This window comes from Vibrio splendidus (genome assembly GCF_024347615.1).
Classification (GTDB): Bacteria; Pseudomonadota; Gammaproteobacteria; order Enterobacterales; family Vibrionaceae; genus Vibrio; species Vibrio splendidus.
In genome coordinates, this window is sequence record NZ_AP025508.1 from 1,095,757 (window position 1) to 1,152,560 (window position 56,804).

57 protein-coding genes (2 of these 57 only partly in view) are annotated in these 56,804 nt (G+C 44.2%); 37 read left to right on the forward strand and 20 right to left on the reverse strand.

The genetic code is table 11. The annotated features are described in order from the left end of the window. The 3 genes in view from OCU90_RS04910 to OCU90_RS04920 are tightly spaced (at most 52 nt apart) and all read left to right on the forward strand, a layout consistent with a single transcriptional unit that may run on beyond the window. On the forward strand, positions 1 to 828 hold the 3' portion of the coding sequence (locus tag OCU90_RS04910; protein WP_061022803.1) for a DUF2955 domain-containing protein. The gene continues 186 nt to the left of window position 1, outside the view; 828 of the gene's 1,014 nt are visible here — the last part of the coding sequence; its start codon lies beyond the left edge, outside the window; its stop codon occupies positions 826 to 828. Next, on the forward strand, positions 791 to 1,258 hold the full coding sequence (locus OCU90_RS04915) for a MarR family winged helix-turn-helix transcriptional regulator (RefSeq protein WP_017062227.1): 468 nt from the start codon (positions 791 to 793) through the stop codon (positions 1,256 to 1,258). Before OCU90_RS04910 ends, OCU90_RS04915 begins: the two co-directional genes overlap by 38 nt. 52 nt (positions 1,259 to 1,310) lie before the next feature. After that, on the forward strand, positions 1,311 to 1,850 hold the full coding sequence (locus OCU90_RS04920) for a lipocalin family protein (protein WP_048614744.1): 540 nt from the start codon (positions 1,311 to 1,313) through the stop codon (positions 1,848 to 1,850). Between the two features lie 64 nt (positions 1,851 to 1,914). Here the strand turns inward: OCU90_RS04920 and OCU90_RS04925 are convergent, their stop codons facing one another. Beyond that, complete coding sequence (locus tag OCU90_RS04925) at positions 1,915 to 2,253, reverse strand: hypothetical protein (protein ID WP_050650325.1); 339 nt, start codon at positions 2,251 to 2,253, stop codon at positions 1,915 to 1,917. A 237-nt stretch (positions 2,254 to 2,490) separates the two neighbouring features. Here OCU90_RS04925 and OCU90_RS04930 point away from each other — a divergent pair, with 237 nt between their 5' ends. The 5 genes from OCU90_RS04930 (at position 2,491) to OCU90_RS04950 (ending at position 5,700) form a co-directional block, all read left to right on the forward strand. Continuing rightward, positions 2,491 to 3,324: an AraC family transcriptional regulator gene (locus OCU90_RS04930; RefSeq protein ID WP_050634771.1), complete on the forward strand. Its 834-nt coding sequence runs from the start codon at positions 2,491 to 2,493 to the stop codon at positions 3,322 to 3,324. 104 nt (positions 3,325 to 3,428) lie between these two features. After that, on the forward strand, positions 3,429 to 4,157 hold the full coding sequence (locus tag OCU90_RS04935; protein ID WP_061022801.1) for an AzlC family ABC transporter permease: 729 nt from the start codon (positions 3,429 to 3,431) through the stop codon (positions 4,155 to 4,157). Between the two features lie 2 nt (positions 4,158 to 4,159). After that, positions 4,160 to 4,489 (forward strand): AzlD domain-containing protein, encoded by a 330-nt coding sequence (locus OCU90_RS04940; RefSeq protein WP_048658203.1) that lies wholly within the window; start codon positions 4,160 to 4,162, stop codon positions 4,487 to 4,489. A 50-nt stretch (positions 4,490 to 4,539) separates the two neighbouring features. Further along, complete coding sequence (locus tag OCU90_RS04945; RefSeq protein ID WP_061022800.1) at positions 4,540 to 4,845, forward strand: NIPSNAP family protein; 306 nt, start codon at positions 4,540 to 4,542, stop codon at positions 4,843 to 4,845. Positions 4,846 to 4,926: 81 nt separating this feature from the next. After that, a complete protein-coding gene (locus OCU90_RS04950; RefSeq protein ID WP_061022798.1) occupies positions 4,927 to 5,700 on the forward strand; it encodes a ribonuclease H1 domain-containing protein in 774 nt (257 codons plus the stop codon). A 185-nt stretch (positions 5,701 to 5,885) separates the two neighbouring features. Here OCU90_RS04950 and OCU90_RS04955 read toward each other — a convergent pair whose 3' ends face one another. After that, complete coding sequence (locus OCU90_RS04955; RefSeq protein ID WP_061022796.1) at positions 5,886 to 7,034, reverse strand: glycosyltransferase family 4 protein; 1,149 nt, start codon at positions 7,032 to 7,034, stop codon at positions 5,886 to 5,888. 295 nt (positions 7,035 to 7,329) lie between these two features. Here OCU90_RS04955 and OCU90_RS04960 point away from each other — a divergent pair, with 295 nt between their 5' ends. The 6 genes from OCU90_RS04960 to OCU90_RS04985 all read left to right on the forward strand — a co-directional run bounded on the left by OCU90_RS04960 (position 7,330) and on the right by OCU90_RS04985 (position 12,212). Continuing rightward, entirely contained in the window at positions 7,330 to 8,256 is a 927-nt protein-coding gene (locus tag OCU90_RS04960; protein ID WP_061022794.1) for a glycosyltransferase family 2 protein, read from the forward strand. 16 nt (positions 8,257 to 8,272) lie between these two features. Then, on the forward strand, positions 8,273 to 9,709 hold the full coding sequence (locus OCU90_RS04965) for a lipopolysaccharide biosynthesis protein (protein WP_061022792.1): 1,437 nt from the start codon (positions 8,273 to 8,275) through the stop codon (positions 9,707 to 9,709). A gap of 137 nt (positions 9,710 to 9,846) precedes the next feature. Next, positions 9,847 to 10,179 carry a hypothetical protein gene (locus tag OCU90_RS04970; RefSeq protein WP_029405092.1) on the forward strand — a complete coding sequence of 111 codons (333 nt, stop codon included), beginning with the start codon at positions 9,847 to 9,849 and terminating at the stop codon, positions 10,177 to 10,179. Between the two features lie 130 nt (positions 10,180 to 10,309). Beyond that, the gene (locus tag OCU90_RS04975) at positions 10,310 to 10,924 is read left to right on the forward strand and encodes a LysE family translocator (protein ID WP_017089636.1); all 615 of its coding nucleotides are present in this window, start codon (positions 10,310 to 10,312) and stop codon (positions 10,922 to 10,924) included. 37 nt (positions 10,925 to 10,961) lie between these two features. Next, on the forward strand, positions 10,962 to 11,738 hold the full coding sequence (locus OCU90_RS04980; protein ID WP_017092568.1) for a phosphotransferase family protein: 777 nt from the start codon (positions 10,962 to 10,964) through the stop codon (positions 11,736 to 11,738). Between the two features lie 39 nt (positions 11,739 to 11,777). Further along, the gene (locus OCU90_RS04985; protein ID WP_017092567.1) at positions 11,778 to 12,212 is read left to right on the forward strand and encodes a GNAT family N-acetyltransferase; all 435 of its coding nucleotides are present in this window, start codon (positions 11,778 to 11,780) and stop codon (positions 12,210 to 12,212) included. Between the two features lie 42 nt (positions 12,213 to 12,254). On the opposite strand, the gene OCU90_RS04990 is transcribed toward OCU90_RS04985, so the two are convergent. From OCU90_RS04990 to OCU90_RS05005, 4 genes are all read right to left on the reverse strand, one after another. Then, entirely contained in the window at positions 12,255 to 12,722 is a 468-nt protein-coding gene (locus OCU90_RS04990) for a DUF3429 domain-containing protein (RefSeq protein WP_017092566.1), read from the reverse strand. Then, positions 12,719 to 13,264 (reverse strand): glutathione peroxidase, encoded by a 546-nt coding sequence (locus OCU90_RS04995; RefSeq protein ID WP_017092565.1) that lies wholly within the window; start codon positions 13,262 to 13,264, stop codon positions 12,719 to 12,721. The genes OCU90_RS04990 and OCU90_RS04995 overlap by 4 nt, the downstream gene beginning before the upstream one ends. A 110-nt stretch (positions 13,265 to 13,374) precedes the next feature. Beyond that, positions 13,375 to 14,694 (reverse strand): ABC1 kinase family protein, encoded by a 1,320-nt coding sequence (locus tag OCU90_RS05000; RefSeq protein WP_061022791.1) that lies wholly within the window; start codon positions 14,692 to 14,694, stop codon positions 13,375 to 13,377. A gap of 222 nt (positions 14,695 to 14,916) precedes the next feature. Continuing rightward, positions 14,917 to 15,303: a thiol-disulfide oxidoreductase DCC family protein gene (locus OCU90_RS05005; protein WP_061022841.1), complete on the reverse strand. Its 387-nt coding sequence runs from the start codon at positions 15,301 to 15,303 to the stop codon at positions 14,917 to 14,919. Between the two features lie 401 nt (positions 15,304 to 15,704). Between OCU90_RS05005 and OCU90_RS05010 the strand changes: the two genes are divergently transcribed. Next, complete coding sequence (locus OCU90_RS05010) at positions 15,705 to 17,495, forward strand: hypothetical protein (RefSeq protein WP_061022790.1); 1,791 nt, start codon at positions 15,705 to 15,707, stop codon at positions 17,493 to 17,495. Positions 17,496 to 17,617: 122 nt separating this feature from the next. On the opposite strand, the gene OCU90_RS05015 is transcribed toward OCU90_RS05010, so the two are convergent. After that, complete coding sequence (locus tag OCU90_RS05015) at positions 17,618 to 18,961, reverse strand: sigma-54 interaction domain-containing protein (RefSeq protein WP_061022787.1); 1,344 nt, start codon at positions 18,959 to 18,961, stop codon at positions 17,618 to 17,620. A gap of 288 nt (positions 18,962 to 19,249) precedes the next feature. Here OCU90_RS05015 and OCU90_RS05020 point away from each other — a divergent pair, with 288 nt between their 5' ends. The 3 genes from OCU90_RS05020 (at position 19,250) to OCU90_RS05030 (ending at position 22,443) form a co-directional block, all read left to right on the forward strand. Further along, on the forward strand, positions 19,250 to 19,807 hold the full coding sequence (locus tag OCU90_RS05020; RefSeq protein WP_054546797.1) for a DUF1439 domain-containing protein: 558 nt from the start codon (positions 19,250 to 19,252) through the stop codon (positions 19,805 to 19,807). A 226-nt stretch (positions 19,808 to 20,033) separates the two neighbouring features. Next, entirely contained in the window at positions 20,034 to 21,596 is a 1,563-nt protein-coding gene (locus OCU90_RS05025; RefSeq protein WP_050622089.1) for a glutamate synthase-related protein, read from the forward strand. Between the two features lie 325 nt (positions 21,597 to 21,921). After that, the gene (locus OCU90_RS05030; protein WP_029222248.1) at positions 21,922 to 22,443 is read left to right on the forward strand and encodes an NADPH-dependent FMN reductase; all 522 of its coding nucleotides are present in this window, start codon (positions 21,922 to 21,924) and stop codon (positions 22,441 to 22,443) included. Between the two features lie 110 nt (positions 22,444 to 22,553). Here OCU90_RS05030 and OCU90_RS05035 read toward each other — a convergent pair whose 3' ends face one another. Continuing rightward, positions 22,554 to 23,366, reverse strand: coding sequence for an enoyl-CoA hydratase/isomerase family protein (locus tag OCU90_RS05035; protein ID WP_061022785.1), 813 nt, complete (start codon positions 23,364 to 23,366; stop codon positions 22,554 to 22,556). Positions 23,367 to 23,496: 130 nt separating this feature from the next. Here OCU90_RS05035 and OCU90_RS05040 point away from each other — a divergent pair, with 130 nt between their 5' ends. Further along, entirely contained in the window at positions 23,497 to 24,456 is a 960-nt protein-coding gene (locus OCU90_RS05040) for a LysR family transcriptional regulator (protein WP_012604456.1), read from the forward strand. A gap of 152 nt (positions 24,457 to 24,608) precedes the next feature. Next, positions 24,609 to 25,049 carry a redox-sensitive transcriptional activator SoxR gene (soxR, locus tag OCU90_RS05045; protein WP_017087167.1) on the forward strand — a complete coding sequence of 147 codons (441 nt, stop codon included), beginning with the start codon at positions 24,609 to 24,611 and terminating at the stop codon, positions 25,047 to 25,049. Positions 25,050 to 25,066: 17 nt separating this feature from the next. Here the strand turns inward: soxR and OCU90_RS05050 are convergent, their stop codons facing one another. Together OCU90_RS05050 and OCU90_RS05055 are read right to left on the reverse strand one after the other, a co-directional pair. Then, positions 25,067 to 25,831: a carbohydrate deacetylase gene (locus OCU90_RS05050; protein WP_061022835.1), complete on the reverse strand. Its 765-nt coding sequence runs from the start codon at positions 25,829 to 25,831 to the stop codon at positions 25,067 to 25,069. Between the two features lie 176 nt (positions 25,832 to 26,007). Next, positions 26,008 to 27,336, reverse strand: a complete 1,329-nt coding sequence (locus OCU90_RS05055) for a 6-phospho-beta-glucosidase (RefSeq protein WP_061022783.1) — start codon at positions 27,334 to 27,336, stop codon at positions 26,008 to 26,010. 104 nt (positions 27,337 to 27,440) lie between these two features. Here OCU90_RS05055 and OCU90_RS05060 point away from each other — a divergent pair, with 104 nt between their 5' ends. The 3 genes from OCU90_RS05060 to OCU90_RS05070 all read left to right on the forward strand — a co-directional run bounded on the left by OCU90_RS05060 (position 27,441) and on the right by OCU90_RS05070 (position 29,356). Next, entirely contained in the window at positions 27,441 to 28,325 is an 885-nt protein-coding gene (locus OCU90_RS05060) for a LysR substrate-binding domain-containing protein (RefSeq protein ID WP_061022782.1), read from the forward strand. A gap of 76 nt (positions 28,326 to 28,401) precedes the next feature. Continuing rightward, positions 28,402 to 28,782, forward strand: coding sequence for a VOC family protein (locus OCU90_RS05065; protein WP_004736381.1), 381 nt, complete (start codon positions 28,402 to 28,404; stop codon positions 28,780 to 28,782). A gap of 172 nt (positions 28,783 to 28,954) precedes the next feature. Next, the gene (locus OCU90_RS05070; protein ID WP_054541749.1) at positions 28,955 to 29,356 is read left to right on the forward strand and encodes a globin family protein; all 402 of its coding nucleotides are present in this window, start codon (positions 28,955 to 28,957) and stop codon (positions 29,354 to 29,356) included. A gap of 66 nt (positions 29,357 to 29,422) precedes the next feature. Here the strand turns inward: OCU90_RS05070 and OCU90_RS05075 are convergent, their stop codons facing one another. After that, complete coding sequence (locus tag OCU90_RS05075; RefSeq protein ID WP_061022780.1) at positions 29,423 to 29,983, reverse strand: porin family protein; 561 nt, start codon at positions 29,981 to 29,983, stop codon at positions 29,423 to 29,425. A 366-nt stretch (positions 29,984 to 30,349) separates the two neighbouring features. Further along, complete coding sequence (locus tag OCU90_RS05080; RefSeq protein WP_004736378.1) at positions 30,350 to 31,120, reverse strand: DUF481 domain-containing protein; 771 nt, start codon at positions 31,118 to 31,120, stop codon at positions 30,350 to 30,352. 139 nt (positions 31,121 to 31,259) lie between these two features. On the opposite strand from OCU90_RS05080, the gene OCU90_RS05085 reads away from it, so the two are divergent. Together OCU90_RS05085 and OCU90_RS05090 are read left to right on the forward strand one after the other, a co-directional pair. Beyond that, the gene (locus OCU90_RS05085; RefSeq protein WP_050622079.1) at positions 31,260 to 31,649 is read left to right on the forward strand and encodes a DUF4345 domain-containing protein; all 390 of its coding nucleotides are present in this window, start codon (positions 31,260 to 31,262) and stop codon (positions 31,647 to 31,649) included. Between the two features lie 9 nt (positions 31,650 to 31,658). Continuing rightward, positions 31,659 to 33,161 (forward strand): arylsulfatase, encoded by a 1,503-nt coding sequence (locus tag OCU90_RS05090; RefSeq protein ID WP_004736375.1) that lies wholly within the window; start codon positions 31,659 to 31,661, stop codon positions 33,159 to 33,161. A gap of 149 nt (positions 33,162 to 33,310) precedes the next feature. Here the strand turns inward: OCU90_RS05090 and OCU90_RS05095 are convergent, their stop codons facing one another. From OCU90_RS05095 to OCU90_RS05110, 4 genes are all read right to left on the reverse strand, one after another. Continuing rightward, positions 33,311 to 34,342, reverse strand: coding sequence for a LacI family DNA-binding transcriptional regulator (locus OCU90_RS05095; protein WP_004736374.1), 1,032 nt, complete (start codon positions 34,340 to 34,342; stop codon positions 33,311 to 33,313). A 264-nt stretch (positions 34,343 to 34,606) separates the two neighbouring features. Further along, on the reverse strand, positions 34,607 to 35,701 hold the full coding sequence (locus OCU90_RS05100; protein ID WP_004736373.1) for a porin: 1,095 nt from the start codon (positions 35,699 to 35,701) through the stop codon (positions 34,607 to 34,609). Positions 35,702 to 35,900: 199 nt separating this feature from the next. Next, positions 35,901 to 36,917, reverse strand: a complete 1,017-nt coding sequence (locus tag OCU90_RS05105; RefSeq protein WP_061022778.1) for a nuclear transport factor 2 family protein — start codon at positions 36,915 to 36,917, stop codon at positions 35,901 to 35,903. 161 nt (positions 36,918 to 37,078) lie between these two features. Then, entirely contained in the window at positions 37,079 to 38,374 is a 1,296-nt protein-coding gene (locus OCU90_RS05110; protein WP_017105501.1) for an MFS transporter, read from the reverse strand. A 348-nt stretch (positions 38,375 to 38,722) separates the two neighbouring features. On the opposite strand from OCU90_RS05110, the gene OCU90_RS05115 reads away from it, so the two are divergent. Further along, positions 38,723 to 40,264, forward strand: a complete 1,542-nt coding sequence (locus OCU90_RS05115) for a sodium:solute symporter family transporter (RefSeq protein WP_061022776.1) — start codon at positions 38,723 to 38,725, stop codon at positions 40,262 to 40,264. Between the two features lie 26 nt (positions 40,265 to 40,290). Next, positions 40,291 to 41,661, forward strand: a complete 1,371-nt coding sequence (locus tag OCU90_RS05120; RefSeq protein ID WP_061022774.1) for an L-serine ammonia-lyase — start codon at positions 40,291 to 40,293, stop codon at positions 41,659 to 41,661. Between the two features lie 117 nt (positions 41,662 to 41,778). On the opposite strand, the gene OCU90_RS05125 is transcribed toward OCU90_RS05120, so the two are convergent. Beyond that, positions 41,779 to 42,264 carry an Lrp/AsnC family transcriptional regulator gene (locus tag OCU90_RS05125; protein ID WP_061022772.1) on the reverse strand — a complete coding sequence of 162 codons (486 nt, stop codon included), beginning with the start codon at positions 42,262 to 42,264 and terminating at the stop codon, positions 41,779 to 41,781. Positions 42,265 to 42,386: 122 nt separating this feature from the next. On the opposite strand from OCU90_RS05125, the gene OCU90_RS05130 reads away from it, so the two are divergent. Continuing rightward, positions 42,387 to 42,986 carry a LysE family translocator gene (locus tag OCU90_RS05130; protein ID WP_004736366.1) on the forward strand — a complete coding sequence of 200 codons (600 nt, stop codon included), beginning with the start codon at positions 42,387 to 42,389 and terminating at the stop codon, positions 42,984 to 42,986. Between the two features lie 173 nt (positions 42,987 to 43,159). Here OCU90_RS05130 and ahpF read toward each other — a convergent pair whose 3' ends face one another. Then, on the reverse strand, positions 43,160 to 44,752 hold the full coding sequence (gene ahpF / locus OCU90_RS05135; RefSeq protein ID WP_061022770.1) for an alkyl hydroperoxide reductase subunit F: 1,593 nt from the start codon (positions 44,750 to 44,752) through the stop codon (positions 43,160 to 43,162). A gap of 227 nt (positions 44,753 to 44,979) precedes the next feature. Continuing rightward, positions 44,980 to 45,537 (reverse strand): alkyl hydroperoxide reductase subunit C, encoded by a 558-nt coding sequence (ahpC, locus tag OCU90_RS05140; protein WP_017078889.1) that lies wholly within the window; start codon positions 45,535 to 45,537, stop codon positions 44,980 to 44,982. Between the two features lie 466 nt (positions 45,538 to 46,003). On the opposite strand from ahpC, the gene OCU90_RS05145 reads away from it, so the two are divergent. Beyond that, on the forward strand, positions 46,004 to 46,495 hold the full coding sequence (locus OCU90_RS05145; protein WP_061022768.1) for a VOC family protein: 492 nt from the start codon (positions 46,004 to 46,006) through the stop codon (positions 46,493 to 46,495). Positions 46,496 to 46,775: 280 nt separating this feature from the next. Further along, positions 46,776 to 48,152, forward strand: coding sequence for a uracil-xanthine permease family protein (locus OCU90_RS05150; protein WP_061022767.1), 1,377 nt, complete (start codon positions 46,776 to 46,778; stop codon positions 48,150 to 48,152). A gap of 192 nt (positions 48,153 to 48,344) precedes the next feature. On the opposite strand, the gene OCU90_RS05155 is transcribed toward OCU90_RS05150, so the two are convergent. Next, on the reverse strand, positions 48,345 to 49,241 hold the full coding sequence (locus OCU90_RS05155; RefSeq protein ID WP_061022765.1) for a LysR family transcriptional regulator: 897 nt from the start codon (positions 49,239 to 49,241) through the stop codon (positions 48,345 to 48,347). A 217-nt stretch (positions 49,242 to 49,458) separates the two neighbouring features. On the opposite strand from OCU90_RS05155, the gene OCU90_RS05160 reads away from it, so the two are divergent. The 7 genes from OCU90_RS05160 to OCU90_RS05190 form a co-directional block, all read left to right on the forward strand. Then, a complete protein-coding gene (locus OCU90_RS05160) occupies positions 49,459 to 50,169 on the forward strand; it encodes an SDR family oxidoreductase (protein WP_061022763.1) in 711 nt (236 codons plus the stop codon). Between the two features lie 328 nt (positions 50,170 to 50,497). Further along, the gene (locus OCU90_RS05165) at positions 50,498 to 50,950 is read left to right on the forward strand and encodes a septal ring lytic transglycosylase RlpA family protein (RefSeq protein ID WP_017084611.1); all 453 of its coding nucleotides are present in this window, start codon (positions 50,498 to 50,500) and stop codon (positions 50,948 to 50,950) included. 375 nt (positions 50,951 to 51,325) lie between these two features. Continuing rightward, positions 51,326 to 52,765: a hypothetical protein gene (locus OCU90_RS05170; protein WP_061022761.1), complete on the forward strand. Its 1,440-nt coding sequence runs from the start codon at positions 51,326 to 51,328 to the stop codon at positions 52,763 to 52,765. Between the two features lie 485 nt (positions 52,766 to 53,250). After that, positions 53,251 to 54,450 (forward strand): IS4 family transposase, encoded by a 1,200-nt coding sequence (locus tag OCU90_RS05175; protein ID WP_061022833.1) that lies wholly within the window; start codon positions 53,251 to 53,253, stop codon positions 54,448 to 54,450. A gap of 36 nt (positions 54,451 to 54,486) precedes the next feature. Beyond that, positions 54,487 to 55,467 (forward strand): manganese-dependent inorganic pyrophosphatase, encoded by a 981-nt coding sequence (locus tag OCU90_RS05180; protein ID WP_061022759.1) that lies wholly within the window; start codon positions 54,487 to 54,489, stop codon positions 55,465 to 55,467. A gap of 353 nt (positions 55,468 to 55,820) precedes the next feature. Next, complete coding sequence (locus OCU90_RS05185) at positions 55,821 to 56,273, forward strand: hypothetical protein (protein ID WP_061022756.1); 453 nt, start codon at positions 55,821 to 55,823, stop codon at positions 56,271 to 56,273. A gap of 380 nt (positions 56,274 to 56,653) precedes the next feature. Next, on the forward strand, positions 56,654 to 56,804 hold the 5' portion of the coding sequence (locus tag OCU90_RS05190) for a hypothetical protein (protein ID WP_004736343.1). 53 nt of this gene lie beyond the right edge of the window; only the first 151 of its 204 coding nucleotides appear in the window; the start codon lies at positions 56,654 to 56,656; its stop codon lies off the right edge, out of view.

Below are 56,804 nucleotides of genomic sequence, written 5' to 3' on the forward strand. Positions count from 1 at the left end.
CTCCCTATCTTGGGTGTCGCTTGTGTGGCTCTGCTTGTCGATCAGTTATTTGCCTCACACCCGGCAGTGGTTTGGGTGATCAGTTTATGGGTATTTGATTTAGCAAGAAGGTGGGCCGACACGCCAGCCAAACTTGGGAAAATCTACATCCCATTGCTCAATTGGTTTTTGGTGATTGTGTTTGCACAACATGGCCCAATGCCAATGACGGACTGGGTTCGCGATATAGCAGTGAGCATGGTGACGACCATGGTTGTGGTGAGATTTGTGATGCTGTTCTTAAAGCCGCCCAAAGCGATGCCGCCGCTGCCAATGCAAAGTGTTCCTGTAACGTACCAGCAGCGAGTGATATATGTGGTCATGCTTGGCGTTGGTTTAGCATTTTTGATGATGGTCGATTTGATTGCCGCGACGTTCTGCATGATGCCTGTGATTATTGCGGCTGCGCAAAGTGAACGCATGAACTATCAAATGGTGGTGAAAAACTGTTTACAAGCCCACGTTGGTGGTTGTGCATTGGCGTTGGTCTTCGTCACCTTGTTAGCGGGGCAACACTCCTATAATTGGGTGTATATCATTGGACTAACAAGCTTGGTGACCATGATAGCAATTTGGATCAGCGGCAGTCGTGGTGGCGTGCGAGGTATGCATACTGAAGCGATGTTAGGAACTATGCTACCATTGCAACTCTATGTTTCAGCAACCGATCTTGGTTTGCAAGATACCTACTTTCGTGCAGAGTTAATGTCCATCGTGTTGGCATTATTAGTGGTCTGCCAAGGAATTATATATGGAAAATCAACCAGCATTATCCATCACCGGAATTGATGCACTCGACAGCAATCCTATGTTCTTAATGGGCTTTGCTTACAAACAGTTTCGAGCTCAAGTTACCGCTGAGATGGGCACCACTTCGGGCATTTCTCTAGAGATGTTTGGTGCGCTTCGAGTGTTAGATAAGCATGGCAAAATAACTCAGCAAGAGTTAACCAATTACTTGCTTCGAAATCGCTCTGTGACCAAGCGTTTGGTTGATAACGCGATTAAGCTGAACCTTATTGAGGCCAGCAAGAGTGAAACGAACAAAAAGGTAAAACTTCTTTCTTTAACGGAAGAGGGCAAGAAGCTTGCCGAATATTGTGAGCCTATGGTCGATAGTATCAGCGAGCAGTTTCAGAGTGCGTTGAGTGAAGACGAATCCAAGCAGTTACAGACCTTGTTGGCTAAGCTTGTAAAAACAGACCAATTCGTCGACTGATTATGCGATCGAAGGTGTGGGTCTAATAACCATCGAATAAAGAGTAAGTGGCATGACATACAAAATATTAGCGATGCTAATGATTAAGCTGTTGTTTACGTTTCGTGGCAGTAAACCCACGTCTAAAATTCCCGCCTCTGACTTTGATGCCGAACGCTTCGCTGGTACATGGTATTCCGCTTGTTATATCCCGCATCCATTGCAATCAAAGCTCGGTTCTTTGTCGTTTAGCTTTTTATTTGAATCTGACGGTAATCTTAAGCTGACAACTCGAGGCTACAACGCGAAAAAGAATGAGTGGAAGACCAAAGAACGAGCCGCAACATTTAAGGGCTCTCAAACCGAAGCGTGGTTTTCAGTCGAAGCGAATAGCCCTTATGAGAAGCAGAGAAAGGTGATTTTCTTGAATGAAGATTACACTCAGGCTTTGTTGGTGGGTCCTACCAAAAATACCTTACAGATCTTGTATCGCACTGCAGAGTTCACTAAACAAGACTTAGACTCGCTGATTGAACGGGCGCAGAGCATGGGTTTTAAAACCAGTAAGCTAGTTCGTGTGTCACAACATATCAATGATGTGCCTGAACAATAAAGTAAGTTCGGCTAGTCCTGACTAGGTAGCTCGGCTAATAAGCAAACAACATTGCTAACCCGTCCTAATTCGCAGGCAACACTACTGCCGATGCTTCTTCGTCTGAATCTTCTTTGTCTTCTACTTGGTCAGCAACCCAGTCAATTGTCTTTGTTAGATAAAGCTTGTTGGTTTCGGTATCACACCAACTCTTGGATAATCCTCTTCGATTGAATTCACTGCCAATAGCTGCGAGTGTCTGGTTACTTGAGCGCCCGTAATACAAGGTGTCGCACAGTTGCAGGTTCGACATGGATTGTGGGTATGTGTTAACCGACGAGGAGTTCATGCTCAGTGCTTTGGATTGATTGTGCGTACAGCCTGTAAGGCTCAGGAAAAAGAAAAGGATTAGCGTATTTTTCATGTTGTATCAGGTCTATTGCCGATGATTTGAAGACAGTATTGGCGTGTATGATTAAATTATTGTCAATTTTTTGCCAACTAGTTATAGACCAAGACTTTCCTCCCAGTTAGAAAGCGTTATTAAGCCAACGACAAAAACGGTATTAACAAACAAAAGCGCAATTTTGTACAAAAGCTGAAAGAGACTATAGAGTAGACTGAATAAGTCGCTCGATAATCAACAGGCTTGGAAATTGTTATGGAGAACAAGAAACGCTCTAAAGAGAAGGCCGAATATAAGATAACCGAAGAGCTCGGTGGCCTTGAAATTCTTAATGCTGAATACGAAAAGCAGAACTTCTCGCGCCACAGCCACGAGGGCTATACGCTGGGAGTCATCGAGCAGGGCGCTCAGCGTTTCTATCGAACGGGCGGACATCATATTGCACCACAAAATGCGATTATTCTGGTCAATGCCGACGAAGTTCATAGCGGTCACTCTGCCACTGAAGGCGGTTGGGCGTATCGAGCCATGTATCCACTCCCAGATCAACTTGCCAAGATCACTCAAGAGCTAAACCTACCCAATTACGGCGCGCCTTACTTCCCAAGAGCGGTTGTTGAAGATCCTGAACTCGCCAATCAATTGAGATTAGTCTTTAACACGATTGATGAATCTGACAATCGCTTGTTAAGAGAAACCTTGATGTACGGGATGTTGGTTAAACTGATTAGCCGACACGGAAAATCGCCGCTTAACCCTCAACTCGACGGAAAAACTCAGCGCCAGCTTGTCTTGGTGAAAGAGTTCTTAGATGATTTTCCACAAGCCGATGTGTCCCTCGAGGAGCTGTCTAAGTTAGCGGCATTGAGTCCGTTTCACTTAGTGCGTTCTTTTCAAAAAGAGTTTGGTCTTCCGCCACATGCGTATCAAATCCAATCTCGGTTAAGGCTTTCGCGTAAGTTATTGAAACAAGGACATACCATTTCAGACACCGCGCAAGAGTGTGGCTTTCACGACCAAAGCCATTTTCATCGACACTTCAAAAAGGCCAATGGCTACACGCCGGGGCAATACATTAAAATGCTCTAAATCGGACACCTTAATTGGTTCGCGAAATCGAGCAAGTTTGTACAATCGAACCGACTCAACTCTTCTTACATTGAATAGCGAATGTAAAGAGAGAAAAGAATGATATGGACAGTGAAACAATGGATAGACGAACACAGTTATGGAAGGGCGTTTTAGCGGGAATGCCTTTGAGTATTGCGGTAATCCCTTGGGGAATTCTTGCGGGCTCATATGCGATAGATGCTGGATTGAGTCAGCTTCAAGCGCAAGCGATGTCGGCTATTTTGTTTGCTGGCTCAGCGCAACTTGTCGCCGCGGGTATGTTCAAAGCGGGTATTGGTTTAGGCACCATGTTGTTGACTACCTTATTCATCACCTCAAGGCACTTTCTGTATAGCGTATCGATGCGTGACAAAATCAGCCATCTTCCTGCGCGTTGGCGTCTATTACTCGGTTTTTGGCTCACCGATGAGCTGTTCGCGATTTGTAGTGGGCAGTCTCAGCAAGAGTTTAATCGTTGGTACGCTGCGGGTGTAGGTGGTGGTTTTTACCTCGTTTGGAATATCGCGAGCTTCGTTGGCATTGTCGCGGGAAGCCAAATTCCTTCGCTTAATGAGATTGGGCTCGACTTCGCGGTTGCAGCAACCTTTATCGCTTTGGTGTTCCCACTAATCCGAACTCTACCCGTCGTGGTGTGTGTGGTTGTTTCACTGGTCACTTCGGTTGCCATGTCGGTTAACAATATTGAGGGCGGGCTAATGATTGCAGCGATTGCCGGTATGTTAGCGGGCTTTTTCAGTGAATCGTTCCAAGAGCGAAACAACGGTAACAAGACAATCGTGGAGGGGAAATAGAGATGATTTGGTTAACGATATTCCTCATGACTGCGATTGTTTTCTTTAGTCGGTATCTGTTTCTTGAGCCTGCGATCCCGCTTCGACTCAATCAAACCGCAAGACGCCTATTACGCTATTCAAGCCCAGCGGTACTGACAGCGATTTGGGGACCCATTGTATTTGCTCCTGAACAAACATTTTGGCCAAGCCTTGAAAACCCATACTTGATAGGTGCGGTGGTGACTGGCTTGCTGATTTGGAAAACAGGTAATGTGCTACTTACTATCGGCGTCAGTATGGGGGTGTTTTTGTTCTATAACCTTGTAGCGGTTGATTACCTTTTCTCTTGAGTTTCAGCCTAGGCTTTGTGTTTCTCCTATTCTTTAAGGGCTGTATAAAAATGATTACTTGTTATGTTCGATATGTGATTGATCCTAAAAAGGTAAATGAGTTTGAGGCATACGCAAAAATGTGGATTCCTCTGGTCGCTAAATTCGGAGGTCAACACAATGGTTATTTCTTACCGTCGGAAGGGGCGAACAATATTGCCTTGGCGCTGTTTACCTTTGAGAGTTTGGCTGCCTACGAAGAGTATCGGGTTAAGTCGCTGAGCGATGTTGAGTGCATTAAAGCGTTTGAATTTGCAGACGAAGTTGATTGCATCGTGAGTTATGAACGCAGCTTTTTTAGACCTGTTTTAGAGTGATAGACCTTGCAACGTATAGCGTGGTGGCATCTAATGTACTGATTCACTGTTTGTGTGTTTAGGTTTTGGTAAGGAGTTAGTTTGGCTAAGAAATATTATGTGGTTTGGAAAGGTCGTACACCGGGTATTTTTACCACTTGGAACGAGTGTAAGGCGCAAGTCGATGGCTTCGCTGGCGCGAGATATAAATCGTTTCCAACACTAGGTGAGGCAGAGTCTGCTTTCGGTGGTAAAACGTCGTCTGCGTCAGGTTCTACAGCGACAAAGCCAAGCTCTGCGGGTAAGGCGACGAAAGCAAAGGTGCCGCCTCTTTCGGAGCAGCAAATCACAGATATGCCTTTTGATATCAAGATCTTTACCGATGGTGCATGTGAACCAAATCCTGGTGAAGCGGGGACGGGTTTAGCGGTCTACCAAAATAACCAGTTAACAGAACTGTGGTATGGCTTGTATCAGCCTGTTGGTACCAACAATACCGCTGAGTTGCATGGCCTTAAACAGGCGTTTTTGCTTGCGAAAGATAAGTTAAACGCAGGCCTCTCTGTAGCGATTTATTGTGACTCTAAGTACTCAATTGATTGTATTACTAAGTGGGCAACGGGTTGGGAGAAAAAGGGCTGGACTAAGTCGGGCGGCGAGATCAAAAACCTCGATATTATTAAGCCGGCGTATGCGCTCTACCAAGAGCTGGCTTCAAAAATTACCATCTACCATGTGAACGGACACGTTGGTATTGAAGGTAACGAATTGGCCGATAGAATGTCGATTGTGGCTATCTCATCGAAAGAGCAACAACTCGCTCAATATCGTGACATCGACGATATTGAGTCTATTTTGGCACTGCGAGCAGGCTAGTTAGGCTTCTTAATGAAAAGCTACTGAAAGCATAAGTCGCGATCATTGGGCAGTGCTAAGTTGAGCGTTACATTTCAAATTGATGTAGCGCTCTTTTGTTTTTGTGGTGCTCCGTTTTCTTATGGTGCTTAGTCGTTCTTGTGAGGCGTAGCAGTCCTTGTGATGCTTACTGCCTGAGTTAATCCTTATTGAGCTGGGTTCTCTATCCAACGAGATAATTGCTGAGCTTGTTTGATCGAATTAAAACTGTCTTTCACTCTCTCACGTGCCTTTAACCCCATTGATGCTTTATCGTTGCTGCTTAGTTGCGCGAAACGCTCAATCGCTTCTCTTAATTCTTCCACATTCTTTTCGCTAACCACAAAACCTGTCTCTGGTGAGACGATCTCTTTGCATCCCATGATGTTGGTGGTAATAACTGGCGTTCCTACGGCCATCGCTTCTTTTAAAACCAGTGGTCCTGTATCCACACACCCAGTTTCGGAAAAACAGAAAGGCGCGATTAGGCTGTCATAGTTCGATAGTTTCTCTTTCACCCACTCGTGAGGTTTCGCGCCAAGAAAGGTCACGTTTCGAGTTAGCCCTTGCTCTTTGACCTGTAACTTTAATTGTTGCTCTAAATCGCCCGTACCAATGATATCGAGATGAATGTCGAGAGGTTCGGCAATCGGCGCCAATGCATCAATAAGATGGTGAATACCTTTTTGCTCTACTAATCGGCCAAGAAAAACGAGACGAAGTTGTTTCGTTTCGGTTTTTGGGTTGAGTTGGAATTGTTTGGTATTAACTCCGCAGTGCAGGAGCTTAATGTTTCCTTTCGCCATGGTATTGAAGTCAGCAAGCATGTCTTTACACACTGCAACCACAAAATCACTCGATGAGATTTTATGTTCAATGTCATAAGCGAACTCGTAAACATCATGACCGTGAGCAACGAATGAACAGGTGATATTCAGCAGCTTTGCCGCGACGATGGCGTGAGCTGTGGTGTGCTGACAGAAATGCGCGTGAACGTGTTCGACGTCGTTTTCCGCGAGTTGCAGCGCCAGTTTGAATCCATAAGCGAACAGTGATTTTTTGGGCATACTGGTTTGCTTGGAAACAAAGGATACCGCCCGGAGAAAGCCAAACCAATTGATGCTGGCTATCTTACCCGCCCGAACATCCTTACCAATTTTTATGATGTCATAGTCAAATGACTTTTCACTCTCTTCTATCTCAAATGCCATCACGCAAACATCGTGTCCACAAGCTTTCACTGAGTCGACTTCTGTTTGAATGAAGGTCTCACTGAGTACAGGGTAGGTTGGCGCCACAAATGCTACTTTCTTCATTTTTTGCTCCTTTGACTAATGCTATTAAAGTCAAATAAGCAAAATACGAACCAAGATAAAATCGTAGTTTTGGAGGGCTTTTCGATGGTTTTCCGAAGGTTATCCCCCAAGAAGTCGCTCATTTTCTCAAATTGATAATCAAATTGGAGTTTTGACGCTCATGTCTGATCACCCTGTTCGTCATTTTGAGAGTGTCTGCGTAGGTGACTGATCTAAAAGTGATTTCATAGCAATACACTCTCGGCATAGAACATGCAACGTCAGCCATATAACGTATAATTCTGAGGGCGTCATTATGGCTAAAGTAAGTGTTGTTATCCCTACCTACAACTGTTTGGATTACCTGCCGAAGGCAATTGGCAGTGTACTCAAGCAGACTCATCAAGATGTTGAGCTCATTGTCATTGACGATAACAGCAACGATGGAACGTCGACGTATCTCGCGTCAATCCATGATGAACGCATCATTAAATTATCCACTTTGGGTGTTGGCGCGCCTCAAGCTAGAAACCTAGGGATTGAAAAGGCGACCGGAGAATACATCGCTTTTTTAGACGCGGACGACTTCTGGTTTCCAGAAAAAATTGAGTGCCAACTCGAATTTCATCAACGATACCCAGATCTCGCGATGAGCTTTACTAACTACGAACACCTTACTGAAGATTACCAAGTGATAGTCGACTGCTTTAGTTACTGGTCGCAGTTTCAAGACCAAGACGATCTGTTCATCAATATCGAGAACCCGTTGGAGTTCATCATTGAAAACAATGTGATTGGAACATCGACGGTCATGGTAAAAGCGGATGTGTTTTCTCAAACAGACAGTTTCAATGCTGACATTAAGTATGGGGAAGATTGGGAACTGTGGCTTCGAATGAGTGAAAGCCATCAGATCGGTGTGTTGAACTCCGTGCAGGTTGGTTACTTGATGAGAGCGAGTTCCGTTACCCAAACTGAAAGTCTTAAATTGAGAAATTTGCAGTCTATCGAAACCATTCTTCAACGTTACCAAGATGACAGTCTGAGATGGAACTTACCGACGTCCAGTTTCAAAATTGCAAAGGCAAGAATACTAGAAGGTTACGCCGACTATTACAGAGGCTTACAACAGAACCGACGGGCCATGTCTTATAGCATCCGCTCGTTAGCGTTGGCTCCGCAAAAACGAACGTTACGACATCTACTTGGAGACTGTAAGAGTTTCCTAATGCCTGCATTGTAAGGAATAGGTGTCTGCTATGGGGTCACTAAAACAGTCTGCCTATTACGCCATTGGCATCGTGATGATGAAAGGGATCTCGCTCGTGATGATCCCCTATATCACCCATAAGATGACGTTGGTTGAATACGGTTCTTTAGAAGCCATTGTCTTATTGGCTGACATCGGGACGATCCTATTTAGCTTTGGGATTGTTGAGGCAATGTACCGGTATGTGGGCGTCGCTGAGGGTGAAGAAAAGAGAAAGCTTGTCTCGAACTGTTTCACGTTGAGTGTCTTGGTCTGTGTGCTAGGTGGGGCTTTAATTGCTCTTAGTATGCCGTTGTTGTTACTGATGTTGCCCGTCGAGTTTCAACCTTATCAAATCCTACTTTTGCTAATACCGACCATGTTAGATGGTGCGATTTCGATTCCGCTAACATTGATGCGAATGAATGCGATGGCTAAGCGCTTTTGCATGCTCAATGTAATGAAGGCGAGTGTGCAAGCTGCTATGACGTTTGCATTGCTTGAAGCGGGTTATGGCATTGATGGTGTACTAATATCTGCCGCTGTTTCGAGTGTGTTATTGATGCTGTGTTTACTGCGTTATCAATGGCAGGAGATGGGCTCATTTGGCAGCCTCAAATACTCCGCTAAGATCCTAAAATTTGGATTGCCCACGTTAGTCGGTGGTGCTTCTATTTACATGATTACAGGCCTAGACCGTTGGGTGATGGCAAGCTTTGTTGGTGTTGAAGAACTTGCAATCTATGCGGTCAGTGGTAAGTTTGCGTTGCTTCTTGGCTTACTACTACAGCCTTATGCTTTGTGGTGGTTTCCTAATCGGGTGGCCATGCTGCAACAACCTGATGGTAAGAAAGAGTGTGCGGACAGAGCGCTAGTCGGCGTTAATCTGGCCATTGTGTTGGGTTGTTTGATGATCCTCACTGTACCCGGTTTTATTACTTTGATTTTGCCCAGCAGTTATCAATATGCGGGTACCATCGTCGTGGCACTCTTGGCCATCGGCGTGATTAAGAATGCAGGGGATTACCTTAACCTTGGTTGTTTTAGCGGTGACTCAAGTCAGTCGCAAATGTGGATACAGGGTGGTTGTGCGATCTTAGCAACCATTGGCTATCTTGTTGTGACACCGATTTATGGCGTGTGGGCAGTGGTGGTGGTGCTTTGTGGTACTTATGCCGTGAGGTTGTCACTGCTCTATATCGTGAGCCAAAAAATGGAATATTTACCTTATGATCACCGTAAATGGATGGCAGCGTTGAGTATCGCCATACTTGCGATTACCAGTGACAGGCTTCTTGGTTGGGTGTTGATTGATGTACATGACTTTGTTTTAGGCAGTTTTGTGGCAATAGTGACGTTAGTCGTCTTTGTTCGATACTCTGTTATTCCTGTTCCGCAAGCGCTGCTTGATAAGTTAACGCTAGGTAAGCAATCACATGTAAGTTGAACTCACTTCATCCAGATCGCGGGATATCCTGATAAGCGTCTAGAAATATATGAATTATTGATAATAAAACACTGTTCATAATTATTTTAATTAGATAGTATTTATAAATATAACGAATACTAACGATGGAAAGATATATGAATAAGTGGATGTTGCTCCTTTCTCTGTTTTCAGCGACCTCATACAGCGCCTCTGATTTTTCAAGTGAGGGTATTACTGCTCCCGACTTCAATTCACCAGATTTCAAGCCGCCAGAAGTTTCTCAGCAGGAACAACACAATATCGTTTGTGAAAGCGTGGTCTGCAAATCAACGTCTGCACGCCCGTCGGTTCCTGTTGTTGGTGAAGTGCCCGATAGAGAGCTTAATCAAACCATCGAAACCCTTGCGAGTGCTATCTATATTGTCGGTGAAATTGGCGTCGCGGAAAATTTGTCTACGCCAGAATATGAGAAATTTTTTGAGAACTAATTAGCACGGTGCGTCAGAGAATGGTTACTGCTTTCAAATGTTGCTACCAAAGATATTAAATGCTGTTATAAAAGGTAAAGTCTCGTTCAACGATTCAATCACCGCGGCATCTGGCAATTAGGAAGCACCAATGGAAATCTGGAAGTTACTGCTGTTCATCCCCGCTTGTTTTGCGCTCAACATGACACCGGGCCCAAACAATTTGTTATCAATGAACAACGCCCGTTGTTATGGGTTTCAGGCCGCCTTTGTAGCGGGCTTGGGACGAATCCTCGCTTTTTCTGGCATGATTGCTTTGGCTGCATCCGGCTTGGCTGTCGTGCTTTATACCTCTGAAACTTTGTTTTTCCTTATTAAGCTATTTGGCGCGATGTATCTGTTGTGGATCGCGTTCAACCTATGGCGCTCACAAGCCAGCCCGGTCGCGGATATCGAGCGAAATAAGAACTGGTTTGGTCTTGTTAAACAAGAGTTCGCACTCGCGGCGGGCAATCCAAAAGCGATACTCATTTTCACTGCATTCCTTCCTCAATTTGTCGATGTTTCAGCGAACGTAAATACTCAATTCTTTGTGTTGGGAAGCACATTCTTAGTATTAGAAATGCTCGCGATTTCTATCTATGCCGCCTTTGGTTTATATCTACGAAATTGGTTTTCAAAACCTCAAATGGCCAAGCGCTTCAATAAAGCATGCTCTGTGTTTCTTGCCTTATCTGGTGCGAATTTGTTGGTGAGCCGTCAGTAGGGTTCGTTCTGCTGTTTACACGGATAGAAGGAATGCGATGAGTAATCAAGACCTTTCACAAATGGGTGCTGCGAAGGTTTCTTTAACTCAGCGTAATGGCTTTCCTTGTATACATAAACAAGGGGCTGGCGAGGTTGAAGTCGCTTTTTACCAACACGCAGCGCAGTATCTTGATGGAGTGAATACGCCTCGACTTCTTGCGGCCGATGGTTGTGAGCTTTTTCTCGAATACATTCCTAATTCGGTTTGTCTTACTGAGCTACAAACGACAAGTGACGTATTTCAGCAGATCGCGAGTATTCATCGTTCTCAATATCGACCAACATTCGAAGTTAAGCGCCATCAATGGAGTTTAGATGACACCACATCGGCTTTATCTTCCCTACAGTTGCCTCAAGTTACGCAAGACAGTCTTAAGTACATTCAATCGCAGAGTGATGCTCTTTTTAATCATGACACGTTAATTTCGGGTGACTCCAATGAAGGAAATTGGGGAAGAAGAGATAACGGTCAGATCGTGCTGTTTGATTGGGAGAGGTTTGGCTTTGGTAGCCCCGCGATAGACTTGGCGCCACTCGTTTCTCAAATGGGTACTCTGAAAGATTATGAGCTGATTGTTGAACAGTATCTTTGCCATAACACCTTGATTCCGCGTGAGGAATTAATAAAGCAATTGATCATCGCTAAAAGCTGGATCGTAATAGAAGTCACGAATATATTAGTCGGTCGTAACAACCCACAAGCTTCCAAGTACATCAATTGGTTTAGAGAGCAATTGCCAACTTGGCTGGCTTCAGTTGAAGGTCAGTTGTAGCTGAATCGCGGTTGTAGTTAATCTATTTAAGGTCGATGTATGAATGTTGTTTGTGCGGAAAAACAAGAACTGGCTGATATCTACCAGCTTGAACATGCTTTATTTGGCGATCACGCCTATCCGTTGTTTTTCTTTCGTCAGGCATTTGATTGCTGGGGGAAGGGCTTGTTGGTGGCGAAACAGGATTCGCAGGTTGCAGGCTACGTGTTAATGACGCCAACCGACAAACAACAAGAGTATTGGGTTTTGTCACTGGCTGTTGATACTGCTTACCGAGGCATGGGGATTGGCCGTTCATTGATGCAGCAGGCGATAGAAACCTTGCCACAAGATTCCAAGCTGTTGCTTACTGTTGATCCAAATAACAACTCGGCTTGTGAGCTGTACTTGTCGATGGGGTTCGTGACCATCAAGGAAGAGGGCAATTATTTCGGTGACGATGAGCCTCGTCTGGTCATGCAGCTCATCGTCTAGTTCCCGTTTCATTGTGTCTATTTAGATGCAGGCATCACGCGCTTAGGTCAACATCACGATACCATGCATCAACACCACGCTAGAGGTCAGTCGGGTTCGCATATCAAAATAGCCATCGGGGCCTTCACTTTGGTTCTCTTCTCTCATGGACCTTTCCGCTCGCCAAACCGCAATGTAGCCTAAGATCAGAATCAGAGTGGTGAGGAACTCTTGTTGCTCACCGAGCAGCACGGCTAGCCACGCTGCCAACACAATAACATTGCTTAGAATCAGAGCCTTGTTGCTGGATTGGCTTTCGAAGTTCTCTATCCCATTGCCCCACAAGATGCCCGACAAAAAGCTCAAGATAACCACGCTGTAGGTGATGAAGAGTGTTTCGCCGCTCAAGCTAAAGAATTGGCTGTCGGTGAGTGATAACAGTAGGCCGAATAAAAAGGGGGTTAAACCCATATAACCGAGCTTGGCCATGGTGTTGCGTGTTTGAGTTGTCTCCATGTAATCTGACCTCATAACTGCTGCTCTATTGCATTTTTGAGGGTACTACTGGTTGGCGATGTAGAGCTAGGGAAGGTTGCTACCACTTTGCCTTCTTTGCTGACCAAGAACTTGTAGAAATTCCATTTCGGTTTGACGCCGGCTTGTTGTTGGATTTCGGCAAAGACTGGATTTGCGTCAGGCCCAGAGAGTGAAGCGCGCGCCATCATCGGAAAGGTCACACCATAATCTAGGTAGCAGATTTTAGCGGATTGCTTCTCGCTTCCTCTGTCTTGGCGAAAATCATTACTTGGGAAACCAACAACCGTGAATCCTTGATCTTTATACGTTTGGTGAAGCTGCTCAAGTTGCTCGAACTGTGGGGTGAAACCGCACTGACTTGCCGTGTTCACGATCAATAAAGTTTTACCTTGAAACTCTTCACACAGCTCAATCTCTTCGTTTGAATTTAACAGCCTTTGTTTGCCGTTGAGTATCTCAGGGCAGCTAGCTGAAAATGCGAATGAACTTGTTAGGCTCGCGATCAGGGCGGTGGAGCACAGCAGTGAATGTTTCATAAGTCTGACTCATTTTAGTTGACGTAACTGTTATTACTGTTCAGCGACTTGAAATGATCACTTTAAAGACCAGAATTGCTTCAGTATCAGTATCAGCTATCGCTTAAGTGTCAATTGTCGCTTAGCAAATAGGGCTCCACCAAGCGCCTGATGTTTACCTTGGCTCCAAGGCGAGATGCCAGCAGGTACATGCCTCCAATCTTTCGGTGGAGGAATAGAGCGTCTGCTGGTGGCGTGTGCCAATACTCTTGTTCCATGCTGAGTATGGTTCCTGCTTCACGAAGCCTTTGTGCTAAACCACTGGCTTTGAAGTCGTAATCTTCATCGACAAGCATGGGTTCACAGGCCATTTTCACTAAGTTGAGAATCGCTTGGCGCTGGTCTGGGAGGATGGTCTCGCTAAAAAATCCAATTTGCTCTAGGGCTTTGTTTAACCCCTGCTCATCATGATTGACCACAGATGTGAAAGCCATGCGATAACCATCACTGAAGCGGTCGCTGTATTCACGGGTGGCACCGAAATCCAATAAGCCAACTTGTCGTGTTTGTTCCACATACAAGTAATTGGCGAAGTTGGGATCGGTTTGCACCATCTTGAAGTCGAATAACTCTCTGAACAGAAGCTCGAGCAAGCTGTGCATCACAAAGTCACGGGTGCTTTGATCGTAACCTTCTATTTGCTCTATCGAGACGCCTTCAATGAAGTCCATTGCGAGCACTGATTCTGAAGACATTTGAGGGTGAATTTTAGGTACAACGAAGTGAGAGTGTTCTTTTAATACATTGTGATAACGAGTCGCATAGTCAGCCTCGCGAGCATAATCCGCTTCGTCGTGGAGTTGTTTTTTTGCCTCTTCTAATAAGCCTTTGTAATCGACAGACTTGGGAATCAAACCAACGATATTGAGCAATGTACCTACGTTGTCTACATCACTGTCGATGCTTTTTCGAATGCCTGGGTATTGGACTTTTATGGCAAGTTTGTCTCCAGAGTCGCTATACGCTTGGTGAACCTGACCGATGGACGCACTGGCGATGGGCTTAAAGTTGAAGGAGATAAACTCCGCCTTCCAGTTCATTCCGAGTGAATTTTCTAACACTTGGCTGAGCTGTTTGGCTGGCAGTGGGTCAGCGTCTGAACGTAGGCGAGCAAGAATGTTGGCTAATTCGGGTTCAAGAATATCACCTGCATCCATTGACAGCATTTGACCGAGCTTCATCGCTGCCCCGCGTAAATGTGCCAGTTGATCGGTGAGCCGAGCAATGTTTTGTGGCGTTAGCAGTAAGTCTTTTGCTTTGGGCCTGTTGCCTTGTGCTATTTGCTTGGTGCCTTCCGTCAGCACATTACCCGCGACCCTTGTTGCCAGCGAGGCGAACTTACTGAATCTTGAAATACGATGGGTAGGTAGATTTCTTTCTTTTGCCGACATAAAGGTTCTCACTTAGTTATCAAGACTCACTACAAAGTTCTATAAACCATTACCCAACCGAATGTTTTGTTGTGGTAACGTTGCTCGCGAAACAGTAAACAGAATTTAAAGGAAAAAACATGAAGTTTATTTGGTTAAAAGTCGCGGTTACCGTTTTAGTTTTTGCTGCGCTGTTTGGTGTGGTGTATTACAAAGTCGCAAGTGGTATGTCTTAACCAAGTACTAATTTGTGCAGCTGTTACCATCGCAGCGTGACTTTCCAGTTAGCCAGAAAGAGACTTTGTATCGGTTCTTGGCAAACCGAAGATAACACCAGTCGGCCACTGGCTTGAATATCGCCCAACGTAAAGGGGCGTATAGCCAACCTTTTCCTACTAAGCGCCACGCTTGGTAGGTCACGTCTAAACCTAGCAGCAGTTTTCCATTCTCATCCAGTGCATGCAAAACGGTGTTGGCTGCGTCGGCATCAATCTGAGGGTAGTCTGAAAAGGCTTCACTGTAGATATCGATGGTTTGAATCTTATTTTCGACATCATGCTTTGCAAGTGCCGCCATCTCCTTTGCGCACAACGGGCATGTCCCATCGTAAAATATCGTAAGTTGTGTCATCGTCTGTTCGCCTATCATTTCACTACCTGAACCTTCAGTTACCCGTTAAGTTGGCACCCGTCAATTCAATCGCTTGTTATTCAATAATCTAGCAATGGCTACGTGATTGTACCTTTTAAAGATCACTCTCCTCGTATCAAAGCTAAAAAAATGTCTGACGTAGACACTTTGTTCATCTTTTCAAGTCCTTGATTGTTTGGTCAAATCTCGGGTTTATGGACAAAGGATAACAAAGCGTCCAATAAAGGTGTGCCTTCAATATATAAACATCAATTAATTCAACAAGTTGAACTTGGCTTGGAATATGCTCTATCGAACCTACGAATTGCTAAAGGATTTTCTCTAATTTGGGCATGGCAGAAAACCCTAAAAGCATAAGTATGGATAAATGGAGAGAGAACATGAAGGTTATAAATTATTTACTTAGTGTGCTTTTGTTGTTTAGTAGCCCCCAGTTGGTGTGGGCTACTGTTGATGTGATGGAACTCGATGGTAACGCGACCAGTGATAATAGTGGTATTGATTGGGATGACGTAAATGATCCTAACAGCATGGTTGGGATTGCAGAATTTTTCGAAAAAGACCGCAATGGTATCGACCAAATCTTTTGGAAGGGTGGATCAAAAGATGATTCCGACATTACGGATTGGGCGTTCCGTACCGCGTCACCACAACCAAAAGATGACTTTACCAATGCGTATGCCGCTGCCTTTGAAAGCGAAGGTGACTTGCTGATTTACTTTGGTGCAGACCGATATGCGAACAATGGTGATATGTACATTGGGTTTTGGTTTTTACAAGACCAGATTGGATTGCCGGATGGTAAAACCAAAGGCGACTTTGTTGGGCAGCATATCAATGGAGACATCCTTGTGCTGATTTCATTCCCACAAGCAAGTGGCGGTAATCCGTATATAGAAGTGTTGCAGTGGGATTTGAATAATGGCGATGTCACCGACAACATGACGAGAATCTTCCAAACTGACGGTGACCCTAAGTCGAATGATTTCGTTGGTGCAAGATGTGGCAGTGGTGCTGTCGGTGTCGAGAAGATATGTGCGATTTCAAATGATGATTCTATCGGGGCAATTGATCTTCCCAATGTACAAGGTTGGGAATACCTAGCGAAAACGGGTGAAACAACCTCTATTCCGACAGAGAGCTTTGTTGAAGGACGTCTGAATTTATCTGCGTTGTTGAACGATGAGTTTGGTATTGAGGATATTCCTTGTTTCAGTAGTTTCTTAGTGGAGTCACGAGCTTCTCGTTCGATTGATGCATCTTTGGCTGACTTCGTTGTCGGTTCATTCAGTTTATGTAGCATCAATATAGCAGCGACTTGTAACACAACCAGTTTTACGGTTGATGGCATGTTTAACATCGATTACACCGTGACGGTCACCAATGCTGGTCCTGGTTCGTTAGGCACCAACGGTGATTACGAAGTGGCCTTTTTATCTGAGTCACCAATCTTAGGCGCGCTTCCAGTGGTTGGTAATGGTGATGAAGTGTGGAGTGTCGGTGAGTCATTCTCATTCATGGGTAATTACTTGTCTGTAAATAATGGTGCCGTCGGTGTAATAGATGGTGCGGTGGATCTTGATGGGCTTATCGTGAATGCTCAAGCGCCAGTGGCCTATAATTGTCCACCAATAGACTTGAGCCCGATGGTTGAGATTTCTAAGGTGTGTAATAGCTTCTTAGAGGTTGATGGCGGCCAAGTTGTGCTTAAGAAAACCTATGATGTTGAAATATGTAATACCGGTGATATCCCATTGGCCATTGAATCGCTGGTGGATTCTAAGGATGACTCTTTGAGCCGTTCTGATTTACCTACTGAAGTAGTCAACAGCAGTTATTACCTCGACTTTGCTTTACCTTGTGATGATCTTGAGGATGTGACCACATGTGGTGCTGGTAATATGTGTAGTGCATTAAGTGCCGACCCTGAGCTGTTTGCTTGTAAAACGGGTGAAGGGGAGTGGATACCGAACTTTGGTGATGCGATTGGTCAAGTGTGTACACAAGTAAGTAAAACTTATGCGCCAAATGTGTTACCAACCGGAACTGCAGGAATGCTATCTAATCAAGTGACAGCAACGTTTGACTCGCTGTTCTTGCAACAAGCATTTATGGAAACATCGAACATTGCAACCTGTGATGTTTGTCCATTTACTGTTCCTGAGCCATAAGTACTCTCATTAATTGAGTACAACTGAACTCCAAAGCAGCCTAGTTCGTTAGGCTGCTTTATTAGTTATTAGTTATTAGTTATTAGTTATTAGTTATTTAGTTATTTAGCTAGCTAGGCGACTTAAATTACTATCTGATGTTTTTTGATCAGCTTGTACAAGGTTGTCCGAGAAATAGACAACGCTTTAGCAGATTGGGAAATATTGTAGTGGTGTTGCTGAATCACTCGACGAACATTTTTTGAAGAAAGTTGAGTGTCACTCTCAGTATCGGGCGACGCGTCTTTTAATTGAATCCCCATATGACGAGTAGAGAGGGCGCTTGAGTTAGAAAGAACAATCGCTCTTTTTATGCAGTTGAATAACTCTCTGACATTGCCTGGCCAATGGTACTGTTTCATTTGCTCAAGGGTGTCACTAGGCAGTTTGGTTTTGGATGCGTAATTGTGCTTCAGTTCAAATCGAACCAAATCTTCAATGTCTTCTTTGTGATCATTGAGTGGTACTAGGTCTAATGGAAGTACATTGATGCGATGAAAGAGATCCTTTCGAAATTTACCCGCAGCAACGGCTTGTTCGATATTGACGTTGGTGGCGAAAATCACACGGCAATCTACGGGCAATTGGTTGTTACTGCCGAGTCGCTCTATCAAGTTATTTTCTAGAAAGTGGAGTAAGTAGGTTTGCAGCGACAGTTCAAGGTCGCCGATCTCATCCAAAAATAGTGTGCCACCATTCGCTCTTTCCACGTGTCCGACGTAGCGTTTGTTTGCACCCGTGAACGAGCCTTTTTCAAAGCCAAATAACTCTGAGTGAATCAGGGATTGTGGAATTGCGCCACAATTTACAGCGATGAAAGGTTTTTGACTGCGGGCTGAGGCCTCATGTATTAAACGCGCACATAGGCTTTTTCCTGTTCCGGTTTCCCCTTGAATTAGCACTGGAAAATCGTTGTTAGCGATCTTGGCTATCTTCTTTTTAAGTTGCTGGATGGTTCTGGATTGTCCCACCAATTGACATTCATGGCACGAGGCAGACTTAGGTTTAGTTTGCTTGGGGTCGACCATGCCATACGCATGGCCTAAATTTCGACAAAGCCATTCTGTATCAATAGGGAGGTGGTAATAATCCCAAAAGGTTTGCTTAATGAGCGATAAGTTGCGGCTTGGTGGTTGGTTGCAGATAGCGATTGCTTTTAAATTTGGAGAGTGAACCTTCAGCGTTGATATTTGCTCACATTGTTTGTCGATTGAGGATGATGTTAGACAAGAAACCACAATTGGTGCGTAGCTTTCGCTGCGTGTATCGAGTAAGTGAATGGCCTGTTCGGTTGTTTCTGCAACTTGAGCTTCCCAGTTATGGAGACGCAGTTCTCCAACCCACTGACTATGGTGCAGGCATGCGGTGTTGCATAACAAAATCACAGAACGAGTTATTGGCTCAGGTGATACTCTTTTTGATGGCATTGTGCTCACTCTTCATGTTTCGATATCCATGATGAAACCTTCAGTAAGCCCCCTAAATATCCCATAAGCTTAGAAGCAAAATTCAATTAATTCGAGCACACAAATCTGATGGCGTTTGGCTGACAAGTGTCATTATCTCAAGCGGGAAAGCCAATCTGGTGCTTTACTTACTGATATTTATGCTTATTAATTAAAGGTATTCACGAATATCGTGTTTTTACTGTTTTGTTTATTGATGATCACACAGTAAACTCCGCGCTAATCACTAACGATAAAGAGCTGATATTGATGATAATTAACGTAGCAAAAAAGTTCATTTTGGCAGCGTCTGCGCTGGTGCTAGGTGGTTGTGTGAGCTATAGCGTGACTGAACAAGAAATGACGAACTACCTTCAAGATTCGGTGATGTTAGAGCAAGAAGTGGGTGTACAAAACGTTATGTATGCGCAAGTCGCTGTCGATGACTTAGCGGTGCAAATTGGCCGAGCTGATGCCGAGCGTGTGTCTGTTCTGGCGAATACCAATGCACAAGTTCAGGTGTTTAACGTGCCGAACATGAGGTTGGATCTTGATATCGAGTTCAGTGCGATTCCTGAATACGACAAAGAGAGTGGCGAGATTTATTTGAAATCACTGCGTTTAGAGCGCTTTGAAGAAAAAGATAAACAGCTTTCGCCTGAGGTCGCCAAACTACTTAAGCCTGCTGTTTCTATGATTGGCTTTGCTTTGTCCCAGTCACCGGTTTACAAACTGGACAGCAACAAGGTTCAAGAGTCATTGATCAAGTCATCGGAACCTAATCTAGTGATTAAAGACAACAAGCTGGTCATCGAGTTATTTGATTAACCCTTCCCGTTTAGCTGACACTCAGATTTAAAACACAATGGCTGCCGATTTGGTGGCCATTTTTGTTTGTGTTGAATCAGTAAGATTTCTGTTTTTAGACTGTCTATTCAGCTTGTTTTCTCTGGCTTATTTATTGAATTAGCCGCGTATCTCACCTTTACTTTACTCTTGTGAGCAAGTCATCGCTTCAGTCATCAAATCATAAGAAAGAAAAGGTGAGCGAACTATGAAGAATCCAGTAATAGCGGATAACAAACCCGTTAAGGTCGAGCTAACAGAAGGGGAGGAGTATTACTTCTGTACCTGTGGGAAATCGAAAAACCAACCGTTTTGTGATGGTTCTCATGCAGGAACGGGCTTCAAACCGAAGAGTTTCGTGGCCGAGGAAACCGGTGACGCTTACCTGTGCCGCTGTAAGTATTCAAACAATCTCCCATTTTGTGACGGTACCCATAAACAGTTTACGGCTGAGCAAGTGGGCCAAGAAGGCCCTGATGTTCATATCCAAGCGGCAACGCCCGATCTCTCACCTGCGGCTTCTGCAACCAAAGAGGAGCCCACGGTTGAGTTCATTCATCAATTAGCACGAGATGGCTTATCCAAAGTGGGCCACCATGGGCCAATGACTTCAATGGGCGTCCCAAGATATCTATTACCTCACTGGGATGATATTCAAGTGATGGTTGCACAAATGGCGACCAAACCGTTATTGGAACATGTGCCCGTCGGTACTGAGCTTATTATTGGGCCAAAAGCGAAAAAGCCGCTTAAATTGAACATCTCTTTATTTGTGTCTGATATGAGTTTTGGGTCGTTATCTGAAGAAGCGAAAATTTCTTTAGCGACAGGCGCGGAGCTGGCGGGGACGGGAATTTGCTCGGGTGAGGGCGGAATGTTACCCGAAGAGCAAGCGGCCAATTCTCGCTACTTTTATGAATTAGCCAGCGCACAATTTGGTTACGATGAATCTAAGCTCAAAAATGTCCAAGCCTTCCATTTTAAAGGTGGGCAGGGTGCTAAAACCGGAACAGGCGGTCACCTACCGGGTGCGAAGAACATTGGCAAGATAGCAGAGGTGCGCGGTATTGAAGCGGGTACCGCCGCGATTTCCCCACCCACCTTTGTTGATCTAAAAACCGTCGAGGATTTCAAAAATTTCGCCGACCGGGTTCGAGAGGTGACAGGCGGGATCCCAATTGGCTTCAAGTTGAGTGCCAATCATATTGAAGAGGATATTCAGTTCGCATTGGATGCCAGTGCCGATTACATCATCTTGGATGGTCGAGGCGGTGGTACTGGGGCGGCGCCAGAAATGTTCCGTGACCATATTAGTGTGCCGACCATTCCAGCGCTTGCCCGTGCCAGAGCCTATCTAGACAAGCAAGGCGTAAGTGACAGAGTCACCTTAATCATTACTGGTGGGCTTCGTGTTCCAATGGACTTCGTAAAAGCGATGGCGCTTGGTGCAGATGGTGTCGCTATCTCGAACAGTGCCATGCAGTCGATAGGTTGTGTTGCTGCCCGAATGTGCAACACCAATAATTGCCCGGCGGGTATCGCGACTCAAAAAGCCGATTTACGCCAACGGTTAAATGTAGAAAAGGCATCGAACCAATTGAAGAACTTTTTCGAAGCCTCGACTGAATTGATGCAAGTGATGGCGAGAGCGTGTGGTCATGATCATTTGAATCAGTTTAACCCTCACGATTTAGCGACGTGGAATCGCGAAATGGCCGAACTATCTGGAGTCGCTTACTCTGGTGTCAGTTCACTAAATCAACTTAAGTAAATAGTATTTCGATAAAGCACACTCACTGTATTTTGGGTGTGCTTATTTTTGTCTGTGTAATGCTAACCTATGTTTAACCTTTCGTAATTAACTGCTTTATAAGTGTTTTTAAATTATTTCCTATTTTTTGAAAATATCGGTTTACCTCAAGTTAACTTAAGGTTTTATCATAGTCCTCAATCTAAAAACACAATCTATCACCTTGTCGCCTAGTGCAGGTTTTGATGTTATCAAACAGACGTTACGAATCTTCAGTTATGAACTTTGAGCTCCGTAATTGAAGTCATGAGTGCATAAAGGTGAGAAAAATGAACAGGGGTCAACAATGAAAGTATTAGCGATTGGCGCGACCAACAGTAAAGCATCGATTAACCAACAATTGGCAGCGTACACCGCAAGCTTAGTTGAGGGCGCACAAGTAGAGGTGCTCGATCTTAATGATTTCGAGATGCCCATTTACAGTGAAGACAGAGAAAAAGAGTCTGGCGTTCATCAACACGCGCAGCGCTTTTTTAGCAAGATTGGCGAAGCAGATGCTGTGGTCATCTCTTTTGCAGAGTACAACGGTTCATACACCGCAGCCTTTAAGAATGTGTTTGATTGGACATCACGAATCGACATGAAAGTGTACCAAGGCAAACCTGTTGTGATGCTCTCCACATCACCAGGCCCAGGTGGCGCAAGCTCTGTGTTGTCGTCTGCGGTACATTCTGCACCTTACTTTGATGCTGATGTGAAGGGCTCGATGTCGGTACCAAGTTTCTACGACAACTTTAATGTAGAAACGGGAGAGATCATCAATGCCGAAATAGCAGAGAACTTGAAATCGATCATGAGTCAGATCTAACTGCTTCAGTGAGTGAGATAATTAATAAATCGGTGCGCAGATAAATAGATAAAAAAATAGATACATACAAAAATGGCCATCAAGCGATGGCCATTTAATTGCGTCATTGTCTATTGTGATAACTCTGCTGCGGTGTCAACGAAGATACCTTGAATGTCTTTCGCTTCACGCTCAGTTTGACCACCGTGTTTTAGAAACGCACCAATAATTGCTGCGGTTTTTTGCTCTTTTGCGCGCTCTAAGAAGTAACGCAGTTCTAGCTCAGCGCCCGCTTGCTCATCTTTGATTGAGGCTGCGATGATCTCTTTGTACATCACGATATCACGTACTTCTAATTGACTGATCACACCGAGTGTCGCTGCTAAGAAATCCTCTAGCTCAGCCTTTGGTACGAACTGCGTAATGATGTTACGGCTTTCTGCTTGCTGAGCCGTAAAATCGTTACCAAGCAGCAAAGCTTGTAGCGCTTTGTTTTTGCCCATGAGTCTTGCGAATTGTACTGCGCCTTGGCCACCCGTTGGGATGTTTACATGAATTTCTGGTTGTGCGAACGCTGAGTTTTCAGTGCCGTAAGCAAGGTCACACGCCATTACAAATTCATTACCGCCCCCGCGAGCTACGCCATCAACCACCGCGACAGAGACTTGTTTCATCGCTTTAATGTTCTCAATCATGTGGTTGAATTCAATCGAACCGGCTTGTCCACCTTGTGTACCGTTGATCACATTGAGATCTAGGTGAGCCAGAAAGAAGCTCTCATGTAATGATTTAAAGACCACAACCTTAGTATCACGATCATCTTTCAATGAAAGTACAAAGGCATTGATCTCGTTGATCAAGTCGAAAGTCAGCACATTCACTGGTGGGTTGTTGATTGATACCGTTGCGATGCCATTTTGGTTAGTCACAGATAGTAGTGTCATGGGGTGTTCCTCTATTAGGTCGGGACTGGATGTTGTCTCCGTTATGTGCAGCTACTATAGATTTGTAATAAGATGAGAAAAACAGTCATATTGGCACTTGATTGGTGCTTTAAATGCAACAAAGGGCGTTATGGATATATCGAGTCGTTTATTATTGTTACTTGAAGTGGTTGAGCTGGGTTCGTTTGTCAAAGTGGCGGAGCAAAGAAACGTCGACCGTTCCGTTATCTCTAAACAGATCAGCCGTCTTGAGGAAGAGCTTGATGTTCGGTTATTGAATCGCACTACTCGTTCGTTATCTCTGACAGCCGCAGGCAATGAGATGGTCAATCAAGCACATCAGCTTCGTGCACTGTTGAACGATACTCGACGCTTGGCGCAAAACTATCATGCAGAGCCTCGAGGATTATTAAGAATCACCAGCTCTACTATGTTTGGTCGACAATATGTTCAGCAGGCGATAGCGGTTTTCCAGAAGCAGTATCCAGATGTTGATTTTGAATTGAGACTCGAAGATCGAATCGTCGATATGGTTAAGGAAGGGTTTGATATTGGCTTCCGTATAGGTAAGCCCAAAAACTCTAGCCTAATCAGCCGTAAGATAGCCAGAAGTCGATTGTTGATTGTCGCTTCACCTGAGTTCATTGCTCAGCATGGCGAGATCAACACCATCGAAAAGCTGGAGTCATTACCTGCGACTATCTATGCCGCTCCGGGTTTGTTGATTGATAAGTTTTCTTATGTCGATCAAGAGGGGCAAGCGCAGCATTTTCAGCTTAATGCCGCTTATAAAGTGAATGACGTTGAGATGATTTCCAAGAGCGCTTTAACCGGCAGTACTCTCGCCGTCGTCACGGCGCAGATGATTGAAGATGAAGTGCTCAGTGGAGAGTTGGTGCCTATTATGACTCACTTAAACTTGGATGACTTTGGCACTTTCTATGCGGTGTACCCACATCGAGATGCACCCATAAAAACCAAGCTCTTCATTGATACATTGAAAACCATTGTCGGTGAAGATAAACCTGTGTGGGAGCAAGGCATTCCCGGGTTTGACGACATGTATGGTAATCAGAGAACAAAATCATAGCTCAGAGAATTAATACGTTAGGTTTCTTTGTTCAGCGTATTTTGTAACCTAGCCCAAACCTAAATTTGAACCAAAACTTCAAGTTAAAGTGAACTCTATTATACTGGTCATTATCAGGACGAAAAGGCTATTCAAACAGGAAGAGAAAGATCATGAGAAACATCGTATACCTCAGTATCGGCCAGTTGGCAGAGCGCAGTGGCGTGGCTCCTTCGGCGTTACGTTTTTACGAAACCAAGGGGTTGATTGCTTCAATTCGTACTAACGGAAATCAGCGTCGATATCAGTCGGCGATGTTGAGACGAATTGCTTTGATACAAGTCGCGCAGTCGATAGGCTTCACGCTGGAAGAGATAACCGAAGAGTTATCGACACTGCCGATGAACCATACCGCGACTAAGCGAGATTGGGAGCGCGTTGCTAAGAAGTGGCAGGGGCAACTCGACAGTAAAATGGCGCAGATTAAATCGCTACAAGAGAACTTAACCGGCTGTATCGGTTGCGGGTGTTTGAGTATGCAGAAATGCCACTTGTTGAACCCTGAAGATATTTTGCATGATCAAGGGCAGGGCGCACAACGGATCGTTGAGTAGCCCTGAATTAATGTATCTTATCTGAGATCGTCGAATCCAATGCACTCAATCTGATGGTCAGCCAACCACTGTTTTAGCGCAGGGCTAGTGAGAAGTTGATGCTCTTCGACGCGTTTATCACTATAGCTTGATAGGGACTTAAGCTGTTCACTTGCCACTGATGAAGGGTGGCACATTAACTCAAGCACACCGTCAGGCATCATAGCTTGGTAGCTCAGCAATAAATCTTGCAGGCCATTAAGCGATACGCCTTCGTCAAAGAAACGCATATCGAAAGCGTCTGGCGTTGGCACTCTCAGTGCATCTTGGCCACTTAGGATGTTATCGATTCTTCTAACTGGCAGACCAATGCGATTCACTGTGCGGGTAAACGCTGCTTTTAGAGGTTTAAACACACCACCAAAGTGATGGCTGTCGATATGGTTAATCTTTAAACCGGCATCGACAGCGGCTTGATATTGCGCGTTGAGTTCGAGCATCACCTCACCTTCATCCACATCTGATTTATCGAACAGGGTGACGTTGCTAAAGAAGTGTCCGTGTTCGTCGACTAAGCTCGGAACCTGCTCTGGTGAAGTCAGTGGTTTGCCTGCGGTGACCGTAAAGTGCAAGCCAACTTCAGGGACTAAACCTTGATGATAGAGCTCAATCGCGTGCTGTTTACCCGGTTGATTCATCATGATGGTGGTCGACTTAACCAACCCCGCCTTGAAGCAGTCAACGATGCCGTGGTTCACGCTCTCAGTGAGGCCGAAATCATCGGCGTTGAGTATCAATTTCATCATGACCTATTATTAAAAGATTTGGATTCAATATCTTGAATTAGCTCTGCTGTCATTGAGCTCATTAGCTTGTTATCACCGAGCTTATTAACTGTTATCACCGAGCTTATTAACTGTTATCACTGAGCTCGTTAGCTGTTATCACCGAGCTTATTAGCTGCTAACAAAATGCCACATTAAGCGAGTCGATGAGCGAACGCAGGCATGAAGTCTAAGTTCTCGCGAATGGTTTCTTGCAAAGCCTCGTCGATATGCGAACCACTATCGACGATAGGGTTTAAGATCAGAGCACGTTTTGCTGTTGCAGTGTCCCCCGTCATCGCCGCTTTAACGGTCAAGGTTTCAAACTCTTTCATCTGCTGAATCAAGCGCAGCGTATCGCTATCAAAAGGTTCAACGTTCAGTGGCAGGATTGCACTGCTGGTGATTACCGAACTTACTTCTACCGCACAGTCATCAGGTAATCCTTGAATCGCACCATTGTTGCGAGTGTTAACGTGCATGATAGAACGTTTGTTATTGTGAATACTGCTCATCAGCTCACAGGCCGCTTCAGAGTAGTAAGCACCGCCTCGTTCTTCTAACAATTTAGGCTTGGTATCGAGCATGGGATCTTTGTAGATCTCTAACAACTGTTGTTCAACCTTGGCAACTAAGTCTGCGCGATTGGTGCTGTTTTCAGACGCAGCAAACTCTTTGTCTAAGATGTCTCTGGATTGGTAGTAGTAACGTAGGTAAGCACAAGGAACGATGTTCAGAGAACGAATCAATTCAGCGTCCCACTCAAAAGGAGGAATGTTCTTTGGCATCATTTGATCGTTACCACCAAGGAGTTGTTCGATGAGTTCTGCCAACTTGTCTTCACCTTTATGAAGCACCTTACGAGCCCACACTAGATGGTTTAAGCCAGCGATCTGCATCGTGACATCTTTACGCTCTGCACCGAGCATTTTCGCCGCGCCTAGCTCCATATTGACGGGAACGTTACATAGACCAACGGTTTTAATGGTTGAGTGCTTAATCAGTGCTTCCGTTACCATGCCTGATGGGTTGGTGAAGTTGAGTAACCACGCATTCGGACACAGTTCTTCCATCTCTTTCGCTATATCGAGTGCAATCGGAATGGTTCGGCACGCATTAGAGAAGCCACCCAAGCCATTGGTCTCTTGGCCGATCATGCGATACTTCAGAGCAATCCTTTCGTCACGTAATCTTGCTTCCATTCTTCCTGCGCGAAATTGTGAGCAGACAAAATTAGCGTCTTTCAGGGCTGATTTTCGATCTGTGGTGAGGTGAACATTAATCTCACAGCCTGCTTTGTTTATCATTCGCTTGGTGAGCGCCGCGATTATCTCTGCTTTTTCCATGCCTTGTTCGATATCGACCAACCACAGATCAGAGATAGGTAATTCGTGATGGCGCTTGAGCAGTCCTTCAATGAGCTCTGGGGTGTAGCTTGAGCCACCACCAATCACGGTTACTTTGAGTTTTTGTTTCTGTTGCATGCTGTTCACCATTTTATGTTGTAGATTACTTGGTTTAATTTATATGATGGTTACATACACCGACAAACCAGTTATGACGACTTATGAATTAGTGGGGTTAATGCATGGGGCTATTCGAAAATCGCCAACAAACATTGTCACTGCTGCACACCTTTAGTGTTGCGGCTAAACATTTAAGTTTTACACTTGCCGCCGATGAGCTCTTCTTAACTCAGGGAGGGGTCAGCCATCGGATCAAAAAACTCGAACAACAAATGAAGTTCAACCTGTTTGTGCGCAAGACAAGAAAGCTCGAACTGACGCCAGAAGGTCAGCGCGTGTTATCCATGTTGAACGTCTCGTTTGAGTCTATCTTTTCCGAACTCATGGATATTCAAACGGGTGAGCTAAGCGGGGAGTTATATATCGCGACATCGCCTTATTTCGCTTCCTCGTGGTTGATGCCGCGCTTGCCAGAGTTTAGACGCTTGTATCCGAATCTAAGCATCAAACTGCAAACCAAACAGAGCCAATCAGACTTCCAGTTTGAACCTTATGACGTGGCAATTTTCTATAGCGAAGGCCATTACCCAAACCATTATAGCGAGCGATTATTCAGTGGAGTAAGAACCCCTGTGTGTAGCCCTGAATACGCGAAACGCTTCAAACTAGACCAAGGCATTCAACACTTAGATGACGTTCGTTTCATCCACAGTGGCGATATTACAGCGTGGCAACGTTGGTTGTATGAAGCTCAAAGTGATACCAACTGCGCGCTTCAGTGTGACTATTACAGCGATAACCGCTTGGCGATGGATGCGGCGATATTATCGATGGGGCTGGCATTAGGGCGGTTAGAGTTTATGACACCGCAGATTGAACAAGGCTTGTTGGTCGCGCCTCTTATGAGCATTGAATCGGGCAAAGGGTATGATTTAGTGTGTCCGAAAGGCATGGAGCAACGAACTAAGTTTCAGGTGTTTGCTCAATGGGTTAAGCAACAGTTGTGACCGAATAGCATGCCTAGACAAACACGAATTATAAGTCTAGTTTAGGTGGTTCTTTCAATAAAAGAAGAGGTTAGTTATGTTCAGCCATGTTTTTCTCGGTACCGAAGATATTGAACGCGCGAAGGCTTTTTATGACCCAATCATGAAAGTGCTTGGTTATAGCGAAGGTTCTGTTGACCCTAAAGGGCGCTGTGTTTACGTTAGCCAAACGGGTGTGTTGGGCTTAACGAAGCCGATTGATGGTCAGCCTGCGACTCACGGCAACGGCATGACGGTGGGTTTTCTTGCGTCTTCTCCTGAAGTTGTAGATGAGTGGCATCGGATTGGCGTCGAAAATGGCGGTACCAGCATTGAAAACGGGCCCGGAGCGAGAGGTTCTGACGAGCGTCGCTTGTACATGGCTTATTTGCGAGATCCTGATGGAAACAAGATCTGTGCAACTCACTTTATGCCATAGTTCGCTTTATGTCATAGTTTACGTTATGCCACAGTTCGCCTTATGTCATCGTTCAAAATATGCCACAGTGGCGTATAATTAGAGTGTGTTGATAGTTTGGAGTTAGTTTATCGCTGCTCTGAACTAACCTGTTATTTTAAAAACCTGCTGACTATTGCAAAGGACTTGCTAGATGAAACCGAATGAACTGTTTTATGAAAGCTTTGAGCGCTGCCGGATTGACCAAGAATTTTTGGAGAGCTTTCTGGCGGATTTTTGCGAGCATAATCCAAGGTTTTCAGAACGTTTTGAAAAGATAGGGTTAGAGCAGCAAACCAAGATGCTTAAAGCCTCGATCATTCTTATCTATAATTCTTCTGGTCTGCCGAGCGTACGTAACTCAGTAAAGAAATTGGGTAAAAGGCATAAAGACTTAGGACTGGATATTTCCGAGATTGAGCTCAACGAGTGGTTTAATTCGTTACTCAATACGGTTAAAAAATACGATCCTCACTATGATGAAAGCGTTGAACAAGCTTGGACAGAAACTCTCGAAGCTGGCTTAACTATCATGAAGAAAGAGTGCGTAGTCTGAACCAAAATGTGTACAAAGTAAGCCACGAATCATATGTGGCTTACTTTAGTGTTATCCGTGACTAGATTAGAAGGTAAAGCCGGTTTGAATACCCAATGCTGAATCCTTGGTGTACCAACTACTTGAACCACCGAACTCATACCAATCAAACCCTACGCGAGTCAGTAGCTTAGAGTTGCCAAAGATCGGCTTTGCTGACTTGTATTCTGCGCCGATACCGTAAGTTAAGCCAAAATCACCATGAGACCCTTTGTGGACTTCATTATTATCGCTAGATAGGAAAACCAGTTTGGTATCTGAGTGTGCGTAAAAAGCGCCCGCCTTACCATAAACAGCGAAGTTTTCGCTGAAGCTGTGCTTATACATAGGTGTTAATGAAAGCATTAAAGAATCGAACTCTTGCTTTGTTTGAAGATCCTTTTCATCAGTGCTAATAACAAGCAACGTTGATTCAACATACCACTTGCTTTGCATGGTTTGGCTACCAAATGTGAATTGGCCACCGACATCGCCATCATCCATCCCGAAACCGCCTAGTGCATACATTTCATTTGATGCAAAAGCTGAAGTTGATGCGATGCCGGTAACTGAGGCAATCGTAAGAGCCGCTAAGATTAATTTTTTCATTGTTTCCACTCTGGTTTGTAAATTTCGGGAGAGGATTCTAGCGATATTTTCAAAATAAAAAAACACTGTTCGAATAGGGCGGGAAGGATTAAATGAAGATTAAATACCTCAAGATATAAACCTGTATTTCCATGAACTAAAATTACAATTTTTTAGATAGATTAAATGAACGATGTGCAGGCGTTACTCTATGATTTTATGGGCTTTCCTTGAGGGAGGGCGGTGCATGTTTCACGAAGAAAAACCTCTGGCAATAGAGAGCACCACCAGAGGTATGAATCATTTGAGGCGTACGTTTTAATAGAAATTAAATCCAAATGAGCAATATTGGGTTGGCCTAGGTTCTAACACGTTACGATAATTGGATTAAAAGTGAGCAGCCCAACCAATCAGGAACCCTTGCGATGCGGTATCGTATTCAAAGGTCCCCTTGTTTTCGTAATCAACCCAAGTCGATTTGTAGGCAACATTTAAGTCAGACCAACTGTTTATCTGGTATCGCACGCCAGTTAACAGAGACGAGGTAAAGTCGGTGTCACTGCCAAGCCCTGCATCAATGGTTGCGTGAAATTTCCAATCCTTATTGATCTGCGTTATCCATCTCACACCTATTTGGTAATCAACCCAATCTTCATCGAGTGATCGGTCTGTACTTAGCTTGCCACCTGAACCGTAAAGCTTGGCATCAATGTCGTTATCCCACCAACGAAGCCCAAACAGATAATCAATCGTGCCAAAATCGTATTGGTAGCGCTTAAACCCCTTCACATCTAAAACACCTTGTCGGATATCAAGATTGCCTTTTAATACCTCTAGGTTGCTACCTAACACTGAGTTTGTTTTTCCGCTTAACTTCATGAAGCTGTAGTCAATGTAATAGCCCCACTGATTGTCATAGATACCCTCTAAACGCACCATTGCGGTCATATCAAGATGATCCATGATGAATGCAGGATCAACATCGACATCAGCAGACAAATCACTAATGGTGCTGTCTCCACGGATGTTGAGTGCGAGCGCGTAAATTTCGAAGCTATGTTGCCACTTTTTTGTATCCGCTTGTGCGCTTGCTTCCTGAGCATTTACGGTTGAACTTGCAGCTAATGCTGATGCGAGTAGGTAACGCCATTTAGCCATATTGATATCCTTATCTTCGATGTGAAATAGCACGAATGTGAATGTGTGTTTTAACTATCCATTTTTCACATATGCAACTTGTATATTGCTGATTGTAGACTATGTTTTTTGAAAAGAGCCAAATTAAAAGAGTAAGGATATGAAGCCACAAAGCATTTTTTTGTTCGTTGCTGTTTTGGGTTTAACACCGATTGCGTTGTCGTACGGTTATGCCCCCGTTGTCTCCCTTGATTATCTTTTCGGAATTGATGCTAGCCCTATCAATGTCACTCATATTTTTCGTGCCGTAATGGGGTTGTACCTAGCGTTGGCTCTGTTTTGGATAGCAGGGGCGCTACTAAAGAAATACCGACTGCCAGCACTCTACAGTTTGGTGGTCTTCATGTTGGGTTTGGCTGCTGGCCGAGTCATTAGCTTGTTGATAGATGGCATGCCCCACTGGCTACTTGTCGTTTATCTACTATTGGAGCTTGGATTTGGTTTGGTAGGAATAAAAATGGTTCACAAAGAGCAATCTGAAACAGTATAAGGACATTCTATGAAAAGGATTTTCCACCTTGTTGTTCTGAGTGTGTTGAGCAGCTTTTCGCTATCAGCATGGTCAGCCCAAGAGCAACCGAATATTTTTGTTATCTTCACGGATGATATTGGGATCTCAAACCTGAGTGCTTATCACAATGGTGTGATGAGTAGTGAAACACCAAACATCGATAGTATTGCTGAAAAGGGCATGCTACTGACCGATTATTACGCTCAACCCTCTTGTACGGCGGGTCGTTCTGCATTCTTAACGGGTCAACTCCCTGTTCGAACAGGCATGCACTCAGTTGGGTTACCGGGTGGCCCAGTTGGTTTAAGTGCCGACACGCCAACGCTTCCTGAGATTCTTAAAACCATGGGTTATGTTACGGGTCAGTTTGGTAAAAACCATCTTGGTGATCGAGATGAATTCCTACCGACAATGCACGGTTTTGATGAGTATTGGGGTTGGTTGTATCACTTGAATGCAATGGAATACACAGAAGATCCAGATTGGCCAAAAGATGGATCTTTGGATGCCTTTGCACCTCGTAATGTCATTTACGCAAGATCAGATGGCAAAGGTGGTCAAACGATCGAAGATGATGGTGCATTGTCGATCGAGCGTATGCGTACACTCGATGATGAAGTGAATAAACACGCGATCAACTTCATCGAAAGGGCGGTTGAAGCGGATAAGCCATTCTTTACTTGGTACTGTCCATCACGTGGTCACGTTTGGACACACCTGTCACCTGAATACGAAGCCATGCTTGGCCAAAACGGTTGGGGACTTCAAGAAGTGGTCATGAAAGATCTTGATGACCATGTTGGTGAGATGATGGCGAAAATGGAAGAACTCGGTATTGCCGATAACACCATCATCATTTTCACTGCGGATAATGGTCCTGAGATCATGACGTGGCCAGATGGTGGTATGACACCATTCCATGGCGAAAAAGGCACAACTTGGGAAGGCGGCGTTCGCGCTCCTGCACTTGTGAGCTGGCCGGGTAAAATTCCTGCAGGTACTGTAGGCAATGGCATCTTTGATGGTATGGACTGGTTACCCACTCTGGTTGCTGCGGCTGGTGGTCCAACGGATCTTAAAGAGAAAATGCTGAAAGGTCACGATGGCTTTAAAGCGCACCTTGATGGTTACAACCAAGTGGATATGCTGACAGAGAAAGGCGAGTCTAATCGTAAAGAGATCTACTACTACGAACGAGACAAGCTACAAGCGGTTCGTATTGGCGATTGGAAGGCGCACTTTGTGGTCCAAAATCATGGCTGGAGTGGTCCGAAAGAGGAGCTAAACGCACCGTTACTCTTTAACTTACGTCGTGACCCGTATGAGCGAGCGGCAGAAGAGTCGGGCATGTACTTGAAATGGATGGGGCAGAAAATGTGGGCATTTGGTCCTGCACAAGCTGCTGTCCAACAACATCTAGCAACCTTCCAAGAGTGGCCCCCAGTGACACCAGATTTACCAGCTGAGAAAACAGGTGGTGTAGGTAACTAATACGCACTTGTCTCAAGTAGTTGGGGCAGAAAAGGCTGAGTAGAAATACAAAATCCCGTTGGAGACTCTAATCGTCGCCAACGGGATTTTTTGTATTTTGGTTGTTTAAAAGCCTGTTTTAAGCATGCAAACAAAGGCTGAAGAAAACGCTATTTTACTTTCAACGTAGTGTTACGTTCTACAAATTGAACCGGCACCATTAATTTTACTAAGCTGGTGTCTTGCTCTTGAATCTGGCTAACGACAATCTTCACGGACTCACGTGCAAGGCGTCGGAAATCCTGCTTGAAAGTGGTCAATTGGTAGTTCAGCCACTGAGTTTGTGGGATGTCATCAAACCCAATCACTTGTAGATCTTCTGGGATACGGAGCGCGAACTCTAAACGAGCGACGTCCATCACTGCCATAGCGAGATTGTCCGTCGCACAAAATATGGCTTCAGGATGAGAAGCTTCTTTGAACATGGCTCTGATGATCTCGAGTGAATCAAGGTAATCGTAGTCAGCTTCAATCACGCGAGCCTGTTTGCCAGTTAAGTCTTCAAATTCTGTGCAGAAACCCACTTGGCGCTCGCCATTGGTAAATGTCGGGACGTTACCTGTGAGGTAAGTGGCTGATTTGATACCAAGTTTATGAAAGTGCTGAGCAGCAAATTGACCTGCAGCGTAGTTGTCGCTTACCACATGGCTACTCTTAGTCCCTTCAACAACCCGCGCGAACTGAACGATAGGGATGTCGAACTCTTCACACTCTTCATAAAGTGACTTATTAAAAGTCGCAGAAGCGGCAATCACGCCATCAACTCGGTATTGGAAGATATTAGGGATAGAGTGGTTATCGTTTCCATCAACTTGCCAAGGAATCAATACCGCAGAGTACCCCTGTTTTTGTAGCTCAGTAGAGATAAGCTGCAGTGTTTTCATGTGAATAGGGTAGTCGGCATCTGGGAAAACTAAGCCAATCAATTTGGATTCATTTGTCGTCAGACTGCGGGCAAAGGCATTGGGACGATAATTCAACGATTTTGCTGCATCGAACACTTTCTGCTTGGTCTTTTCAGACACTGAACTGCCCGGTACAAATACGCGAGATACAGTTGATTGAGAAACGCCAGCAAGCTTAGCGACATCTTTAGAGGTGACGGTTGGCTTTGACGCCGTGGAGTGTTTTGGAGAGTTCATAGACCATACTTTTGAACCAAATTGACTGTGCACAGAGTAACATGATTAGGTACGTACTCATAAAGTAATGCCAAGGAATGATATGAAAAATAAGGAATAATGGTTATTTTGAATTCTATGTTGGGTACAACCCATTAACTGTGTCGCTACAAATGTCGCTACAAAAATGTAGCTTTAAATAAATAGTGACAAAAAAGCTCTGCGTAAGAGCAGAGCTTTAGATTTCGAATTTACCCATAAAATGAGCAACATGCCGATACATCGTTAGAAGTAGTAACGGATACCTGCAGCGAATTGGTCATCGTTGTTTTCGTATTTCACACCATTGTATGAATCTTTACCGTTGTCGAATTGGTACTCCGTCCATACTAAGAACTTGTTCTTCTTAAAGTGGTACTCAAGGCCAGGGATAATAAGCTGACGTTCGTAGCCATTTGCGTTGTCGTCTGTGTCCGTTAAGTAGTTAACGTTAAAGGTTGGACGTAGACCATTTTCAAAGTGGTAGTAGGTGAAGAATTCAGCACCACGGTGGTCGTAGAATTCAGATTGGCTGGTGGTCTCCCAGTTTGAACCTTGGCTGTAAGTGAAACCAACAAATAATCCATCATTAGTGTAGTTCACACCTAATAAACCTATGCGTTGTGTGTCGCCATCTTTGATGTTTTGAACTGTGCTATCCACATCATCAAACTCATTCTGATGGTACGCTAAGCCAATCGTTAGGCCATCCATAACGGTGTACAGCGTTGAAGCACCGATACCGTTTTTCAGCGTAACAGTATCTGAATTCGTTTGGTTGAATCTTGTTGATACAGCGACATCTTCACGAGTTGTTTGGTAAGTGAAGCCGTATTTCCAGTTGTCGTTAATGCTGTTGCGGTAAGTTATCGAGTTTTCAGCACGGCCTGTGCCTGATGAAATACCCCAGTCAGATAGGTTGTAGTAACCAGAACCACGTGAACCAAACACACGACCCATATCGGTAAACCAAGCCACATCGTAGAAGGTAGACCACTGCTTAGTACCTGCTGCGATCTTGCCGTATTTCTCGTGCTCTACGCCTGCGTATAGAAGTCGGTCGTAAATGTTATCGCCGTTAGCGCCCGAGTTATAACCCCATTCGGCATGGCCAAAGCCAGTCCAATCGTTGTCTAGTCCCATTTGACCTTTAAGGCCGAAACGAGAACTACCACTGTTCCATTCGCCATTATGATCGCCACCTTTGTCTTGGTAACGAACGTCGAAACGACCGTCTAAAGTAAGGCTATCGCCCGCGTCATTGGTAAAAGTGTGTGCAGCAAAAGCTGAACCTGATGTAAGTGCCGTCAGGATCACTGCAGAAAGTATCGACTTGTTCATTGTTGTTCTCTTTATTCAGGCCGCAGAAAGCCACCGTGCTTTCAAGCCCGTTATATAGGTAATGGTTTGGCAGGGTGTGCCCATCCGTGAGGCACAAGTTGGTTATCTTGGGTGGAGCAAGTTGCCGAGGGCGAGAAGGAGCCCTCGGCAGTCATGCCTGCCTAGCGTAGGTAAGGACTAGGTAGGCAATAGGACATGGTTACAGCGTTGGGTTCATGATAGATGAAGTGCGCTCGAACACGTCCAGACCTTGCTGTTGTAGCCAGTAAGGAAGGTCGATAAGAACCCAGTTCTCAGACAGTTTGTCACCGTCGCGGTAGTAAACGTCAACCACTTGCATGTTTGCACGTACTTCGCCGCCAGTCATACCTAGGAAGCCACCTGTTGGTGTGTTTGATAGGTTTGGCCAACCGAAGAAACAAGAGAAGTTACCTTCAGCGAAACGACAAACGTGACCGTTGAACTTCTTATCTTTCAGGTTGTTACGGAAAGGAAGTTGGTGCTGTTGTTGGTAGCGAGGAATTGTGTAAGACGCGCCGATACCACATGGGCCGTACCAAATCATGTCTTTTGACCAGCTCTTAGCTAGTACTTCTGGTGGACAACCCATTGCGCCGCTGTCGTTAAGAGCAGACAGGTCATCAACCATCTTGTTTACTAGAGCAAGTGTCGCAACGCCTTCTTCTGGAGCCGCGTCTTCGAATAGCAGACCATCGTGATTGCGTGGGCCAGGGTAAACAAAGTGCTTACCTGTTGATGGTGGAAGTGGGTAGCAACCCGCTTGGTCCATCATGCCTAGAAGATCTAGGAACAGGCCTGTCTTTGTGATTTTGCCATCAACCACACAGTTAAATTCTGCGTAGCGAATGTTCATGATCTTGCCAGTAGGGCGCATGCCTAGGTATTCAGCGTCGAACAGACCCATGAAGTGACCCATGCTCATTACCCAAATTTCATCTGGGTTAACTTCGTTGTTACCACCGATGAAGATATCTTGACGACGCTGCATGCGTGTCATTGATTTCATCATTGGAGCCCAGAATACGTCAGCCGCAGCTTGAGCGCCTTCTTGCTCGCGGAATGGGTAAACACCGCGCCATAAGTAATCTTCAGACGTGTGTGCTTTCAAAACTTCAGCAACGTTTTCGTGAGTAGCGTTTTCCATTGCGTCAAAGTAGTCACGAACAATGTGTTTAGCTTCTTGATATTTAGACATAATTAATTCTCGTTTTGTTGTCGAGTCAACATTCGGAACAGGACTCGATTTGGATTTTGTTACCGGCTGACTTATCAGCCGGATTGATGTTTATTTCGTATCTTTAGAGGTCTTCAACTTTTAGAGGTTTTCAACTTCTAGAGTTTTTCAACTAAAGGGGATTAAGCTTTTGCTGTTTCCGCTTTTTTGCTCTTGTCGAAAATGCCGCCTTTCAATGTTTCTGGTAGAGATAGCCACAGTAGACCAGCCAGAATCCATACGATTGGTGAACCCCACATTGCTGTTGCTAGGTCGCTGCGCTCTTGGATGAATACCAACACCATTGGAGCCCACATGCCGATGATACGACCACCGTGGAACAGAGCTGCACCGAAGCTACGTAGGTGAGCTGGGAACAACTCAGAGAAGTAGCCACCCCATACCGCAGAGGCAGACAGACCGAAGTTGTAGATAAGACCTAAGATAGCCAGCATGTTTAGGCTGCCGATCATCACGTCGCTTGGTGCTACGAAGAAGACTGAAGCCATAACACCCGCAAGAATGAAACCAAACGCGTTCACTTTACGGCCGTATTTGTCGGCGATTGCACCCCACACCCAAGCCCCGAATAGAGAACCGAATGCTGAGATAGAGAAAATGATGCCGATAGTTGAACCGTCGAATTGGCGAACTTCTTTCAGGTACGTTGTCACGAAGCCTGAGAAGAATTGGTAGCCATAGAAGTTAAGGCCAGCCAATAGTAGACAAGTGATGGTTAGCTTGCGGTAAGGTGCGCTTAGCATTTCACCCCAAGAACCTTTTTTCGCTGGTTTATTCGATGCTTCAGCCGCGGCTTGATCTTCTTCACCGTAAGCGATCACTTTCTTGTCGCTAGGCAGGATGAAGATCATCAGTGCAGCAGCAACTAGAGGAGGAATACCACCCACCCACATTAGGCTCTGCCAAGGTGCATCGATGCTAGAAATGAACGCCGCGTATGCACCCATTGCCATTAGGGCAACCGAGAACATCGAAGAAGCGAATGCCGTTAACTTACCGCGAACGCTTGGTGTGAATAGGCCGATCATCAGGCTTACTGCTACGGTGAAGTAACCACCTAAAGAAATACCGATGATGAAACGCATTGCTGCCCACATCGCGTAGTCAGTAAACATCATGTTGATGATGGTTGCGCCACCGTTAAGTGCAGTGATGACAATAAGAGTCGATTTCTTACCAAAGTTTGATGCCACCCATGCACAGCTCAGAGCACCAATAAGTGCACCAACCGACTGCCATGTATAGAACTGAGCGGTATCCGCCAAGTTAATACCATCATACGCATCAACGATGTATGGGCGTACGTAGTCAATAATTACAAAGTTATAACAATAGAAAAAGTAGCCAACTAGAATTGCAAGATAAGCAGCTACCCTTTGAATCATAGGAACTTCGCTCATGTGTTTTTTAGTAGTCATGACCGATAAACCTTTATTTTTTATAGGGTGTTTTTAGTTTCGATTATTGTGTGGCGTTTATTGAATATCACCACACCATCTTCATTTCGGGAGAGATAATAGAATTTTTGTGGTTATTAGATCCGTGATCAAAGTCAATTTTAAAATGAGTGCGTACCCATTTTATGCATTTTAGTGATCTTGATCTCATTAGATCGTTGTTTTGGGACTTTTTGGCCATTTAGAGTGTTTAATTATCTATCTTAGTGACAATACTCACACTTATTGTGGGTTTTTGAGGGAAAATATACATTTTTGAGTACTATTGTCGGCGAATGAATTGCGAAATATAATAAACGGAATCTAAAAATGGTTACGTACTCAAGTTTTGTGGTTATTGCTCTTTATGTACTAACTACTCTATTTATCAGTTACTTAGTGAATAAGCGTTATAGCGTTGGTGGCGATTTCTCAACGGGCGGAAAACAATTTGGTTGGTTTACGGCAGGTGTGTCGATTCTTGCCACCTACATCAGCGCAATGACGTTCGTGGGCATGCCGGGCTGGGTTTATAGCTCAGGCATGGAAGCGATGAGCGTCCATTTGAATTATCCAATAGTGATCTTTTTCGCTGTGGTTTTCTTTGTCCCGGTGTTTTACAAACTCGGCCTGACTTCGATTTATGAATACCTAGAGCACCGCTTTGGCGTTGTTGCTCGCACGATCAACTCTATCGTGTTTATTGTGGTTCAGTGTATTTCGGCTGGGGTAATTTTGTATGCAGTTGCACTGATCTTGGTGCAAGTGTTGCCGGTGAGTATCTCCGAGGCGATCATCTACATCAGTTTGTTTACCGCTTTGTATACTTATGCGGGGGGGATCTCAACCGTCATATGGACAGACATGTTGCAGTCGGCGGTATTGATCATCGGCAGTATTGCTATTTTTGCCTTATTGCTAATGAAGATTGATGCAGGTGAGGTGTTGTCTCCTGAACATCTAAACATCATCAATCTCGATTTCGACTTGGGAGTTGATACTACATTGTGGGCGGGTGTGGTTGCCGTGAGCTTCTTACATCTAAGTGTGTATGGTACTAACCAACTGATTATTCAAAGAACGTTGGCAACAAAGAACGTAAAGACAGCACAAAAATCGATGCTGCTTTGTGGTTACGGCGCGTTCTTTATTTATCTGTTTTTCTCGGTAATGGGCGTTCTATTGAGTGTCTTTTATCAAGAGCAAAGCTTTGAAAACAGCAACGAAGTAATTCTCGATTTTGTGTTTAACCATACCAACCCAATCATTGTTGGTTTGGTGATTTCCGCACTCTCAGCAGCAGCGATGTCGACCTTGGATTCGACTTATAACTCAATGGCGACAGTCGCAACGTTCGATTTCTATAAGCGCTTTTTCCGTAAGAAAGCCTCTGATGCACATTACGAATCGGTAGCCCGAAAAATGAGCCTTGTTGCTGCAGCGTCGGTTGTTGTTCCTGCATTACTGGCGGTTTCTAATGAATCAGTGCTTAAAACTATTGCGAGCCTGACCTCCATTTTTGTCGGTATTCGTCTTGGCTCTTTCATCCTGGGTTTGTTCTTCAAACAAGCTAATGAGAAAGGGGTGATTGCAGGCAGTATCGGCAGTGTGGCCGTCGTATTCATCGCTAAATACAGCGGCATAGCTTGGCCTTGGTTTGCCTTGATTGGCACCGTGGTTTTCTTGGTGTTAGGCGTTGTTGTGAGTCGTTTCTGGGGAGAAGTAACCGAGCAACAAAATGAATTTATAGCCAAACAAAAGCATTTGTTTGCAAAGCCTACCGCGAGTCATTACGGCTTGTTGGTGTTCGCTGTTGTGACGATTGCTGCTTGTACTGTTATCCCTGATTGGCTTTATGCCGCTCTTTCTTAATTGACCGATTTTTTACTGGTATATCTATGTTATCGATCTTTGATATCTACAAAATTGGTGTTGGGCCATCGAGCTCTCACACCAACGGCCCAATGATTGCGGGTTTTCATTTCACACAATTAATCGCTGATAGAATCGCAGATGTGACGCGTGTTCAGGTGGATTTATACGGTTCTTTGTCATTGACTGGCATAGGTCACCACACCGACGGAGCAACCATCTTGGGTTTGCTTGGAAATAAGCCAGACACGATTAAGAACACCAGCGCTAATGAAGCGATGCGTCTTGCTATCAACAGTGGTGAAATGCAACTGAGTGGCAGTCACACCATTGGCTTTAATTACCAAACCGACATGTTGTTCCACGAAGACAATCTGCCTCTACATGAAAATGGCATGATGATTACCGCGTTTGACCAAAGTGGAAGCGTAATTGTTGATGAAACTTACTATTCGATTGGCGGCGGTTTTATCGCAACCGCGGATGAACTGCAGAATGGCACTCAAACCCAAGCCGTAGAAGTCCCTTTCCCATTCAAAAATGCCGATGAAATGCTGAGAAAAGCAGAAGACAGCGGCATGAGCTTGGGTGGCATGATTCTGAAAAATGAATCGGCTTTCCAAGGCGAGGATGTTATCTCAGAAAAGGCCGATCAAATCTGGCGAGTGATGACTCGTTGTATGGAGCGTGGCTTTGAAACCGAAGGCATTCTTGATGGTGGTTTGAACGTGACTCGTCGTGCGCCAAACTTGTTGAAGAAGCTTGAAGCGAATGCGGCCGTTGAAAACGATCCAATGGAAATCATGGATTGGATTAACTTGTTCGCCTTTGCGGTGAGTGAAGAAAATGCGGCTGGTGGCCAAGTGGTGACATCACCCACTAATGGTGCCGCGGGCGTTATTCCAGCCGTATTGATGTATTACCATCGCTTCATTAAAGAATTGGATACTAAGCAGTTAAAAGACTTCTTAGCTGTATCGGGCGCGATTGGTATTTTGTACAAAACCAACGCTTCTATTTCTGGTGCGGAAGTAGGGTGCCAAGGTGAAGTGGGCGTATCGTCTTCTATGGCGGCAGCGGGTTTAACGGCACTACGCGGCGGCAGTAACGAGCAGATTTGTATTGCAGCAGAGATTGCGATGGAACACTCATTGGGTATGACATGTGACCCGATTGGTGGCTTGGTACAAGTGCCATGTATTGAACGAAATGCGATGGGCTCGATGAAAGCGATTAATGCTTCGCGAATGGCACTCAAACATAACAGCAAAAGCCTGATTTCATTGGACAAAGTGATCGCCACTATGTATCAGACAGGTAAAGACATGAATAAGAAGTATCGTGAAACGTCTCTAGGTGGTTTGGCGCTGATTCATTTAGCTCACCCTTGTGAATAACAAGCGTAAATAAACGATATCTGTTTCAAAATAACAAAGCCCAGCCCCTAAGTTTTAGAAATCTAGGGAGCTGGGCTTTTATTTTGCTTAAAGAAAAGGGCTGTCAGGAGAAGTGAACTAGTCCCTAAGAGGCAACTTATAGCTGTTTTTCAACTCTTTAACCGAGATATTCGACTGAATCGCACTCACGCCTTTGACTCGTCTGATCGAGCTAATACGCTCAAAGTACTCTTCTAAATCTTTCGCTAGCACTTGAATCATATAGTCGGCACCACCTGCAATGCAGTGACACATAGGAATCCAATCGGTTACTTCGACAAACTCTTCGAACGGTTCCGTGTTTTCAACCTCGTGGTTGCCCAGTGTCACTAGCGTAAAGCCTGCAACATGAAAGCCTAATTTCTTGCGATTCAGCTTAGCGGCGTAACCATCGATATAGCCCGTCTCTTCCATGCGTTTCCAACGGCGCCAGCATGGGGTTTCGCTGAGGTTAACCTTTTCCGCGAGCTTGCTGTTGCTCATGCGTCCGTCTTGTTGGATATGTTCTAAGATGGCGATATCTGTGTCATCTAACACTTCTTTGGTGGATTCTTTCTGTTTCATGGTGTTTTTAGAAAAGTCTTGCTCAAGTTTGGATTAATATTAGCCTATATAGCAATTTAATTCCTAGTCGAATCTGTAAACTCTCTCCGTATAAATACTTTACTTATTAGGAGTGAGAGGAAATGAGCTCTCAATTAATGCTGGCGTTCTTGCTATTTTCAACATCAATTGCAATTACCCCTGGGGCAGGCAATATCGCATTACTTGGGATTTCAAGTCGTTATGGGTTTGCTGCGACTTTACCTTTTATCTCTGGAAACGCTGTTGGCATCATCATCGTACTGGCCGGTTCCAGTGTCGGTTTGGTGAGCCTATTTACCCTTTATCCAGAGCTATACAACATTTTGAAATACGCTGGTGCGGCTTATTTGCTGTTCATGGCGTGGTCGATTGCTAACATGCAAATCGAAGAAAGCACCACAGATAAACGTTCAGGTTTTATGTCAGGTGTGTTGGTGCAGGTGTTAAATCCTAAAGGTTGGATAGCGTCATTAACCGTGTTTTCGCAATTCATTACTCCGAATGCAGATTACTTGATTCAAGTAGTGACCATTATCGCGGGTATGGTGATTACCGGTGTGCCGTGCATGTTGGTGTGGGCGTATTGCGGCACCATGCTGAAAAAATTACTGCAATCACCAAAACAGATGATGTTTGTGAACCGTTGCTTGGGTGGAAGCTTAGCGATGGTGGTTGCCTTTATGCTTTATCAACCAGCATAAAGCGTCTCCACAAATAAAAAAAACCACTCCTAAATCCATAGGAGTGGTGTCTAAAAGTCGACTAAGTCGTTAACAGTAAAGAATTAAGTTAACAAATATTTAAGGAACTTGAGTTAAAAGCATTTATGCCTAGAAGCTTTTAAGTTTTAAGTTTTAAGTTTTAGGTTTAAAGGTTAAGCCGTTTCAGCCTCTTTAACTGGAGCTGAGTTACGGATTAGGTGGTCAAATGCGCCTAAACTTGCTTTCGCACCTTCACCCATCGCAATGATGATCTGTTTGTAAGGTACGGTTGTTACATCACCCGCCGCAAACACACCTTTCATCGATGTTGCGCCATGAGCGTTAATTTCAATTTCACCGCGTGGTGACAGCTCAACTTTCGAACCCTTCAACCATTCGCTGTTTGGCATTAGGCCGATTTGAACAAAGATACCCGCGAGTTCGATCTGTTTAAGTTCATCCGTATTGCGGTCTTTGTATTCCAGACCGGTTACACGGTTTCCATCACCAATCACTTGTGTGGTTTGTGCCATCTTGATGATTTCGATGTTTGGTGTTGCGTTTGCTTTGTCGATAAGCACTTGGTCGGCACGCAATGTGTCTGCAAATTCAAGTACGGTTACGTGTTCAACGATACCCGCTAAATCAATTGCCGCTTCAATGCCTGAGTTACCACCACCAATAACCGCTGTTTTCTTACCTTTGAATAAAGGGCCGTCACAGTGTGGGCAGTAAGCGACGCCTTTGTTGCGGTAGTCTTGCTCACCCGGAACGTTCATTTCACGCCAGCGAGCACCAGTACTTGTGATAACCGTGCGAGATCGTAATGTTGCGCCGCTCTCTAGCTCAACGTGGATGTAACCGTCTTCTGTGTCTTCGGCTGCGATGATGTTCGCAGCGCGCTGCTCAGTCATTATCTCAACACCGTACTCTTTTACGTGCTCTTCAAGGCTAGCGACTAGCTTAGGACCTGTCGTCGCTTTCACGGAGATAAAGTTCTCAATCGCCATCGTATCCATCACTTGGCCACCGAATCGGTCTGCAACCACACCGGTACGAATGCCTTTACGTGCTGCGTAGATAGCCGCTGAAGATCCCGCAGGGCCACCACCGACAACCAATACATCAAACGGTGCTTGTTCGTTTAGGTTGGCCGCTTTCTTTTCTGCTGCGCCTGAATCGACTTTGTTGAGGATTTCTGCCAGAGACATACGACCTTGACCAAATAGCTCACCATTAACGAACACGCTTGGTACTGCCATGATGTCGCGAGACTTCACTTCGTCTTGGAATGCTGCGCCATCAATCATCGTTGTCTTAACCAGAGGGTTAATCGCCGACATCATGTTGAAGGCTTGAACCACCTCTGGACAGTTTTGGCACGATAGAGAGATGAAAATTTCTACATTAAGCTCTTGATCGAGTTCTTTAATTTGCTCGATTACGTCCGCTTCAAGCTTGATAGGGTGACCACCACTATGAAGCAGTGCTAGAACCAGTGACGTAAATTCGTGACCCATTGGCAAACCGGCAAAACCGATCGCGGTGCCTTTCTCTTGGTTTACTACCTGCATGATAGGGCGGCGAGTGCTTGCGCTATCATCTCGAACTACTTCAATTTTGTCGGTGAGAGAGGCGATATCATTCGCCAGATCTTGAAGTTTGTTCGCGGTGTCGCTGTCATCTAGGCTAAGGACTAACTGAACATTGGTTTTTAGGTTTTCTAGGTATGCTTTTAGCTGCTGCTTCATTGCTTGATCTAACATAATCGTGCCTGCTCTTAAATTCTGTGTCTTGGTATTGACCAATACCTTCTTGCTGAAAAAGGAAAATAAAAAGGGGGCGCAAGTCGGCAAATATTGTGGTGTTGATGTTTTGAAAGGGTGGCGCGCAACTGCCCTTTAGGAGGGGGCCGAAGCGCGCCTGTAGAACTGTTTAACTGTTCTGTTTTACTTGCTATTTCTTAGCTGTTCTTGTTTGAACTAGGCTTAGATTAAATCTTGCCTACTAGGTCTAGAGATGGCGCTAGAGTCTCTTCGCCTTCTTTCCATTTAGCTGGGCAAACTTCACCTGGGTGAGCGGCTACGTATTGCGCTGCTTTAACCTTGCGTAGTAGGTCTTCAGCGTCACGGCCGATACCTTCAGCAGTGATTTCCATTGCTTGGATAACGCCTTCAGGGTCGATTAGGAACGTTGCACGGTCTGCAAGGCCCTGACCTTCACGCATAACGTTGAAGTTATTTGTGATGTTGCCTGTTTGGTCGCCTACCATGAAGTATTCGATAGTGCCGATTTTGTCAGAAGTATCGTGCCATGCTTTGTGAGAGAAGTGCGTATCAGTTGATACTGAGTAAACTTCTACGCCGCGAGATTGAAGCTCTGCGTATTTGTCTTGTAGGTCAACTAGCTCAGTTGGACATACAAACGTGAAGTCTGCTGGGTAGAAGAAGAATACAGCCCACTTGCCTTTAACGTCTTGCTCAGTGATTTCTACGAATTCGCCGTTTTTGAATGCTGTTGCGTTGAATGGTTTGATTTCTGTGTTGATCATGATTCGACTCTCTTTCTAATTTGTAGTGTTTAACGCTATCCCGCGTCGATGGAGATATATTGCATTCGCACCGAAAATTAGTGAAATCGGACATTTCTATAGATTCAATAGGCAAATCCTATCTTCGAAAGGAAAGGACTATCGGTAAAAGCTATCAACAAAAACGATTAACAAAAGCCATCAAACATCAGCACCCCCAATTTGAGTAGCTATGCTTTTTAGGTTGTTCTCTATTTAGGTAAGCAGTATTTGGTTCAGTATCTATGTAGGTAAGGGGAAGTACGGTTTCTTTACGCGAGTTGAGTTGAGTTGTTATACCAATCTGTAAATAACAAAAAATTATCATTAATATAATTTATGATAATTTCAGTTAATCGTCACATCTCCATATACTCTCTCCATCGAAACGAAACATCGAAGCCAGTCTTCGAAACGCACAGAATTAAAAACGAATTTGGAGCAAGTTATGAAAATGAATCACGTAGGCATCATGGTTGGCGATATGGACAAAGCCGTTGAGTTTTATACGAAAGCTCTGGGTCTAAGAATCGTAATGAACAACACTAAGGTTGTGGAAGAGCGTGAATCAGCAATCGGCCGTATGTGTATCGCAGTATTTGGCGAAGGCTTCAAAGGCTTCAACATTGCACACCTAGTAACATCTGATGGCATCGGTGTTGAGTTGTTCGAAATGAAAGATCGCCAAGAGCGTCACGAAGTAGACTTCTCTCGTCTAGGCATCTTCCACTTCTGTCTACAGCTTCCAAAAGAGCAGTTTCATTCAGCGATTAAGCGCGTTGAAGAGTTTGGCGGTAAGGTTCGTATGGACATCATGCGTTACCACCCAGAAGACGAACTAAAACAAGCGCAAATGGTTTACCTAGAAGACCCGTTTGGCAACCTATTCGAATTTTACTCGCACACATACGAAGACACCTACGCGACTGATTACGAGTAATAGCGTTACTGCCTTCCATAGGTAGAAAAACCGAAACACCCCCTAAAGAGGATTGGTAGCGATACCAATCCTTTTTTTGTGTCTGTAGGGCTAAATTTGGGAACATCGGATAAACTATCGGTTGCACTAAAACAAGCCGACATTGTTGCTCTATAGTGCAACGTTGGACTGATTGAAAACTTAACTGATTGATAAATATGATGTTAAACCATTGGCATATATGTTGCTCTATTGCCTTTATGTAAATTGTATACAATAAAAAATACATAAAGGAAGTCACATGGAACAGAACAGTGAATTGATCTACGGATTAGACGATCGACCATCAGTCAAAGCAGCCAGTTACGCGGCGCTGCAGCATGTATTAGCCAGCTTTGTTGGAATTATCACACCCACGCTCATTATTGGCGGTGTTTTAGGGTTGGGTGAACACATCCCTTATTTGATCAGCATGGCACTGATGGTGTCTGGGGTTGGCACTTTTATACAAGCTAGAAAAATAGGGCCAGTTGGCGCAGGGATGATCTGTGTCCAAGGGACCAGCTTTGCGTTCTTAGGTTCTGTGTTAGGTGCGGGTTTTCTTGTTAAAGCAAATGGAGGTGGGCCGGATGAAATGCTCGCCACCATTTTTGGTGTCTGCTTCTTTGGTGCATTTGTCGAAATAGTCCTATCGCGCTTTATCGAAAAACTCAAAGTAGTGATCACGCCCGTTGTGACCGGAATCGTTATCACGACGATTGGTGTCTCTTTGATTAAAGTTGGCGTCACTGATATCGCTGGTGGTGTTGGCGCAGAAGGTTTTGGTTCTGGAAGCAACCTGATGTTGGGTGCGATTGTGCTCGGAACCATAGTGGCACTTAACCTAAGCAACAACACCATGGTAAGGCTGTCGTCGATTTTAGTCGGATTGGTTGTAGGGTGGGGTGTTGCTATTCTGATGGGCAAAGCGCCGATGGTTTCTTTTGCATCTCAACCGCTATTGAGTATCCCTGTCCCATTTAAATATGGCTTTGCTTTTGATTGGCAAGCCTTTCTCCCTATTGCTTTTATCTACTTGATTACCGTTATTGAAACAACCGGTGACCTGACTGCCAACAGCATGTTCTCAGGACAGCCAGTTAAGGGGCCAAAATACATCAATCGACTCAAGGCGGGCGTGCTAGGTGACGGCGTAAACTCGCTTATTGCAGCAGTATTCAACACTTTTCCAAACACGACTTTCAGCCAGAACAATGGTGTGATCCATTTTACTGGGATTGCGAGTCGCTACATTGGCTACTTCATTGCGGCGATTCTTTTTCTATTAGGCATATTTCCCATCTTAGGCGCGGTATTGATGACGATTCCAAAACCTGTGTTGGGTGGGGCGACATTAGTCATGTTCGGTACGGTTGCTGCGGCGGGCATCAAGATTATCGCTAGTGAGAAGCTGGATCGTCGCAGAATCATGACGATTGCCATCTCATTAGGTTTAGGACTGGGGGTAATGCTGGTACCGGATTTATTGAAAGAAGCCCCCAAGCTAGTGCAAAGCATATTTGGCTCACCAGTCACGATGTCGGGTGTTGCTGCTCTTTTGATTACCGGGTTGATGTCTTTGGTTCCAGAAAACAAAACCAAGCCTGTGGCAAGTTCGGTACAAACCAGTAAAGCGTAACTTATACAGCCGAGAAGAAGCGTAGGTGACTGATTACGGACAATTGCGCTTAAGGCAGAAAAGTCGAAACACCTCTTAAAGAGGATTGGTATAGATACCAATCTTCTTTTTTGGGTTGGTTATGATAGACATGGTTCGACTTATACATCGTCATCAGCTAAATACCTTCTGCTGACGTACGAGATACAAAAACTAAAGAGCAGTTCCGAAATGCTCAGTGAGGAAATCCAAAAACACTCGAACCTTGCTCGGAACTAGCTGGCGGTTTTGATAGATTGCGTATGTGCTGGTTTCATAGTTACATGGGCTAAACGTAAACTCAGGAAGCAATTGTACCAATTTACCTATTTTAAGTTCTTCTTCAATAGCCCATTGTGGGAGCAGGGCAATACCACCACCGTTCGATATCAATTGCTTTTGCCCGTTTACTGAATCGACTTCCATGTAATAAGGTATGTCGATTTTTTGCGGCTTACTATCCAATACAAACCAATCGTGCCAACCCTTATAGCCATAAACCAAGCAGTCGTGTTTTGCCAAACCTTCAACGTGTTGAGGAGCCTTGTTTCTTCTTAAATAGCCGGGGCTGGCGCAAAGCACAAAGTTGTTTTGGACGAGCTTCTTAGCGATCAAATTCGAATCAGGCAATCGACCGCTGCGGATAGCGATATCGACATTTTCCTCGATTAAATCGACCACTCTTTCTGTGATTTCAATTTCAACGTTTACCTCAGGAAAGGCAGCCCGAAAGATAGGAATAAGTGGCAAGATTTTGCTCTCTCCAAACGCAACGGTGGTGCTTATCTTGAGGCTTCCTCTTGGTGAGTGATGCAATGCGTTGACGACTCGTTTCGCTTCATCAAACTCGCCCGTAATTCGCTTGGAATATTGATAGAACAATTGACCTGCTTCAGTGACCCCTATGTTGCGTGTCGAGCGCTCTAACAGTCGCACATTGAGTTCTTCTTCCAACGCCGAGAGCTGTCGTGAGATAGAAGAGGGCTGAATATCAAAAATCCGACTGGCTTTGGAGATACTTCCTTGTTCAACCACGCAGTTGAAATAGGCAAGACGATTGAAAAGGCTCATGTGTATTCCTCGTTAAATGACGGTTTCAGTTCTTTCAAAATGCAGCCTTCTAAACAAGATGGTTGGCGCCGCAGTATGGTGACATTGATGCTTTAACTGTCACTAAATGTTAGCTTAATTGCTTTTAAAGCAAAACTGAATTGCTTCTCGGCAGATTCAAACCTTAGGTTGTTGTCTTTATGATTCTCCACATCATTACCAACAACGAGCAATAATCATGAATGCAATTAAAACAGCCACTATCGCAGCCTGCTTTTCGGTAACAGCCCAACATTTGATAGAGAAGCTCATTACGAGCGGAACCCGTGTCGTCGCTTTTGGGCGTATCGGAGATGAAGCAAGAGCAAAAAGCTTAGAAGATAAGTATTCAGGTCATCTGACCGTGTTACTTGGAGACCTTACGGATGAAGTGCAAAGCCAAGCGCTTGCTGCTAAGGCTTCAAAAATCTTAGGTCATATCGATGCTCACTTTCATTGCTCTGGCATTTATATCTGGAGTCATTGGACTGATGTGGAAGTGAGTAAAATGTCTGACTTATGGAACGCGAACTTTATGACGGCGTTTGTCTTCGGAAGAGAAATTTTTAAATTAATGAAGTCGCAAGGGAAAGGTTCAATGATGTTCGTTTCCGCTCGTGATACAGCACGTAACATACACGCAGGATTCGGACCTTACATGGCATCTAAAATAGCATTGAATGCTTTGGTCGAAAGCTTAGCTGCAGAGGCGGCTTCATCTAATGTTCAAGTGAATGCGGTGTTGCCGACCATTGTTGATACTGAAGTAAATCGACAAGCACTTCCTGAGGCTGACCACTCTACTTGGGTAGATCCTGTAGATTTGGCAGATTTGATGATGGAGTTGACCCAACCGAATAAAACTTATCTAAGTGGTTCTCTAATAACCGTTAACAACAAGATGCATTAATCATAGGTTAGTAAGTTTGGATAGCATTGCCCTATCTGCAACAAACTAACAACCGAATCACCCCTAAAGAGGATTGGTCGAGATACCAATCCCTTTTTTGTTTGGATTTTTTGGAACAGTAGCTTATCTATATGCGGGTGATTGAGAAATGTACAAATTTAAGACGTTGTTAAAGTTGACGTTTTGACGATAAAACCTTTCATGAATATGACGGAAGAAAGTGTCGTTCATGAAAACATTCCGTCATCATACCGAATGGTAGCCTTGGCTGAGCAGTCACTATACTCAGCATTATATTGCTAACCAACAACAACGAAAATAGAGAAACATGCAGAGATTAGCGCATACAAATTACATGAAAAAATTACATATTATCTTTACCGCTCTTATCCTTATGATATTAGCCGGATGCACCTCAACGTCGGCTGTCGGCAGTTCTAAAACAAAGGAATATGCCAAGTCACATGCTCTTGTTGGTAAAGCTTCTTGGTATGGCGATAAATTCCATGGAAGGCTCACAGCAAGTGGTGAGACGTATAATATGAATGCGAATACTGCGGCTCATAAAACCTTGCCATTCGGGACTATCGTGAGAGTGACCAATACAGACAATAACAAGTATGTTGATGTGAAAATTAATGATCGAGGCCCTTATGTAAAAGGCAGAGTGATCGACCTGTCGCACAAGGCATTTGCAAAAATCGGCAACGTTAAACAAGGCACCGTGCCTGTTAAAATCGAGATTGTTGATGATAGTAATACCTTTCGATATAAACACTAGAATCCCCTCCTAACCTCCCCTTGGTGTACATCTACGATCCCTTACCAGTAGTGGGAAAGGGGAGGAACAGAATCTGGAACTCGATGAATGAATAGCATATTTAGCATTGAGAAGGTAGTTCACTTGAGTGAACCTGAAAGGGTTGGCAAAGATGCCAACCCTTTTTTGTTTTGGAACCACTCTTAACTTTGTTTCAAGTAGTAATAAATAGATGATTAATATCAGATAATTGCACTAGATAAAGTTACATTCATTTTTATCGCGATGTGATCAATACATCATATGGTTGCATTGAAAATCTATATATTGCTTTATGAGTAAGTGTCAGCCTACTTTGAAAACAATAATAATATTAACCGTTAGGTATAGATCGAAATGAAAATGAAAAAGCTTGTGCTTTGCGGGCTTGCTGCTGGCTTAGTTGGTTGCGGTGGGAGTAGTGGTAGCAGCAGTGACAACAGTGGAGGGGATTCCAATATTTCCACAGTTTCAGGGAAGGTTATTGATGGTTATATAATTGGGGCGATGGTTTATCTCGACTTAAATTTTAATAACGAGCTAGACGCCAATGAACCTAATGTTGTCACTAAAGAACAGGGCGATTTTAGTTTAGATATACCATTAACTTATCGTGAGTGCGCGCAATACGTTCCAATTGTGGTAGATGTTCCAGAAGGTGCTATCGATACTGATTTTCCTGATACGCCAATTGAAGACGCTTACACGATGGTGATACCTCCTCAATATGCGTTGAGTACAGATGAACAGCTATACAACTTAACACCATTAACCTCTGTGGTTTGGAATGAAGTAGAAAAAGAGCTACGCGAAAGCACTTCTCAGGAGCTTTCTTGTGAGTCTTTGTTAGAAGAACAAGAGCTGAGAGACGACATTGCTGAACGCTTAACGGAGCAAGAACTTCACGTTGCACGTCGCTACAACATCACAGTAGATGAATTGTATGGTGATTATATTGAGTCTGGTAATGATGAAGTACATCAAATCGCTCAAGATATTGTTCCCGGATTACAAAAGTCATATGCAGATACACGTGAACTAATCAATCAATACCCAGAAGCAGACTTTGCTTGGGTCGAATACTTCATGGGCAAATGGGATAGTTCTAATAACAACTATAAGGATGTCTGGTATCGCTACCAATTCGTGCAAATGTCTAATGGTAACCTAGAGTCAGAAACTCATGAGATGTCAGGTGATCTTAATAATAAAGTTCAGCTACATGATAAGAATACTATGGAAACAACGGTTCGAGACGGTGTAAATATTGAGAAAACGGTATCGATGGAAATTGCGGGTAATGCCTATGGTTGTTCTGTAAGTGAGTGGCTTGAAACGATCTCTGAGGATTCGTCAGGTGTTCGTAACACTGTCTATGGTCAAGCTGGAGACTGGAGTGATTGTAGCAGCCTTATTTTAAGTAATACTTTCACGGTTCAGGCTTTAGTCACTAAAGATTATGATGGTTCTGACCTTATTAGTTATTCAGAGCATAGTTATGACGATGGTAACGATAGTGGGTTCAGTCACTTGATTGGTGTGACCGACACCATTACAGCATCTGACTTAACTTCAGTTCGTAATGTGATTGATACCGACTTCTATAGTGAGGAAGGGCACGGTGCAGATTTCTGGTCTCGTGTAATGAATGAGTTTGGTGAAAATCCAACTCAAGTAATGACAAGCCATAATAGTGATGGGGGCTGGGAACGTCTCACAAATTATAAAGATGGCACCCATAAAACGGAATGTGGTACGTCTGAAACTGATTTGTCAGAGGCTAACTGTTCAAGTTAAACCTACTCTGCCGTTTGAGACGCAATAACATAAAAATCTATCAAGGCTGCTTTTGCAGCCTTTTTTAATCCTTTCTATCATCAGTTTTTAATAAGATTATCTAATTCTAACAATTGGAGTTGATGGTTTTATATCCAGAAAAATTAATGGTTGAAATATTGCTTCATTAAGTATCATTGAAATAATGAAAAGCTAACCTAATCTAAGTTGAGTTATGGTGTGATTAACAGTGAAAGCCTAGAGAAAATTACATTTCCTTACCAACTGAAGTAAATCTGAAATATTAGTGACACGGTTCTGAAATTTTTGATGGCTAGCTTATGGGGTTCTAAAACGAATCCAAATAAGGAAATACCCGTGAAGCTAACACCTGTCGCTTGCGAATCCCCTCATAATCAGGCATAAAAACAATGAGGTAGACGCGCATCGCCGTCTTTGATCTAATGAATATCGCTGAACACACATTTCGAACAAGTGGGTTAACAATGCGCGACATTCAGATTCTACAACAAACCATACAAAACCAATGCCCCTCCATTCACAAAAAACGCGTTAGTTCTCTGATACTTGCTACAAAAAGTGTACTTGACGGCTCAGACTTAACGCTGACTAAACTAGGTCGCAAACTGGAAACTAATACCACGGTAAAACATGCGATTAAACGCGTTGATAGACTGCTTGGAAATCGCCAACTACATCGTGAAAAAGACCTAATTTATAAATGGCATGCCTACTTAATAACGGGCGTCAACTCATGCCCTGTGATCCTTGTGGATTGGTCTGATGTTCGTGAACAACTTCGTTATATGACGTTAAGAGCATCCGTTGCACTTGATGGTCGAGCCATCACTATCTTTGAACAAGTTTTTGAGTATGGCCAATATAATTCACCGAAAAGTCACCAAACATTCCTCGATAAATTGCAGAGTATTTTACCCAGTAAAACCAGTCCAATCATCGTTTCTGATGCGGGTTTTCGAAATACTTGGTTCCGACAAGTTCAAGAGAAAGGCTGGTTTTGGTTAGGTCGTGTCCGAGGTGAAGTATCAATCAAACAACCTCATAAACCTTGGGTCTCAAATAAAACCTTTTATCCAACCGCTGTCCATAAACCCAAATATCTTGGCCACTGCTTACTAGCAAAGAGATCACCGATATCTTGTGAAGCCTATGTTTATAAGGGATTAGAAAAAGGCCGAAAAGCCCAGCGCCATAGTAGAACCAGCCAAAAACACTCCGCTACACATCTCTACCAGCGCAGTGCGAAGGAGCCGTGGCTACTCGCGACGAATGTCCCTAGACATATCTTAAATGAAGTACAAATTACCAATCTGTACGCCAAGCGTATGCAGATAGAACAGGCATTCCGCGATCTAAAGAGTAGCGCCTATGGGATCGCACTTCGTCACAACAGAACTCGCTGTACTAAGCGATTAGATATCCTGCTTCTTATTGCGTTGCTCGCTGAAATCTTGATGTGGTGGAATGGCCTAATTGCAGTACAGGCCAAATGGCATTTTGACTTCCAAGCCAACAGCATTAAACACCGCCGAGTTCTATCTATACCTCGTCTAGGGAGAGAGGTACGAAATCATCGGCGATATCAAATTAATGAATCCCAATATCAATGGGGAATGTTCGAATATCAAAGGCTCACACACAACGCAGGACTAGGGAAATTATGAGGGGATCCGTCAGCACCTGTCGTTGCCGCCGTAATCATGTCTTTCAGTTCAGCAAGTTTTGCTTTTAGCTTGCAACAATCTGCCAATGAAAACAGTGAAGATCTCGTATGGACAGGGCACCTAAGCCCAGACAGCGACACGGTAATGTCTGCGATGCTCGCGGCTCATATCTATGGCGGTACAGCGACAGTACCAGAGCCTATCAATCCAGAATCCACCTTCATCTTGAACTACTGTAATGCTGAATCACCACGCGTAGAGACAGATTACTCTTCATATCGAGTGGGGCTGGTGGACTTCAACCAAGTCACTCAGCTAGCGCCAACCATTGACCAAGCATCCATTGTGGCAGTGGTCGATCATCACGCCATTGGTGGCTCTCCAATTAACACACCACAAATCGTCGAGATGGATATTCGAGGCTGGGGATCGGCAGCGACAATTTTGGCTGATAACGCTGAAAAGCTGGATGTGACACTACCTAAGCACCTTGCTTGTGTAGGCTTAGGCGCAATTCTCTCTGATACCGTGGTATTCCAATCATCAACCACTACTGAGCATGATCGTGAGTACGCAGAGAAGCTGGCGAAGGTTGCAGGTATTTCAGATATTGAAGATTTCGGCCAACAGATGCTGATTGCTAAGTCGGATCTCAGTCACCTTTCTTCTGAAACCATTTTGACGCTGGATTACAAAAACTTTAAATACGGTGGCAAACAGGTGGGTATCGGTGTGGCTGAAACGCTAACGGCTCAACAACTGATTGACCGTAAAGACGATCTTTTAGCAGCAATGAAGACTTACAAAGAAGAGAACGGCTTAGATCATCTTTTCTTCTCTATCACAGACACTAAGAACAAAGAAGCTAATTTATTGTGGGTGGATGAAAGCGACTATCAAGTCATCAAATCGGCTTTCAATGCTGAACCAACAAGCGACATGCTGACGTTAGAAGGCGTCACTTCACGCAAGCGTCAGATTGGCCCTGCGGTACAAAAAGCAATTGAGAGCTTGTAGAGAGTAAGAGCCGTTACTTTATAAATAAGTAGTGAAGGGATTGGTAGAGATACCAATCCCTTTTTGTTTTTGGGTGTGCTGAATTAGATTTGGATAAAATTGAGTTACGTTTTTTCTCATTTGACAAAGTTTATGGATAACCCGGATCTAACATAGCCCTTTATGATACGAATCCCAAAGGACATTCACGACCAACCACGTGAAGAGTTAGACTTAGAGCAGCCTTAAACAAGTAACCAATCCTAATCGCGGCCTTCCATTATCGGTAAGTTAGTATTCATAGATCGAACTAATAATACAGTGTTTTATTGTTTATAGTAAATCCCAGACAGAATGACTAACAGGACAATGAAATGACCTCAATCAAAACCATTGGTTTAACAGCTATCGCACTTACACTTATGACAATTACTGGCTGTACCAGTTTAAAGGTAAAGGCTGCGAACGTATTCGTGTCTGACCCAATTATCACACACGCAGACCACGACCAACTTACCGAAGCCAGTTCGAAAATCGATGGTATCCGTTATACATCAATGACGACGACGATCATCACGACCAAAGCAGCAAAGCGCACAAATGGAGTTGCTCGCGTAGACATCGAGGCTGATGGAATCGAAGAGGTGCAATCAAAATGGCATGGTGAAGAACATGTTTGTCAGATGTACCACGATCGTATGAACAATCCAGAAACTGAGGGCCTGTCAGACATCGTCGGCAATGGATTGGCGCTGAACTACCAGATCGCTATTCGTGGTGTTGATGGTCAGTCCTATACTTGTTCTGGGCATGTAGATCCCCAATAACAAAAAATAACACTGCGCTTTACTGGGTCAATTTCAAATTTGGAAACGAATTTTTTTATCGCTGTTTGGTGAGCAATGTGCCTGTTTTTCACATTAGCTAGTTGTATTACTCGTGCCATACCTAATGAAACGTTTGGGACACTTTCGAGAAAGGAAGTGCCAAAGGTAAAAATTCATCCTACGAAGCTTCTGGACATAAATGAGTTTCGAAGAACCAAGTATTAGCAAATCACGAATTAGCATAAGTATGGAAAGTCACTAAGCTCACTGTTCAGTATTGTTTTTACACAAATCTGACATTGATGAATGCCATAAGCTATCGATATAAACATCAATATATTGTGTTATTATATCCGTATTTATACTTATTAGGACTTTCTATGTTGATTCACGAATTTTCGAATAAGGACGTTACTGCTGAGCATGTAATTTTAGCTCAAGCAATACTAGCAGGGACTGCTCAAGGTGATAAAAGTAAAGCACAGCGCTTTATGATTTTTGTAAATGAGATTCCAGATGCGCCGACTGTGC

Excerpts from the sequence above, each read along its gene's own strand:
- OCU90_RS04915 (WP_017062227.1), top strand. The coding sequence starts at position 791 with ATGGAAAATCAACCAGCATTATCCATCACCGGAATTGATGCACTCGAC.
- OCU90_RS04920 (WP_048614744.1), top strand. The coding sequence starts at position 1,311 with ATGACATACAAAATATTAGCGATGCTAATGATTAAGCTGTTGTTTACG.
- OCU90_RS04925 (WP_050650325.1), bottom strand. The coding sequence starts at position 2,253 with ATGAAAAATACGCTAATCCTTTTCTTTTTCCTGAGCCTTACAGGCTGT.
- OCU90_RS04930 (WP_050634771.1), top strand. The coding sequence starts at position 2,491 with ATGGAGAACAAGAAACGCTCTAAAGAGAAGGCCGAATATAAGATAACC.
- OCU90_RS04935 (WP_061022801.1), top strand. The coding sequence starts at position 3,429 with ATGGACAGTGAAACAATGGATAGACGAACACAGTTATGGAAGGGCGTT.
- OCU90_RS04940 (WP_048658203.1), top strand. The coding sequence starts at position 4,160 with ATGATTTGGTTAACGATATTCCTCATGACTGCGATTGTTTTCTTTAGT.
- OCU90_RS04945 (WP_061022800.1), top strand. The coding sequence starts at position 4,540 with ATGATTACTTGTTATGTTCGATATGTGATTGATCCTAAAAAGGTAAAT.
- OCU90_RS04955 (WP_061022796.1), bottom strand. The coding sequence starts at position 7,034 with ATGAAGAAAGTAGCATTTGTGGCGCCAACCTACCCTGTACTCAGTGAG.
- OCU90_RS04960 (WP_061022794.1), top strand. The coding sequence starts at position 7,330 with ATGGCTAAAGTAAGTGTTGTTATCCCTACCTACAACTGTTTGGATTAC.
- OCU90_RS04965 (WP_061022792.1), top strand. The coding sequence starts at position 8,273 with ATGGGGTCACTAAAACAGTCTGCCTATTACGCCATTGGCATCGTGATG.
- OCU90_RS04970 (WP_029405092.1), top strand. The coding sequence starts at position 9,847 with ATGAATAAGTGGATGTTGCTCCTTTCTCTGTTTTCAGCGACCTCATAC.
- OCU90_RS04975 (WP_017089636.1), top strand. The coding sequence starts at position 10,310 with ATGGAAATCTGGAAGTTACTGCTGTTCATCCCCGCTTGTTTTGCGCTC.
- OCU90_RS04980 (WP_017092568.1), top strand. The coding sequence starts at position 10,962 with ATGAGTAATCAAGACCTTTCACAAATGGGTGCTGCGAAGGTTTCTTTA.
- OCU90_RS04985 (WP_017092567.1), top strand. The coding sequence starts at position 11,778 with ATGAATGTTGTTTGTGCGGAAAAACAAGAACTGGCTGATATCTACCAG.
- OCU90_RS04990 (WP_017092566.1), bottom strand. The coding sequence starts at position 12,722 with ATGAGGTCAGATTACATGGAGACAACTCAAACACGCAACACCATGGCC.
- OCU90_RS04995 (WP_017092565.1), bottom strand. The coding sequence starts at position 13,264 with ATGAAACATTCACTGCTGTGCTCCACCGCCCTGATCGCGAGCCTAACA.
- OCU90_RS05000 (WP_061022791.1), bottom strand. The coding sequence starts at position 14,694 with ATGTCGGCAAAAGAAAGAAATCTACCTACCCATCGTATTTCAAGATTC.
- OCU90_RS05005 (WP_061022841.1), bottom strand. The coding sequence starts at position 15,303 with ATGACACAACTTACGATATTTTACGATGGGACATGCCCGTTGTGCGCA.
- OCU90_RS05010 (WP_061022790.1), top strand. The coding sequence starts at position 15,705 with ATGAAGGTTATAAATTATTTACTTAGTGTGCTTTTGTTGTTTAGTAGC.
- OCU90_RS05015 (WP_061022787.1), bottom strand. The coding sequence starts at position 18,961 with ATGCCATCAAAAAGAGTATCACCTGAGCCAATAACTCGTTCTGTGATT.
- OCU90_RS05020 (WP_054546797.1), top strand. The coding sequence starts at position 19,250 with ATGATAATTAACGTAGCAAAAAAGTTCATTTTGGCAGCGTCTGCGCTG.
- OCU90_RS05025 (WP_050622089.1), top strand. The coding sequence starts at position 20,034 with ATGAAGAATCCAGTAATAGCGGATAACAAACCCGTTAAGGTCGAGCTA.
- OCU90_RS05030 (WP_029222248.1), top strand. The coding sequence starts at position 21,922 with ATGAAAGTATTAGCGATTGGCGCGACCAACAGTAAAGCATCGATTAAC.
- OCU90_RS05035 (WP_061022785.1), bottom strand. The coding sequence starts at position 23,366 with ATGACACTACTATCTGTGACTAACCAAAATGGCATCGCAACGGTATCA.
- OCU90_RS05040 (WP_012604456.1), top strand. The coding sequence starts at position 23,497 with ATGGATATATCGAGTCGTTTATTATTGTTACTTGAAGTGGTTGAGCTG.
- soxR (WP_017087167.1), top strand. The coding sequence starts at position 24,609 with ATGAGAAACATCGTATACCTCAGTATCGGCCAGTTGGCAGAGCGCAGT.
- OCU90_RS05050 (WP_061022835.1), bottom strand. The coding sequence starts at position 25,831 with ATGAAATTGATACTCAACGCCGATGATTTCGGCCTCACTGAGAGCGTG.
- OCU90_RS05055 (WP_061022783.1), bottom strand. The coding sequence starts at position 27,336 with ATGCAACAGAAACAAAAACTCAAAGTAACCGTGATTGGTGGTGGCTCA.
- OCU90_RS05060 (WP_061022782.1), top strand. The coding sequence starts at position 27,441 with ATGGGGCTATTCGAAAATCGCCAACAAACATTGTCACTGCTGCACACC.
- OCU90_RS05065 (WP_004736381.1), top strand. The coding sequence starts at position 28,402 with ATGTTCAGCCATGTTTTTCTCGGTACCGAAGATATTGAACGCGCGAAG.
- OCU90_RS05070 (WP_054541749.1), top strand. The coding sequence starts at position 28,955 with ATGAAACCGAATGAACTGTTTTATGAAAGCTTTGAGCGCTGCCGGATT.
- OCU90_RS05075 (WP_061022780.1), bottom strand. The coding sequence starts at position 29,983 with ATGAAAAAATTAATCTTAGCGGCTCTTACGATTGCCTCAGTTACCGGC.
- OCU90_RS05080 (WP_004736378.1), bottom strand. The coding sequence starts at position 31,120 with ATGGCTAAATGGCGTTACCTACTCGCATCAGCATTAGCTGCAAGTTCA.
- OCU90_RS05085 (WP_050622079.1), top strand. The coding sequence starts at position 31,260 with ATGAAGCCACAAAGCATTTTTTTGTTCGTTGCTGTTTTGGGTTTAACA.
- OCU90_RS05090 (WP_004736375.1), top strand. The coding sequence starts at position 31,659 with ATGAAAAGGATTTTCCACCTTGTTGTTCTGAGTGTGTTGAGCAGCTTT.
- OCU90_RS05095 (WP_004736374.1), bottom strand. The coding sequence starts at position 34,342 with ATGAACTCTCCAAAACACTCCACGGCGTCAAAGCCAACCGTCACCTCT.
- OCU90_RS05100 (WP_004736373.1), bottom strand. The coding sequence starts at position 35,701 with ATGAACAAGTCGATACTTTCTGCAGTGATCCTGACGGCACTTACATCA.
- OCU90_RS05105 (WP_061022778.1), bottom strand. The coding sequence starts at position 36,917 with ATGTCTAAATATCAAGAAGCTAAACACATTGTTCGTGACTACTTTGAC.
- OCU90_RS05110 (WP_017105501.1), bottom strand. The coding sequence starts at position 38,374 with ATGACTACTAAAAAACACATGAGCGAAGTTCCTATGATTCAAAGGGTA.
- OCU90_RS05115 (WP_061022776.1), top strand. The coding sequence starts at position 38,723 with ATGGTTACGTACTCAAGTTTTGTGGTTATTGCTCTTTATGTACTAACT.
- OCU90_RS05120 (WP_061022774.1), top strand. The coding sequence starts at position 40,291 with ATGTTATCGATCTTTGATATCTACAAAATTGGTGTTGGGCCATCGAGC.
- OCU90_RS05125 (WP_061022772.1), bottom strand. The coding sequence starts at position 42,264 with ATGAAACAGAAAGAATCCACCAAAGAAGTGTTAGATGACACAGATATC.
- OCU90_RS05130 (WP_004736366.1), top strand. The coding sequence starts at position 42,387 with ATGAGCTCTCAATTAATGCTGGCGTTCTTGCTATTTTCAACATCAATT.
- ahpF (WP_061022770.1), bottom strand. The coding sequence starts at position 44,752 with ATGTTAGATCAAGCAATGAAGCAGCAGCTAAAAGCATACCTAGAAAAC.
- ahpC (WP_017078889.1), bottom strand. The coding sequence starts at position 45,537 with ATGATCAACACAGAAATCAAACCATTCAACGCAACAGCATTCAAAAAC.
- OCU90_RS05145 (WP_061022768.1), top strand. The coding sequence starts at position 46,004 with ATGAAAATGAATCACGTAGGCATCATGGTTGGCGATATGGACAAAGCC.
- OCU90_RS05150 (WP_061022767.1), top strand. The coding sequence starts at position 46,776 with ATGGAACAGAACAGTGAATTGATCTACGGATTAGACGATCGACCATCA.
- OCU90_RS05155 (WP_061022765.1), bottom strand. The coding sequence starts at position 49,241 with ATGAGCCTTTTCAATCGTCTTGCCTATTTCAACTGCGTGGTTGAACAA.
- OCU90_RS05160 (WP_061022763.1), top strand. The coding sequence starts at position 49,459 with ATGAATGCAATTAAAACAGCCACTATCGCAGCCTGCTTTTCGGTAACA.
- OCU90_RS05165 (WP_017084611.1), top strand. The coding sequence starts at position 50,498 with ATGCAGAGATTAGCGCATACAAATTACATGAAAAAATTACATATTATC.
- OCU90_RS05170 (WP_061022761.1), top strand. The coding sequence starts at position 51,326 with ATGAAAATGAAAAAGCTTGTGCTTTGCGGGCTTGCTGCTGGCTTAGTT.
- OCU90_RS05175 (WP_061022833.1), top strand. The coding sequence starts at position 53,251 with ATGCGCGACATTCAGATTCTACAACAAACCATACAAAACCAATGCCCC.
- OCU90_RS05180 (WP_061022759.1), top strand. The coding sequence starts at position 54,487 with ATGTCTTTCAGTTCAGCAAGTTTTGCTTTTAGCTTGCAACAATCTGCC.
- OCU90_RS05185 (WP_061022756.1), top strand. The coding sequence starts at position 55,821 with ATGACCTCAATCAAAACCATTGGTTTAACAGCTATCGCACTTACACTT.